The following is a 57,671-nucleotide window of genomic DNA, read 5'->3' on the forward strand; positions in this document are numbered from 1 at the left end:
ATCGCTGCTCTCTTTGCCAGTCCAAATGATGCCACAAGCCGTCACTAAGGTCGCCAGCAACATAGTAAATACGGGCGTTTGGAAAATCAGCGTCAGCACAGCGGCAACGATGGCCAACAATCCCCACGAAGTTCGTGAGCAAATCAGTTTTTCAAGGTCAACACCGGGTTTATCTTCCAAGCGAATGATGTGCCAAGCGGTCAAAATACCAAACACACTGCCCACCAGCATGTCGACAATAAACTCAGAGCCACTATAGAAATTAGCCAGCATAATGCCCATCAGCGCCAAGACAAAGCCGCCAAAATAACGATTCAACGACAAACGTTCGAACGCATTCAGCACCAGAATCCCAACGCTGGACCATAGCGCCAACGCCAAGCTTGGCATGCTGTAGCCATCGGAATGCGACAGTTCAATCGCCGGAATATAAACATGCGGTCTTGGCAGCGCGAAAGTTTGCCGCGCGACAATGCACACCAGCGAGGTAATCGCCACCAGATAAAACACCCGATAAGCAAAGTGCAACCCAAACTTCCAATACAACAACGGAAAAAGCAGCAGCAGAACCACTGGATTGGATAGCTGGTTTACCCACCAAGCCAATTTATTTACGGCGATAACAAGACTATCCGGCAACGAATTGACCGCCCGCTGCAGGTTCATTATCCAGTTAAGTTCGATTTGATTTGCCACAGGTGCAGCAACCACTAAATTGCCAACGTAGCTTGCCGGCTGGTCGTCCGCTTCGGCAAATAGTTGTTTAACGGTCTGCCATTGGTCTGGGTAGCGATACAGCGCCGCATCCAGCGCCTCTGGTTCTATCAACATCGCCGAAGACACTTCTACACCGTAGTGAGGCGCAAACCACACGGGTAGCTCATGCCCGTCCAGCACGTTATTCAGCTCATAGGCGATAACGTCAGACTCCGAGGCGCATTCAAAAAAATAAGCCCGTTCGGTTTTACCAAGTAACTTCTTTACTTTGACCGCAAGCCCGGTCTCTTCCCAAGTTTCGCGCTGCGCGGCCAACTCTGGCGTTTCACCTCGCGCAATTTTACCGCCAGGAAGCGACATCTTACGCGTCAAGGATTCATGAATCAGGACAATTTTGTGATCAGCTCTGACAATACATAACGCCCCTTTAGGCTCCAGAACTTGATTGGTATCTGTCGCCATCGAAGGGAACGCAACCGAGAATATTCCCAATACAAACATCAGATAGGAAAAAAATACGTGCATTCTTAATTTTTGCTCTAGTTATGGAGTTTGATCGTTAGCCGCTGACCGGCTTTCTTAACCAATGAATATGATGCTCAAAACCTAAACTTTGATACAGACCCAATGCAGATTGATTAAATTGCCACACTTCGACAAAAATCTGCTTTACACCGTAATCGATCAATCGCGCTTCTATAGTGCCCATCAACAATTTTGCCACCCCTTGCTGACGGGCCTCTGGACGAACATATAACTCATCAATACTGCCCATCAAAACCGGCTTACTGACACTTGAGATCAGCTCGCAAAAATGGCCTGTAACAAAACCGAGTATTCTACCTTGTTGCTTTGCAACAAAAATGAGACATTCCGGACTGTCGATATAACGACTGACGCTTTTCTCTTGTTCGATCTCTTCGGCAGTTTTGAAGTGCTCTGGACACTGCTGATGATGCTCGTCATGCAAATCAAACATCAAGTCATTCAGCTGCTCGAGATCATCAAACTGAGCAGAAGAAATAGCCACGATTGACATGGTTATTGGTTCCGTACGAATAAAGTAACATTCTATATAAGTCGCACAAAAAAAGCCTCAGTATTTGAGGCTTTTCTGATAACTTCATTCTTAAGTTACGACAAATGAAGCGCTTTCTCGATTTCTACCAAGCTGGTTGGGTCATCAATGGTCGATGGCACGACATATTCTTCACCATCGGCGATTTGCCGAATCACACGGCGCAGAATTTTCCCTGAGCGGGTTTTCGGCAAGCGCTCAACCACCAGTGCATGCTTAAAGCACGCCACTGCGCCGATTTCATCGCGCACTTTACCGATCAATTCGCTTTCTAATGCGCCCGATTCAACGTCAACGCCGTCTTTCAGCACCACCAAACCTATCGGCAATTGGCCTTTAAGCTCATCATGAATGCCAATAACCGCACATTCCGCTACCGCAGGATGGGCGCCAACCACCTCTTCCATCTCACCCGTTGATAGTCGATGGCCTGCAACATTAATCACATCGTCAATGCGCCCCATAATGAACAAGTAGCCTTCTTCATCCATGTAACCGCCATCTCCAGATACGTAATAACCCGGAAATTGACCCAAGTAGCCGCTTTGAAAGCGGTCATGGTTGCGCCATACCGTTGGTAAACAGCTCGGTGGCAACGGGCGTTTAATTGCCACAAAGCCCTGTTGCCCGGGCTGCGCAACGTCACCACTTTCAGTTAGGATATCAATTTGATAGCCAGGGACAGGCTTAGTCGATGAGCCCGCTTTAACCGGCATCACTTCAAGTCCGATTGGATTGGCTGAAATTGCCCAGCCGGTTTCAGTTTGCCACCAGTGATCTATCACCGGCTTTTGAGTATGCTCTGTGACCCATTGAAGCGTGGGCGGGTCAAGACGTTCACCAGCCATAAAAATCGCTTTAAGATGGCTTAAGTCATACTGCTTGAGGTAGTCGCCATTAGGGTCTTCTTTTTTGATTGCGCGAAACGCGGTTGGCGCGGAAAAAAGCACATCGACCTGATAGTCTTGGCAAACTCGCCAAAATGCGCCTGGGTCTGGCGTTTTCACCGGCTTACCTTCAAACAATAATGTCGTGCAACCATGGATAAGCGGTGCATAGACAATATAAGAGTGTCCAACCACCCATCCGACATCGGAAGCCGCCCAAAATACCCCATTTTGCGGCATATTGTAGATGGTCAACATCGAATATTTCATCGCCACCGCGTGACCGCCATTATCACGTACCACACCTTTGGGTTTCCCCGTCGTGCCCGATGTATACAAAATATATAATGGGTCTGTTGCCAGTACGGGTACGCAATCGTGCGGCTCAGCCCTTGACATCGCTTGATGCCAATCCACATCGCGCTCTAAATTGAGCTCTGCAGTACATTGCGGCCTTTGCAGCACCAACACATGTTTTGGCTTCCAGCGACTGTCCATCACCGCTTTATCGACCAGCGGTTTGTAGGCCAGCGTTTTGTTCACTTCAATGCCGCATGAAGCGGTGATGATTACGCTTGGCTCAGCATCTTCAATTCGCACCGACAATTCGTTTGGCGCAAAACCGCCAAACACCACCGAATGGATGGCGCCAAGGCGCGCACAGGCCAGCATCGCCATCACCGCCTCTGGAATCATCGGCATGTAAATCACCACGCGATCGCCTTTCGTCACCCCTAGCTCAGCCAGCATACCGGCAACTTTGGCGACTTCATCACGCAGCTCAATATAGGTATAAGTTTTTTGTGACATCGTCACTGGCGAGTCATAAATCAGCGCCGCATGTTCGCCACGCCCCTGCTCGCAATGATAATCCAGAGCAAGCCAACAGGTATTGAGCTTACCGTTTGGAAACCAGCGCTCAATGCCATGATCATCTTCACCAAGCCCAACCGTTGGCATCTCAAACCAATCGATATTTTGCGCTTGCTCAAGCCAAAATTCAGCAGGCTGATGGATGGCTTTTTGATACTCGTTCTCATAGGCAGACATAACAGGTACTCCCTCAAGGTCGGCTTCGCCATTTATGATTGTATGGGTCACGGCGAAGCCTAAGATTTGAAGACAGACGTTAATTAATCATAAACAGCTGCATAAACTCATTAACCGGCGTTTGTTCAAGAGTCGATTGGTCCTTACACAGCGCAAAGATTTGCTCTACTCGACTCTGCGGGAAGCGAGTTTGCAGGTTGCGAATAAATTTCTGCTCAAGAACCGGAATTCCCTCTTCGCGGCGACGGCGATGACCAATTGGGTACTCAACTTCAACTTTTTCACTGTGGCTGCCATCGCGATAGAAAATTTGAATCGCATTGGCAATCGAGCGTTTATCCGCTTCCAGATACTCTTTGCTGTAGCGTGCGTCTTCGATAATTTCCATTTTGCTGCGCAGCACATCAATGCGAGGGTCGCCTTTATGGAAGCTATCTTCGTAGTGCTCTGCGACTAAATCGCCATAGATAAGCGGCACGGCAATCATGTATTGCAAGCAGTGGTCACGGTCTGCTGGGTTGGCAAGTTCGCCCTGTTTGGAAATAATACGAATCGCCGATTCGTGCGTGGTGACTTCAATGCGTTCAATCTCATCAAGGCGGTCTTTAACTTGCTCGTGCAAGGTGACCGCGCACTCGACTGCGGTTTGTGAATGGAACTCAGCTGGGAACGAGATCTTGAACAGCACATTTTCCATTACATAGCTTGAAAACGCTTGATTCACTTTGAACGCTTCGCCGTTAAACAACACATCGTAGTAGCCCCATTTCGGCGCGCTCAGTACCGTTGGAATGCCCATCTCGCCTTTCATCGCAATCATGGCTAAACGCACGGCGCGTGAAGTTGCGTCTCCCGCCGCCCACGATTTACGCGAGCCTGCATTCGGCGCATGACGGTAAGTCCGTAGCGAACAACCATCTACCCAGGCGTGTGATACCGCATTGATGATCTGCTCTAAATCACCGCCAAGCATTTTAGTCACTACCGCCGTTGAGGCGACACGTACCAAAAGTACATGGTCAAGACCGACACGGTTGTAACTGTTTTCAAGCGCTAAAACACCCTGAATTTCATGGGCTTTGATCATCGCCGTCAACACCTCTTTCATGGTCAACGGCGCTTTACCTTGTGACAGTGCAACGCGGCTCAAATAGTCAGCTGTCGCGAGAATGCCGCCAAGGTTATCCGATGGATGTCCCCATTCTGCCGCCAGCCAAGTATCGTTAAAGTCCAGCCAGCGAATCATGCAGCCGATGTTAAATGCTGCTGTGATTGGGTCGAGTTCGTGAGAGGTACCAGGCACCCGCGCACCATTTTGTACTGTGATCCCGGGAACCAATGGCCCCATGTGTTTGGTACACTCAGGAAAACGCAGCGCCAGTAAACCGCAGCCCAGTGTGTCCATCAAACAGTTACGAGCTGTATCGTAGGCTTCGCTGGAGGTAATTTCGCTATTTGCCACGTATTGTGCAATTTGAACCAAGAGTTCGTCCGGTTGTGGACGTTCGTTCATTTCTACATTCTGACTCATGATATATCCTTATTTTTCAATTTTTGCCAATGAGTTAACGCTGCTCTATCGGTAACCAAGTTTGATGTTCGGGGCCTTGATAATCGGCGCTTGGACGAATGATGCGGTTGTTAGCGCGCTGCTCATAGACATGCGCTGCCCAGCCGGTCAGGCGACTCATGACAAATATCGGCGTAAAAAGTGGTGTGGGAATGTTCATAAAGTGATACGCCGATGCGTGGAAAAAGTCGGCGTTACAAAACAAGTCTTTCTCGCGTTTCATTACCGCTTCCACTCGTTCAGACACCGCATACAGGTGTGCATCTTGCGCCGACTCAGACAAGGCTTTCGACCAACGCTTTATCAGCGCATTACGGGGATCGCTTTGTCGATAAATAGCGTGGCCAAAGCCCATGATTTTGTCTTTGTTTTTAAGCATTTCAAGAATGCGCCCTTCCGCTTCATCGGGCGTTTTCCAATCTTGGATCATCGCCATGGCCGCTTCGTTTGCGCCACCATGCAGTGGGCCGCGTAAGGTGCCGATTGCCGCCGTCACACAGGAATGAATATCGGACAGGGTCGACGCGCACACCCTCGCAGCAAAAGTTGAAGCGTTGAATTCATGCTCGGCATATAAAATCAATGAGCAATGCATCACTTGCTTATGCAGCGCAGACGGTGATTGACCGGTCAGCATTTTAAGAAAGTAACCGCCGATGGAGTCTTCACTGTGATCTTCGGTGTCAATACGTACACCATCATGACTGTAGCGATACCAGTAACAAATGATGGCGGGAAACGTCGCCAACATGCGCTCAGTCGCTGACACTTGCTGATCAAAACTCTGTTCTTGCTCAAGATTGCCGAGCATCGAACACCCTGTGCGCATCACATCCATCGGATGCGCATCGGCAGGAATCAATTCCAATGCGGTTTTTAGCGCTTGCGGCAAGCCTCGAAGGCCAATTAAGCGCGTTTTGTAACTATCGAGTTGTTGCTGATTCGGTAAATGGCCGATGAGCAGCAGATGCGCCACTTCTTCAAATTCGGCGTGATTAGCAAGGTCAGTAATGTCATAACCACGATAGGTTAAGCCAGTGCCGGTTTTTCCAACCGTACATAATGCAGTGGTGCCAGCACTTTGGCCGCGCAATCCTGCGCCGCCGAGCTCTTTATTAGGCATGTTGAACTCCTTTTGACCACCCGCAGGCTCTCTTTGGAGCGATGACTGTCAAGTGGTCGATTTCACGTTATTGGATTAGGAATGAACGATGTTGCTCTGTTGCCAAACGTTACTTGGCAAACAAACGGTCCAGCGTTTGTTCGTATTGGTGATAATTGAGATAGTCGTACAACTCAGTTCGTGTCTGCATGCTATCAACAAGCGCACTTTGGTTGCCTTCTGCCAATAGATGGCGATACACCATTTCAGCGGCTTTGTTCATCGCGCGAAACGCGCTCAGCGGATACAAAACCATATCGACATTGACTTCTGCCAGTTGGTCGCAGCTGTACAGTGGCGTTTGACCAAACTCGGTAATATTGGCAAGGATCGGCACCGGTTTGCCCGTTGCTTGCATCAAGGCGGTATAGAACTGCTGATACTGATTAAGCTCAGTCATCGCCTCAGGGAAAATCATGTCGGCGCCCGCTTCAACATACGCAATCGCACGCTCAATCGCGCTGTCCATACCTTCGACGGCCAATGCGTCGGTGCGCGCCATGATCACAAATTCCTGATCGGTTTTGGCATCAACGGCAGACTTAACGCGATCCACCATCTCTGAGGTGCTGACAATCGCTTTATTTGGGCGATGACCGCAGCGTTTTTGCGCCACTTGATCTTCCATATGCACCGCCGCTGCCCCCGCTTTTTCCAGGCTTTTGATGGTGCGTGCAATGCTAAAAGTGCCGCCAAATCCAGTATCAATATCCACCAGCAGCGGTAAATCACACGCATTGGTAATACGCTCAACATCAACCAACACATCGTTAAGCGTGGTAATGCCTAAATCGGGTAGACCGTAGGAAGCGTTAGCAATGCCCCCGCCAGATAGATAAATCGCTTGGTGGCCAAGCTGTTTGGCCATCAAAGCACAATATGGATTGATGGTACCGACGATTTGCAGCGGCCGATTAGCCTCTACTGCGTGTCTGAATTTTGCCCCTGGCGAAACGCTCATGGCTGCCTCTCCTTCGTTATGATGTCTCTAGGCTTGAGACCTAATGTGGTTAACGGTTAACTCATCTGCTGCTCTATCAATGCGCGGCTGCGAGAAATATGGCGCCGCATCAGCATTTCAGCTAACTCTTCATCTTTTTGTTCAATGGCTTGCAAAATAAAATGGTGTTCTTGCAGCGCTTCCGTCGGGCGCGAATGGGCACGCGGTGACTGATAGCGGTACATGCGCAGTAAGTGATACAACTCACCGCACAGCAAATTGGTCAGCTGTTGGTTACGGCTGGCTTTAATGATTCGATAATGGAAATCAAAGTCGCCTTGTTGATGGAAATAAGACGCCCCTTCAACTTGTTCGATATGCTCGCCGTGCGCATTGAGCAGCGCTCGCAAGCCTTCAAGCTCCTGACTTGTGATATGACGCGCCGCAAGGCGTGCTGCCATTCCCTCTAATGCTTCACGCACCGCATATAGCTCAACCAATTTCTCGAGCGAGAGCGTAATCACCCGTGCGCCAACATGGGGAATGCGCTCAATCAGCCCTAGACCTTCAATGCGCATGATCGCCTCGCGCAGCGGACCGCGACTGACTTGAAAGCGCTTGGCGATTTCCGGTTCTGAAATTTTACTGCCCGGCGCGAAATCGCCACGCACTATGGCTTCAATAAAATATTCGGTCAGGTTGGCTGACTTGGTGAGCTCGCGTTCGTTGAGCGGCTTGTTGGTGGTGGTCGACGCTGTATCCATATCCCGTCCGTTTATTGCATTTGATTGAGTCAGATAGCCGTAACAGAACTTAACGTGACGCCAAATGTTGACACTTCTTTATTGTCGACAATGTAAGTTCACAGGACATAAATTAGTCAATTTATCGGATTAAATATAGTAAATTGTCGACAATTTAGACTAATGTCGTAGAGCAAACGAGCCCAACAACAGAACTATGAGGTTATGTAATCCATTGTTTAATAAAACTTTATTTCAATTAACCAGCTAAAAAAGCGAATATTTCATCAATGTGCGCTGCGACTTTGGTCAAAGCCGCTCGATATCGCGCGTTAATAACCAAATTTGAGTGGAAAAATGACCGAGCTAACCCCTGCCTAGCAGCACAGATGGGCGTTCGAAAAACACGGGGATTCGAAAAGTAAAAGCTGGGGCAGATTTGAGAAACCCATCATTGATTGACGGAATCAATGTATTGCCAACCAAACGGCCAAGTTTTATGCCTATACTCAGGTAAGCGCTTCTATTGCGTAGAAAAATATTAGAGCATATACTCTAAATAATTATTAAAACTTCAGGCTGATTAATGCGTCGACTTACTTTTTTTATCGCTTGTCTCGGTTTTTCCTCATCAAACCTATGTGCTGCGCCGATTAGCTTTATCGAAGCGTGGCAGATGGTTCAGCAAGACAATCATTCGCTGGCCGCACAGCGAGCCAATGTTGAGCGGTATCAACATCTGCAAAATGCCAGTTCAGCCAAAAATTGGCCATCGATAACGTTAGGCGCCAATTACACTCGGTTAGACAACGACATCACGCTTTCCGGTCAGCAGATTGTCGACAGTAGCGGGCAAAGCATCTCGATTCCAGCGAGCGTTGCCAGCAGTGAACTGGGCGCCATTATCAGCAGTTTGGGGAACCTCACTTCCACCATTACCGAGCAAGATGTCTTTAGCTCATCGATTCGCGCTATTTGGCCAATTTTTACTGGCGGACGGATTAGCGCTGCGCAGCAGGCCGCTGAGAGCAAAAAGATGCAAGCGCAAAGCGAACTGGCAATGGAAGTTCAGGCGCGATTTGAAGATCTCAGCAAATACTATTTCAGCGTGCTGCTGGCACAAGATGTCTTAAATACACGGCAATTGGTGGTACAAGGATTAACCCGCCACTACCACAACGCAATTAAACTTGAGCAACAAGGTCAAATCGCTCATGTTGAACGTCTGCAAGCTCAAGCTGCGTTAGACCGAGCCAACGTTGAGCACAACAAAGCAAGAAACAATCTCAAAATTGCCCAAAGTGCGCTGACGCAAATTCTCAACCAAGTAGTGAATGTCGAACCGGGTGATAGCCTATTTACCAATGCTAATCTGCCACCTTTGACGGCGTTTGTTGACCAGACCTTGGCGAACTATCCCGGCCTTTCGATTCTCGATGCCAAAGAACAGCAAGCACGCAGCTTAATCAAAGCGGAACAAGGTAAATACTATCCCAATGTCTACCTTTACGGTGATTACAGCCTGTATGAGGACGACTCACTTGCCAGTCAACTTAAGCCTGACTGGTTAGTCGGTATTGGCGTGAGCATTCCACTCATCGACAACTCGGGAAGAAGTGACAACGTCGCGGCAGCGCAAAGTGCCGTGAAGCAAGTCAGACATAAAAAGGCTCAAGCAAAACAAGATCTTAACGTATTAGTGCAAAAGACGTATTACCAAGCAGAGCAAGCGCAGCAAGAAGTGCAAGGCTTAGCATCCAGCATCGAATTAGCGCAGGAGAATCTCACGTTACACCAAAAAGCCTTTGCACAAGGTGTGTCGACGTCGACCGATGTGGTTGACGCCGAGCTCAATCTTGCCAGCGTTAAAACTCAGCGCGCAGCGGCCAAATACAACTATGTCATTGCCCTGTCGCGTCTGCTTGCGCTGTCCAATGAGATGGACAGTTTTGCCCAGTACCAATCCACTCCAGCCATCACCGCACATTAAGGAATCATAATGAAAGCGCTAAGAATTTCTCTATTGTCTGTCTGCGTTATCGCTTTGCTGGGTTGGATTGCGGTGAGCTTTTATCGCGCCTATCAGCCCGCGCCGTTTCGCCTGCAAGGGCAAATAGAATCGCAGCAATACAGTATCTCTTCAAAAGTTGCTGGGCGAATTGACAAGGTCTTGGTACGTAAAGGTGAGCAAGTAAAAAAAGGTCAGCTGATTTTCACTCTGCACAGTCCTGAAATCGAAGCGAAGCTCGAACAAGCCTTAGCCAATAAAGAAGCGGCGGGAGCACTGGCCGATGAAGCTCAACAAGGCGCGCGCGAACAGCAAATTCAAGCGGCGAAAGATCAATGGCTAAAAGCCAAGGCCGCCACCGACCTTCGAGAAAAAACCTATCTTCGAGTCAACAACTTATATCAAGACGGTGTGGTTGCAGAACAAAAACGCGACGAAGTCAAAACCCAATGGCAAGCGGCGAAATACACTGAAAGTGCGGCTTATCAGATGTATCAAATGGCTCAAGAAGGTACTCGAGACCAAGCCAAAAAAGCTGCCTCAGAGAAAGAGCGCATGGCCGCGGGCGCGGTTGCAGAAGTGGAAGCCTATGCCAAAGACACCAAAATAGAGAGTTGGTTTGACGGTGAAGTGTCTCAAATTCTGCTGCGCAGCGGCGAATTAGCGCCGCAAGGATTCCCTGTCGTCACCGTCATTGACCGCCAAGATTCGTGGGCGGTGTTTAATGTGCGCGAAGATAAACTTAGCCATTTTAAACAAGGAAGCCATTTTCACGCTTTTGTTCCTGCGCTTAATCAATCGATTGAATTTGAGGTGACGCACATTGCTGCAATGGGCGATTTTGCGACTTGGCGTTCGACCGACTCATCACAAGGCTTTGATTTGCGAACATTTGAAGTGGAAGCGCGGCCAACAACCTCCCAACCGGATTTACGGATGGGAATGAGCGTTGCACTTAAGCTTTAAGGCCTTCGCGATGAATTGGAAACGCAGCGCCGCGATTCAAAGGCACATCTCCTTTACCGATAAGTGGCTTTTGGCCTGCCTCACTTGGCTGCCGATAGCCCTTGCGCTATGTATTTGGGCGATTTTTCGCGCGGGTATCGCGACAAATTTACCGATTGGCGTCGTGGATCTCAGTCACAGCAGCCTGTCACAACAATTAACTCGCACGATAGACGCCAGCCCAACGCTTGCCATTAACGCGTCTTTTAGCGATACAAGCGCTGCAAAACAGGCATTGATTCAAGGCGATGTATATGCCTACGTAGTGATTCCAACTCAATTTGATCGCGATACGATTAATGGTTTAGCACCGCAAATCTCCGCCTTTTATAACAGCCAATATGTGCTCGTCGGCAAATTAATCAATTCAGCGCTTAGCCAGGCGCACGCGACGTTCAATGCCAAACTCGCGATAGCAAGCAAACTCAAATCGGGAAATTCCACCCTCGCCAGCGCCGCTGGGAAAGCGCTACCGATCCGCAGCCAAATCACCGCGCTGTTTAACTTAAACTCAAACTACGCCCAATTTTTGGTGTCAGCAATCGTTCCGGCACTTTGGCAGATCATGATTGTGGTGGTCACGATTATGATTTTGGCGGCCAATCAACGCCAACGTGGGTTGTGTCCTTGGTTATGTCCATCTCCCTTGAAGCAGCTAATATCGACGCTAACACCCTATGTGCCGATGTTTTTTGCCCACGGCGCCGCGTTTATCACATGGTTTTACTTGTGGCTAGATTGGCCATTTCAGGGCCAAATTTGGCTGGTACTGCTGGCACAACTTGTCACCATTATCGCGTGTATGATCATGGGCGCGCTGTTCTATTTTATGACGCTAGATAGCGCGCGCGCGATGAGCTTTGCCGGTGCATTTACCGCACCAAGCTTTGCGTTTATGGGCATTACCTTTCCCGTCACTGACATGAATGCGATGGCTTCGACGTGGCGCAACCTACTGCCCGTTAGCCACTATATCGAGGTGCAACTGGGTCAAGCGAGTTATGGTGAAAACTGGCTCGCAAGCATAGAGAAAATGGCGCCAATGCTTGGCTACATGCTGCCTGCATTTGGTATTTGGCTGCTGATGCAGCGTCAACTTCGCAAAGCGGAGGCATCGCAATGACGCTATTTTCGCTGTGTAAAAAAGAGCTCATCGCGCTATTTAAAAACCCGGTGGTGGTTCTGACCGTATTTGGCGGCGTGATCTTTTATTCGTTTTTGTATCCGCTGCCGTATCAACATCAAACCCCGCGTGAGCAGCACATCGCGATCGTCAATCTTGATAACAGCGCCTTAAGTCATCAGCTTGAACGCATGGTTGATGCAACGCCGCAAGTTCGCATCACTTACCGAGCGCACACCATTGAGCAAGCAAAACACGCCTTTTTATCTGGGCAGGTCAGCGGCTTACTCGTGATCCCAGAAGATTTTTATCGCCACATCATGCAGGGAAAAAGCCCAACCCTTGCCTTTGCAGGCGACGCTTCCTACTTTTTGGTTTATGGCACTGTGGTTGAAGGGCTTGCAAAAGCGGGCGGCACGCTCGCGGCCAAAGCCACCATTACCCGTATGCTCAGTGAAGGCACACCGCTGTCGCTGGCAAGCAGGCAATATGCGCCGACTCGGCTAAATCTCAAACCCACGTTTAACCCACAGATGGGCTACCAAGACTACGTGGTACCGGCGGTATTTGTATTGATTTTGCAGCAAACGCTGGTGATGGCGACCGGACTGATGGTTGGCACCCAGCGCGCTCAACCCGGTTATTGGCGTCAAACCTCCACGTATAAGCTGATCGCCGCGCGAAGCCTTGTCTTTGTTGCGATTTACTACGTGCTGATGATGTACTATTTTGGCTATCGCTTTAGCGCGTTAGATGTCAGCCGCTTGGCGCAGATTGGCGATCTCCTGACCTTCGCCCTGCCGTTTCTACTTAGCGCCAGCTTCATTGGTATTTGGCTTGGCGCGATAACGCCGCGCCGCGAACTGGTCACGCTGGTGGTGTTGATAAGCTCAATGCCACTGGTATTTAGCGCTGGATTTATTTGGCCAGTTGAAGCCATGCCTCAAGTTATAGTGACATTGTCACAAATATTTCCTAGCACACCCGCCATTCAAGGCTTTCTACGCCTCAATCAAATGGGCGCAGAATGGAGACAAATTGCAACGCCTTATACCATTCTTTGGATTCAAGCGATATTTTGGGCAATATTGGCACAACGACAACTCAAGCGACTTTTGGCAGTAAAGCGCTAACAAGCGTCAATTTTTTGTCATATGTCATCAGCTCGCATTCTCTTAGTTATTGATTGGTATAACATTACAAGCTGATATCGTAATGAGCATGCCAACATGCATACTGAGTGTCGCTAATGCCCACAATGCCTTTACTCCAGCTCAGCCGTCAGTCCAAGTCGCTTATCGCCTTCTTGTTGATTCCTTTATTGATTGTTCTGCCGGCAAGCTTGTACATCACCTATGACAACGTCATGCACAACTTGCGCTCAAAAGCCCAAACCTATGTCAATCGCATGGATGATGTCATTAGTCAGTTGCATCAAGAAAACCAGAAAGCGATGCGTGCGCAAAATGGCTGTATGGCCATTCGTGAAGAACTGCTTGAGACCAGCCAGTTACGTGAGCTGATTTTACTCAAAGACAATTTGGCTGTGTGTTCATCAAAGCGCGGCGTAATGGTGTCGGATATGAGCCAAATCATTGCTCAGCGCGTGACACAGCACTCGAGCATGTTCTTTTTTGACATTAACGACGACCCCCATCAGCGCACTATGGTGGTCATCGATACTTACCCGTCAAAACCTGAAAGTGGTTCATTGGCCTTGGTTGACAAGAGTTATTTGGTTGACCGCTTAGGCCAAGTCGCCAACGATCAAATCAGCTATGTCACCTTTAAACTTGGCGCCAAAACCTTTCCGCAAGAGAATCCTTTTTATCAAAACACTTTTTCTTATCTCGGAACGTCTTCCCTTTACGGCTACTCGGTATTGATTAACGCCAACAGCAATTATGTGTTTAGCCGCGCATCCTATACGCTGTTTTTCTGCTTACTGCTGTCGCTGGCAATCTCTGGTGCACTGCTGCTCGCGAACCACCATTATCGACAGCGTCGCAGCCTCGCCTACGATCTACGTAAAGGTATTCAGCGCCAAGAGTTGTTTGTGATGTATCAACCCATCATCGGCAGCCAAAGCGGCGATTTGGAAGGATTAGAAGCGCTGGTACGCTGGAAACACCCTGACATGAATTTGGTGCGCCCAGACATTTTTGTGCCCCTTGCTGAGCGGCAAAATCTGGTCAACGACATCACTGATATCGTGCTTGAAGAGACGTTGGATAACCTTAAGCAACTCGCGCGCAACCAGAATCTTGACCACAAACACGCACCACTTCACATCGGCATTAACGTTGCGCCACAATATTTGCATGAAAAACAGCACATCAACATGTTGATTGAATACGGTAAAGCGTTTGCCAAAATTGGCTTTTCGTTGACGATTGAAATTACTGAGCGTCAAGTGCTGGATGCCAAGGGACGCGAAGCGCTCAAAACCTTAAGGCAACATGGCATTCGCATCGCGATAGACGATTTCGGGACCGGTCACACCTCACTGTCGGTGATTCAACAGACTGAGTTTGATTATTTGAAAATCGATAAATGTTTTGTTGATAGCATAGGTTTGGATACGGTCAACGCACCAGTGCTCAACAGCATCATCGATTTGGCGCACCGCTTGGGCGTGCGGATCATCGCCGAAGGGGTGGAAGATACGAGTCAAGCCGACTATCTAAAAACCCTCAACGTGCATCTGCTGCAGGGGTATTTATACAGCCGGCCAATCGATATTGACGATTTGAAAAAGCAACTATGCCCTGCTTAAAAGGCTTCACTTAAAACTTATTACTTCAGCCGCTAACAGGTTAAAAACCGCGACGTTTCCAAAATTCGCCTTCGTCGCGGGCGTGAACATCGAACGTCTTTTCCGCGATCACGCGCCCGTCCATAGCAAGATACATACGCCATTTACCGACTTTGTCTTCAATGGGATCCCAAATGGTGTCGCCAAGGTAGAAGTCCCAATCGTTGCTGCCAACATGCACGTCACCAACAAAAGGCTCAAGCAGCTCACCTTTTTTACTTAAAATGCCAGGGTGTTCGATGCCATATTCAATTAAGGCGCCTTTGGCTTTTTTAATCTTGACCACAAAGCCAAATTCAATGTCGATTTCGGCTGGCACTCGAGTAGTAAACTCTTGAATTTTCGGTAAGTGTTTGGATTTGGAATCCCACTGGGTGTAGATCCCATGCGACGTCATTTCAATGACGGGCGATCGTTTGGCCATGTTTGCCACCGCTTTTTCATGTTTTGAATGGTTTCATCGCTCACGCCATGAATATTGTTAAATTGCCCGCTGCATTCACGCACTTCCAAGCTGACGCCATAACGCTTGGCCAGTTTGGCGTAAGGCTTAATTTCCCAGCGCTGGACAAAAGTATTGGCAACCACCACACTTTCACCCGCCGCGAGACTACGCTCGACCTCGGTTTGACACCAACGATGCGCGTTGGGCAATTGGTCAGCGCAGAAGCGATATTGGCCTTGAGCATCGACAAAATACATGTCCGCTTCATAATGCGTTAATCCAAGACTTTGAGCCTGTGTGCTCTTGCCAGAGCCCGGTAAACCGCGGATTAAGATTAATTTCTGCACCGACAATTCCATCAGTTGCGTAAGGAGCGAGAATAATAACGTAAAAAGAGCGTGCTTGGCTATCGACATCACTGTCACTTTGCGCTAAGTTTGGAAGTATAGACGTCCATAATAAAGCTTAGGGAGAAAGCTGTGCCAATTAAAATTCCCGATCAATTGCCTGCCACTGATGTACTGCGCAAGGAAAACATCTTTGTAATGTCGGAGTCTCGTGCTTCGACTCAGGGCATTCGCCCATTGAAGATTTTGATCTTGAATCTGATGCCAAAGAAAATTGAGACCGAAACGCAGTTTTTGCGTTTGCTGTCTAACTCTCCTTTGCAACTCGATATTGAACTGCTGCGCATTGACGACAGGCCGAGTAAAAACACGCCAGAAGAGCATCTGAATACGTTTTATCGCCAATTTGAAGCGATCAGAAATCGTAACTTTGACGGTTTGATCATCACTGGCGCGCCGCTTGGTTTGGTGCAATTTGAGGATGTGTTCTACTGGGATCACCTGCAAACCATCATGAACTGGGCCAAAGACCACGTCACTTCAACCCTATTTGTGTGCTGGGCTGCGCAAGCGGGTTTAAAACTGTTATACAACCTGCCAAAACGCACTCTAAAAGAGAAGCTTTCGGGGGTTTATCGCCACCGCATTCAACATCAATTCCACCCAATTCTGCGCGGTTTTGACGATACGTTTTTGGCGCCGCACTCACGCTACGCTGACTTCTCACCAGAATATCTTGCTGAGCATACTGACCTTGATATTCTCGCCACATCCGACGTGGCTGGGGTTTATCTCGCGGCAACCAAAGACAAACGAAACGTGTTTGTCACTGGCCATCCAGAATACGATGCACATACCTTGCATAACGAATATATTCGCGATCTAAGTGAAGGCATGGAGCCTAATATTCCGGTCAATTACTACGAGAACGACGATCCCGATAACCCGCCGTGCGCGACGTGGCGAAGCCATGGGCATCTGCTGTTTTCCAACTGGCTCAACTACTGCGTTTACCAACAAACGCCGTTCGATCTGGAACACTTTAGCGAAGACGCCTTTACCAAAGACGATTAGATTAAATTTGTTACTCACATCAAAAGGCCACCGACTGTGGCCTTTGTTTTACACCGAATAATTTAACTCTCCCTCGCAGCTCACACACTTTCCGTGCCAACCCATTGCATCACTCGCTAGTATGCCCATCGATACCTAACTCGGCTGGTAAAACCCCGACACAGAAAACCAGAGTGAAAAGCTAAAATGAAAATATTGCCGTTCAGACTTCTGATTAGCGCAGCGGCGTGGCTAACGCTTGGCGGCTGCGCCGCAACATCCTCCATCACTCAGCAAACGCAAAAAAGCAAAGCCGATGCTCGAATTGCGCTGGCCGAAGCTTATTTGCAACAAGGAGAGCCAAGCAAAGCGTGGAAAAACCTCACGCTCGCTCGGCAATACTCACCCGATTCTCTTGCCACACAAATGGCGCTCGCCCATTACTATCAGCAAGTCGGCGAAATGGATAGCGCTGAGCATCAATACCAGCAAGCAATTGAACGACATAGTCAAAGCGGAGAGTTATTGAATAATTACGGCGCTTTTATCTGCAAGCAAGGTCGCTATCTGGAATCACTGATTTGGTTTGCCAAAGCGCGCCAGCAACCCGGTTATGCCCATATCGCGCGCAATTTTGAAAATGCGGGCTACTGCGCCTTAAAAGCGCAACATCTTAGCGAGGCCAGTGATTATTTTGCCAAGAGTGTGGCTCACGATCCAAACCGCGCGCAAACATGGTTAACGCTTATCGATTTGCACATTCAACTCGAGCAATTCATCAAGGCGCAGCAGTATTTAAACCGCTACAAGCAAAGATTTGGCCAAGACACCCACACGCATAAACGCCAAGGTATTATCACAATGATGAGTCAATAACGTTTGGGGCTATCTGCGTTTTAGGGGTATCTGAGTTTTAGGAGTATCTGCGTTTTAGAGGTATTTACGTCTGATACTATTTGCGTTTGGTGTAGTGCGTGCGGCGGCGGCGCTTAACTTTCGCCGCGCGGTGGATGTTGCGATATTCGATGATGAGAATACGTACAAATGCCGCCAAGCCAATCAATAATAAACCGGCGAACAACCACAAAAAGCTGGTGCAAAACCATTCTGGCTGGCAAGGCATATAGATTTCAAATTCCATATGCCCTCCTTATTTTGCTGTATCGTTAACAAAAGTTTAGCACTTTTGTTTGAGCCACATCTGGCGCTCGGCTAAATTTTTAAAGCTCCACGCCACAAACCGACTCACTTTCTGCCCTTGCTGCATTTCCACCACTTTGGCTTCGACCGCGCCCGCTTTTTGCAGTTGCTTGCGCAGCCAGCGGACATTATCTTTTTTGGAAATTAAGCTTGAGAACCACAACACTTGGTGTGCGAAATGCTGACTTTCCAAGGCCATTTTTTTGATAAATGCCGCCTCTCCGCCGGGGCACCAAAGCTCGGCTTTTTGCCCGCCAAAGTTCAGCCCCGCATTTTGCGGTTTCGCGCTTTTATTGCCGCGTTTCGCTCGGCTGGCAGCCAAGTTGGTCTGCTTGCGCATGCTGCCCTGCGCCGCTTCTTGCTCAGAGGCGTGAAATGGCGGATTACACGTGGTGATGTCGTAAAACTCGCCGTCTTTAATCACATTGGCAAATATCGCTTGGCTGCTGGGCTGCAGACGGCATTCGATTTGACCATTTAGCACCGAATTGGCTTCAACAATACGCTTGGCGTTGTCGACCGATATCGGGTCGATATCGCTGCCCACATAGCGCCATCCGTATGCGCGACTGCCAACTATCGGATAGATGCAGTTGGCGCCAACACCGATATCAAGTGCCTGAATAAGCCGATGATTTAGCCCTTTGGCCTCGCGGTTTAACAGTTCGGCAAGGCGATGAATATAATCGGCGCGCCCTGGGATTGGCGGGCACAAAAAGCCTTGCGGAATTTGCCAATCGCTCACTTGATAAAAACTCGCCAGCAGCGCGCGATTCAGCATCAGCACCGACTCTGAGTTGGAAAAATCGATGCTCGCCTCTCCGCTTGGTGTCTTGACAACATGGGCTTTGAGCTCGGGAAGCGTGGCAACTAGAGCATTAAAATCGTAACGCCCGCCGTGAGGGTTACGTTTATGCAGACCCGGCGCACTTTTCACTACCGACCATTTAAGCTCGCTATCACTCTGGTTATCACTTTGTGTGTTTTTATTGTTTTTCATCTACTTACCCGCACTCAACTCGTGATGAATCAAAAACAGCCGCGCATCCAACTCAAGCTGATGATAGTCAGGCAACATATGACAACAAAGCTGATAAAAGGCTTTATCGTGCTGCTTTTCTTTAATGTGAGCTAACTCGTGCACCACCAACATGCGCAGCAGTGGCTCCGGCGCTTGTTTGAATACACTGGCAATGCGAATTTCGTTTTTGGTTTTGATTTTATTGCCGTGCACTTTCGAGGCGTAGGTGTGCAAGCCAAGGGCGTTATGAATCAGGTGAATTTTATTGTCGTAGATGGCTTTACTCAGCGGACTGCTTTTTTTCATATAGCGATTTTTCAGCGCCATGGTGTACTCAAACAGCGCTTTTTCGCTTTGAATTTCATGGTTATCTGGGTATTTGCGCTCAAACCATTGGCTAAGTTTGTCGTTTTCAATCAACTTGGCGACTTGAGAGATGATCTCCTCAGGATAGCCCTGAATGTACTTTAATGCTGGGTGCACGGCGTTGCCTGTCTCGCTGTAGAAATAAATCGCCGCCAAGTGTACCTGATTCGCCCTTGCCATTCATCGCCTTTTGATTACACTCTAGCGTCGAATTAAACGGAGAAACCCTATGAAACGTGTCGTCTTATACGTTAAAGACAAGTGCCCGCACTGCAAAGATGCCCAGCGCTATCTGGATTCAAAGAAGATTCCTTACCGTTTATGTAACGCAAAAATGCAGCGTGGCCGTAAAGAACTTGATGCAATTGGCGCTCGCTCAGTCCCCGTGCTCAAAGTGGGCGATCGCATTATGATCGGCTGGAATCCTGGCAATTTTGACAAACTGTATCGCAGCTAAACGTACTGCTTTACAAACTCGATAAACGCTTGGTCGGCCTTAGACAGATAGCCATCTCGCCGCCAAGCCAGCACCAATTTAAACGTCACTGGCTGCTCAAAGGAAATGGCGCGCACACTCGGCTCGTTATCGGTCACCAACGTTAATAGTGACGTCATCGCAAACTCGTGTTTTACAATGCTCAGAATCAACGGCAGTAAGTTGGTTTCAAACGCGACGTTCATATTATAGCCATGGGTGTTGGCTTTTGACTCAATAAACTCACGGTGAAAATACCCGGGTTTAAACATCACAAGTTCTTGATCGAAAAAGGTATCAAAGCTCATCACTTTACTGTCCGCCAGCGGATGCTGACTGCCGACCACCGCGACCATTTCCGCATCCAATAAATCGTCGGTTTCGAGCTCGTCAGTGACATCGTCACTGACAATCACTCCAAGGTCGAGCTCACCATCGATCAACATTTGGCGAATCGAGCGCGTCCCGGCATCAATGAGGGTCAGTTTTAAATTCGGGTAGTGATTTTTGAACGCCATCAAAATCTGCGGAAAAAAATACGATCCCATCATACTTGGCGCGCCAAGTTTCACCTCGCCTTTTTCCAACCCTTTAAGCTCATCAACCGCCAACTGCGCATCATCAATTTGCTGCAAAATGCGTTTGGCATGTTCATAGAGCATATTGCCTTCATTGGTGAGGTCGATTTTGCGGTCGTCACGGCGAAACAGCTTCATGCCTAATTGTTGCTCGAATTTTTTTATTGAGATACTCAGCGCAGGCTGAGCAATATGCAGCTGATTAGCTGCAGCGGTGAAGTTGCGGTGCTCAGCCACCGCGACGAAATGTTTTAACTGACGACTGTCCATGCGCGTTCCATTTAATCACTATATATTTAGTATATGGAAATTATATTTTTAATATATTTTGTATATCACAAAAAGATTGTTAGTTTGGCGTGGTAAACCGATTTTTGAGGCGCACCATGATTTCCTTAGGCAGTTCCGAGTATAAAAAAGTTACCCTCAGCTTAGCACTGGGCTCTTTTTTAGTGTTTTGTAATTTGTATCTTTTCCAACCCATGCTGCCGACCATGGCGCAGCATTTTGGTTTATCGGAAACCCGCATTAACTGGATTTTTGCTGCCTCAACACTGGCGCTGTCGATAAGCTTAGTGCCTTGGGCGGTCAGTTCAGAATCATTTGGTCGCCGTAAAGTGATGTTAATTGGCTTATTTGCCATGCCCGTGATTGGCGCGCTGATGCTGCTGAGCGAACAATTTTGGCTGATCGTAGCCTGCCGCGCACTGATGGGCATCGCCATCGCGGCGTTTGCCTCCGTTGCAGTCGCCTACATGGCCGAAGAGCTTGAACCCAAGGCCTTTAGCCAAGCCATCGGCAGCTACATCGCGGCAAACTCGCTTGGTGGTATCACCGGGCGGATCATGGGCGGCACCTTAACGGATGCACTTGGCTGGCACTCAGCCGTGCTGGTGATGATGGCTATTACCTTGGTGGGGATTTTATTGGTCGCGTATCTGCTCCCTGCCCAACGCCATTTTACGCCGCAACGTGGCATGCTGCGCGCGCACAATCGCTCGCTGCTCACGCACATGAAAAATCCACAATTGTTTACTGCGATGCTGATTGGCGGCGCTAACTTTGCTTTGTTTGTTAACCTCTACTCGGTGATGGGCTTTCGCTTGGTCGCGGCGCCGCACAATCTGCCTGTTGGTTTAGCCTCACTGATTTTCGTCTGCTATCTGGGCGGAACCATCAGCTCAAAACTTTCCGGCCGCTGGAGCCAACACCATTCGCCGCTCAATGGCATGCTGCTCGGCGCTTGCTTAAGCCTAAGTGGCATGTTGCTGGCCTACTTTGAGTGGATTCCAAGCATGTTAGTTGGCTTAATGCTGATAAGCTTTGGCGCATTTTTCACCCACACTCTCGCCTACGCTTGGGTAAGCCAAAAAGCGCCAAGTGCCAAAGCCACCGCCACCGCGCTGTATTTAGTACACTACTACATTGGCGGCAGCCTCGGCGGATTCTTCTTGATCTATTGCTGGCAAATCCAACGTTGGGCTGGCGTGATTGGCGGTGGATTGTTGCTTTACGTTGTGGTGTTTATGCTCTGTTTTCGCCTCAAAGGCATGCAGAGCAAACTGCAGACAAAAACCAAGCTCGAAGCGGTTTAATTTGCTATGCTGCGCGGCAAATCATAATCAAAGCAAAGCTCAATGACTCAAGATTTACCGACTCGCGCCCATCAAGACATCATTCGAACCGTTAATACCTGGCTCGATGATGTGGTGATCGGCCTAAACCTATGTCCGTTTGCCGCTAAGCCGCAGCGTAATCAGCAGATTCGAATTGTGGTCAGCGACGCGGATAGCGACGAAAAGCTGCTCGAAGATCTGCTCACTCAATTTATCGAGCTTGACAATACACCGGCCGAAACGCTCGACACCACTCTGGTGGTGGTGCCGAATATGCTCAGCGATTTCTACGATTACAACCTGTTTATTGACTGGATTGACGCCGTGATTCGCCAGCAAGGCTGGGAAGGCGTCTATCAAGTGGCGACCTTTCATCCCGATTACTGCTTTGCCGACAGCGAGCCCGATGACGCTGAAAACCTGACCAATCGCTCGCCATATCCGATTTTCCACCTGATTCGCGAAGCCAGCATGGAGCGGGTACTCAAACACTACCCAGATCCAGAAGCGATCCCTGAGGCCAATATGGAAAAAGTGGCCAATCTCAGTGACGCACAGCGCCAAGCGCTATTTCCTTATTTGTTTAATAAAATTGTTAAATAAAAACGTGTTTAAAAACTAACAACCTTAAGCATTTAAAGCCGTTGGCGTAATCGCTAAAAGCGCCAACACCGCTTCCATTTAAACCTCGCACAATCACGCTCACCGCGGCGAAATTGTCGCACCGCGGCGAACTTGGTACTATTGCGCGATATTTTTACTATTTCGGATCAAGCAAATGCACTTATCAAAACTGACTCAACCTCTTTTCGATCACCTATATCAAGATATCAGCGAATTTCGCAGCACCTTTGATTTGCCTGTTGCCAAGCCGGACACTCTGGATGACAAAGGCGATACGCTGCATACCTCGCTTGCGATTGAAGAGTTGACTGAACTTGCCGAAGCCGACAGCAAGGTCGAGCAAGCGGACGCGATCGTCGATACCGTGTATGTGTTGATGGGCCGTCTTGTGCACCTTGGTCAAAGCAAAGTCGAAGACAATTTGGCGATCAGCTATTTAATCGACTTGCTACTCAATGTTGCGGTTAACCGTGGCATTGAATTTTTGCCATGTTGGGATGAAGTCCACTCTAGCAATATGAGCAAAGTGTGCCGCAGCGAACAAGAATACGCAGAAACCGAAGCGCACTACGCAAGCCAAGGCATTCGCTTGATGGCCGTACAAAAAGGCGATTACATCATTGCCAAATGTGCAGAGGATTTTGTCTCTGAAGCAAAAACCATTCGCCAAGGTAAGGTGCTGAAATCGGTGTATTACCGTCCAGCCGATCTCAAAGCGCTGACACAATAATCTCGCTTGTGCCTGAATGACAGGCAAAAAAAACGCCACCTCAGGGAGACCGGGGTGGCGTGTAAATGTCATAGTCAAGAAATGACATAAAGCCTAACAAGAACGAGAATGTATCACTCTCTATAATGCCAACCTCATGCCAACTTTTTTAAAAACGTTAACTAATTGATTTATAAGTATTTGGTATTTTTCTCTCTAATATCATTAGCCTAGCACTAACCATAACAGTGCAAACTGCACCGAATTAATCAAACAAAAGCACATTTTTCCCATTAAACTCAACACGTTGCACATGACTGGCAAAAACATCGCTCAAAGTTTGCGATGTCATCACCTCACTGGCCACGCCAAAATCGACCAACACACCTTTTTTTAGCACTAAGGTTTTGTCGGCAAATTGCAATGCGCGATTCAGATCGTGGTTGGCCATCAGCACAATCAAACCCATTTGCGCCATGCGGCGGATCAACTGATATAACAAGGCTTCTTGGCCAATATCCAAAGGCGCAGCTGGTTCATCGAGCAATAATAACCGTGCGTATGGATTGAGGGTTGGCCACACTTGCAAGCAAATACCCGCCAAACGCACGCGCTGCCATTCACCACCAGAAAGCTCCGCTATCGAGCGATGCAATTTATCTTCTAATTTAAGCAGCGCGCTGAGCTCTTCCACCGCCGCAGTAATGTGCGGCGAATTCGGCTCAACAAACGAAGGGACGGATAACGACAGATATTGTGCCACACCAATCGCAAACGGAGGCTTACCGCTTTGGGTCAAATAGGCACGGCGCGAGGCCAGCGTTTCAACTGAGAGCTCGGTAATTTGCTCATCAAACAACTGTGCTTCACCACCGAATTCGATCATACCGGCAATCGCCGACAACAAGGTGCTTTTGCCGCTGCCATTTGGCCCGACAATATGAACAACTTCGCCAGCAGCGGCGTCAAACGAAAGCGGTAATAGTCGAGTATTAACCGTTAAACTGCGGATGGAAAGCATTGATAAATCATCCAAATAAACACTTGCCCTCACCTTACCCGATTCGCTGGCGAGAAGAAACGAATGATCAAAGTTGGTGACACAAAAAGCCCACCTTTCGGTGGGCTTTGAAGATCAAAGCAAAACTCGCTAGCGATTTACTGCTGATTGTAGACTTCAAATTCTGCAATTTGTGGTATATCGCTGGCCGCGTTAATCACTAAGCTGATTTTCGCTGGGTTGATGTCGCCAACGCTCACAAGCGCATTCAAGCTAGTGCCAGAAGTCAGCTCAACACCGCTGTCGTAATTGATTAAACTCCACGATGTGACTGTCCCTTCAGTCCCGCTCACTTCAAGAATTCGCACGGTATTAAAGGTTGAAGTGAGACCTTTCACACTGACGGTGCCTGTCGTGCCACTTGGTGACCAGTAAGTCGATGTATCGCCATCTATGACATTGCCGTAGCTGGTGCCGCTCGCTTTTGAGCTACCGTCTGCTCCGCCCGTCAACGCTAAGTTGGTGCCAAGCTCGCCAGTTCCCGTTTCTGTACCTGTATCGGTGCCAGTATCAGTGCCCGTGTCCGTTCCGGTATCCGTGCCATCGCCATCACCGGTTTCCGTGGTCGCGCAGCTACCATCGGATACTGCAAGGCCTGTATTCGCACCGGCTGCCGCTAACACAATACTTGGTACACAAGACGCGTCATCAAGATCGTAAGAGTAAGGAATGCTGATACTGGTGGTTGACACTGGGTCTGGGCCAGCTGGATACAGTTTATCCGCTTCTTCAGACCAATCGATGTTGTCCCAGATGTTACCGCTGACTTGCCAGTAACCCATGTCATTGGTGTAGAAAGTGCCGAGCGGGTCTTTTGAATCTTTAAAGTAGTTGTTCTCCGCGCGCATCTGTCCGCCGATACGTGGGTTCATGCCCGAGGAAACCAAACCATTGTAATAGTTGTTGTATGCATGCGCAGTCGCGTGGCGCAGCAGTGGCGTACGCGAGTTGATGTTCTCATAGTAGTTGTGATGGAAAGTCACAGGACCGTTGCCATCATCGCTATCGCTTGAGCCAACCAGACCACCGCGGCCAGAGTTGCGCAAAATACTGTATGACAAAGTCACGTACGTGGTGTTGTTCTTCATATCAAACAACGCATCGTACCCTTCACTCTCGCCGCCGCTGGCTTCAAGTGTGACGTGGTCAACCCACACGTTCGATACATTGCTTTCCATACCGATGGCATCACCACCGTTTGAGATTGGTGAGCCGGATTTTTTCACGTTACGAACGTGCACGTTTTGAATGATGATGTTGGAGGCTTCACGCAGGTGGATGCCCAGTTCGTCAAACAGTGCGCCTTCGCCAACACCAATGATAGAGACGTTGCTGACTTCTTTAATCTCAATTTTATCTTCGGCAGTGTTACAACTATCACCGGAGACTTTGGTGGTATTCGAGTGATTAATGGTGCCTTCCACTTGAATAATAATTGGCGTGTCACTGCTCGCGCGGCTACACAGCGCTTCGTGAATTTCAGTACCCGTTGTGGCGTAAACCACTTCGCCGCCTTGGCCGCCAGTTGTGCCGCCATTTTGGGTATCAAATCCCGACGCAAAACTTGGTTGTGATGCGAGCGCGATACAAACAGAAAGGGTCGATAAAGGTAGGTGCTTCTTCGCTTTTGTTATGTTCATAATTGGGTCCATCATTATTGATATTATAAGTTCACTTCATCGTGCAGAATTATTTTTGATCAAGCGTATTAACTTTATGTTGTGTTGTTTATCCCTCCACTTTTAAAACACGGGAACGCATATGAAACTCAATACCCAACAATATGAACCTGTATTTCAAAATCATCAATGTCACTTAAGTGGTTTTGTCGAAAGTGTGATGAAAGCAAAAAATACGTTGAAATTATTCATCCCGCCCCTATCACTATTGTGCGTTCAAAATTTCATCTTGCCTTATGACATAAGGGGTTATTCTTGCTATTAAAAAAAATCTGCATTAATTCAAATTCATCAACACGAAAATAAATGGAATAAAGATCTGATTTTTCAATAAGAGTAAATCCGTTTTAGATCTCATTTATTTATTTCTAACAAAAAATTTAATCCTCAAAATAAAAAAGCCCCAGGTGAGTGACTCACCAAGGGGCTTTTCAAATTTAATTAATCAATTATTGATTATAAATTTCAAACTCTGCAATTTGAGGACGGTCACTGGCCGAATTAATCACAAAGCTTACTTTTGATGGTTTCACATCATCAAACGTGATGGTTTCTGGAACTGTGGTGCCTTGTGCTAACGTAGCGCCAGTATCGTGGTTGACTAATGTCCACGACGTTACTGTCCCCTCTGTACCCGCAAGTTCGATGATCTTAACGGTGTTAAACACCACATCCAAACCTTTGACGTTGATGGTACCTGTAGTGCCTTTTGGTGACCAATAAGTGGTGGTATCACCATCAGTCACTTTGCTGTAACTGGTACCACTGTACTTGCCGTCGCCGTCTGCCGAAGCATCGAGAGCGAGGTTATCGCCAAGATCAGTACTGGTGCTTGTCTCTGAACCCGTCGACGACTCTGAACCGGTTGACGTCTCGTCGCCAGTACTCGATTCACCGTCAGTGGTACCACTGTCGGTTTCTTCGCTGGTTACGCTGCACGTACCATCAGACACAGCAAGATCGGTACCTGCGCCTGCAGTGGCCAAAATCACCTCTGGTACACAGTCAGCGTCATCTAACGTATAGTCATAAGGAATGGTGATCGACGTGGTCGAGACTGGATCTGGACCTGCTGGGTGCATCTTAGACGCATCGTCTGACCACTCTACATCGTCAAAAACGTTGCCACTGACATCCCAGTAACCCATATCATTGGTATAGAAAGTACCAATCGGGTTCTTTGAGTCTTTAAAGTAGTTGTTTTCAGCTTTGATTTGACCACCAATGCGCGGGTTCATACCCGACGAAATCAAACCATTGTAGTAGTTGTTGTAGGCGTGCGCCGTGGCATGACGAAGAAGTGGCGTACGAGAGTTGATGTTCTCATAGTAGTTGTGATGGAACGTCACTGGACCATTGTTGTCATCACTATCGCTTGAACCAACCAAGCCACCACGACCAGAATTACGTAAAATGCTGTAAGAGAGTGTGACGTATTTTGAGTCTTTTTTCATATCGAATAGCGCATCGTAGCCATCCGATTCACCGCCGCTCGCTTCAAGCGTAACGTGGTCAACCCATACGTTGTGAACATCACTTTCAAGACCAATCGCGTCGCCACCGTTTGACGTTGGCGAGCCGGATTTTTTCACGTTACGCACGTGCACGTTTTGAATAATGATGTTTGATGAAGAGCGAATATGAATACCCAACTCGTCAAATAAGGCACCATCACCCACACCAATCAGCGTAACATTGCTGATCTCTTTCAGTTCGATGCGGTCAGCCGCTGTATTACAGCTATCGCCCGATACTTTGGTGGTGTTGTCGTGATTAATGGTTCCCTCAACTTGAATAATAATCGGCGTATCACTGCTTGCACGATTACATAATGCTTCGTGGATTGCGGTCCCGGTGGTCGCATAAACCACTTCACCACCTTCACCACCTGTAGTTCCGCCATTTTCACTCGCATACCCAGTCGCAGCCAACGCCGAATGGGAAGCTAGCGCCACACACATAGAAAGTGCCGACAAAGCAAAATGTTTCTTTGACATTGTATTTTTCATTTTATATTCCATTAATAATTATTTATTTCTGTTTACAAAGTATTGGCACGAAAATGCGCTCAATAAAACTTCGTTCTGTATGAAAGTAAATAAATCCGAACTCTCGAAAAAGAATTCAGTGTGAATGGTATGGAATAATAAAATAGAATCAATTTAATAAATTATATTTTGGCTATTATGTGACAATCAGCCCAACACATTTATCACTTAAATAATAAATATAAAATTAATCAGTTAAATAAACAAAACAATGTCAAATAAATGCAATTTTTTAATTAGGTGACATTGTCATCCTTAAATAAAGTTAAAAGTTCTATAAATAAAAAACACAAATTAAAAAACGCCACACCGAGATTAACAACATGGCGTTTAATAAAATTATGCTATCTAATCAATATGGTTTTTAACCAGCATCCAAATAAAGATTGGCGCGCCAATAGATGTGGTGACGACACCAAGAGGCAGCTCTGCAGCGTGCAGTGATGTTCGAGCAATAATATCGGCAGCGACCAAAAATGCGCCACCACACAGTGCTGACAAAGGCAGCAAATATTTATTTTCCGTCCCCAGCGCCATGCGTAATAGATGTGGAATCACTAAGCCAATAAAGCCGATCATTCCCCCCAAGGCCACTGCACCTCCGACTAGCAGTGATACCGCCAGAATTAACTTCCAGCGTACAGCAGCAATATCCACGCCGAGCTGTTTAGCATGAACTTCGCCCATCATTAATTTATCGAGCACTTTGCCTTGCAAGCACAGCCAAATAATCACGGGCAACATAAACAAGGTGACCAAATGCTGAGACCAGCTTATTCCGCCAATACTACCCATCAGCCAATACATCAACTGACGCAGACTCAAATCATCACTGAAATAAAAGGCCCATGTCACAATCGCGCTGGATAAAATACCCAGCGCAACACCGATCAATAATAGCCGAGTGGTGGTTAACCCTTTGCGCCGCGCTACACTGACTAAAATTAAGGTGAACACCATTGAGCCGATCATAGCGGCAAACATAAAGCCAAGTGGCGTCGCGAGCACCGGAAAGAAAAACAGTAAGCCAACCATCATCACGCTTGCACCACCGGAAATGCCAAGCACGCCAGGCTCGGCCAGTACGTTCCCCAACAGCACTTGCAAACTAGCGCCAGACACCGCCAACGCCGCGCCAATAATGATTGCCGCACACAACCTTGGCAGACGTAATTGCATCACCAACTGCTGCTCAAGCGGTGTGGGAGTATGAAACGGGGAGATAAAGATTTCGCCGACCATTAAATAGCAGGCCGAAAACAGCACCAAGCATCCCGCAGCGATGACAAGAGTGTTGAGCCAGCGGCGCTGCTTGCGATAGATAAGCTGATTGTAATTCATAGGGTGACCATATTATTGAATATGGTTTATCTGAAAATTGAATGGCTTAACGATACCGTTAAGCCATTCAAATAGAAAGTCAAACCTTGTTAATCGTAGATAACTTGGTCGTCTTCAAAGCGAATTTTGACTGGGCAGACCATCAACGCCGCACGCTGACCGATTGCAACATGGCGATTTGGGAAGACTATCGCCTCACCTTCATTTTTCGCCATCAGCGGCTTATCGCCATCGTGGCCAAACACTTCGCCATGTTTGAATGACGTGAAGTTTTCCACTTCATCATCAAACAGAAAATCGAAATCATCATGCAAACGCACCAAAGTGCGACTGACGCGATACATGGTTGCTTTGCGCGGCAAATGCTCCGATTGTACCCCTGAAATCAAATCTCGCAGCGAGATATCAAATGCTATCAGACGGTCTAAATCGTTCTCGCCGATACGCGCAACGCGACCAAGTTCGACGGTCAATGCCTGCGCAGAAAAGTGTTCAGCGCTGTACCAACTAAAGGTACTGGCCGGCGCGTTAGAAAACATCACCGCTTCAATATGGGCATTTTCAATAAACTTCATCAGCGCGCGGCTGCGAACCGGGTGGCGCACTTTCGGGCTTACCGCAAAGGAATAATGTTTAGATAAACGAATCGCGCAGTGTAAGTCCAGGTGCCAACGGTTTTGCTCTGCTGTCCCTTGGTAAAAATCACTCACGACTTGTTTTAAATCTTGGGCAATCGAAAGCTCTAAACTTGGCGAATAGGCTTTCTCATCAAATAAGCGATTAAGATTCTCTTCCAAAAAGCGAGTATGCTCATTGGTTGCTTGTGGATGCGCAATAATAAATAGGCAACGATGACGCAGTTTGGCAAACCCCGATTGGATGTCATCAATGATTTTATCCACGATTTCCATCGGCGCCGTTTCATCACCGTGAATACCACACGAGATAATAATATGCTTACAATTCTCATCAAACGTGCCAGGAATCACCTCCAACACACCACGGCGATGGAGTTTAAATTGCGTCCCTGAATCGAGAGTCCATTCACCCGTCGGCGCATTCTGCTGTAAGTCTAAGCTGTCAAAAAGAAAAGATTGGCGAAACAGAGATTTTGTCATGCACGGCTCCTTTATTGCGCAGACGGTATGTTATGGAATTATATGCAAAAAGTATGTTGCGACGATCTCACTTATCGACTTGCTTAGCGTGTTTGTTCATAAAACCATCAACGAGACTTTTCATCTATCTTATACCCGCAGCGGGCAATAAAAAATGCCAAGTGGAATCACTTGGCATCGGAATAAACGCAAAGTCGAGCTTAGTTTTGGTTAAGCAACTGCTCAAACAAATCGATTTTTTGTTTCACTCGATCGATACTCTGTTGCCAGAAATCGGCTTGGCTCAAATCCATACCAAGGTGTTTTTGCACCACCTCTTCGGCCATCATCGAGCCAGTATCACGCAGCAAGCTGATATAACCTGGGTAGAAATCTGCGCCTTTTTCATCGCGCTGAGCATACACACCCAAGCTAAACAAATAGCCAAACAAATACGGGTAGTTGTAGAAACTCACTTCAGAAATACTAAAGTGCAGTTTGCTGGCCCAGAAATACGGATCGGTTCTGTCCATCGATTCGCCATACCAAGTTTTCCAAGCACTGCTCATCAATTCGCAAAGCTCGGTTGCTGATAGCTCGCCATTTTGACGCTGCTCGTAAAATGCTTTTTCGAACTCAAAACGCACCGGAATATTCACCATCAGCGCGTAGCACGACGACAACTCTTCCCACAGCATTTCAAGCTTCTCTTCACGAGTTTGTGCTTTATTGAGCAAGTAGTCGCGAACGATGGTTTCGGCAAAAATCGAGGCGGTTTCGGCCAACGTCATTGGATAGCGAGTTTCACACAGCGGCATGTCGCGCATCACCCAGTTATGGAATGCGTGACCAAGCTCGTGCGCCAAAGTCATAAGATCGGAACGGCTGCCACCCCAAGTCATAAACACCAGCGGCGAGCGCGTAGCAGCAAACTTGGTGCAGTAAGCGCCTAGGCGGCGGTTATCGCTTGGCGCAGCGTCAATCCAACCATTTTCCATCATGGTATCGACAAACTCGGCCATTTCGGGCGCGACATCGACAAAGGCCGCTTTAATGATCGCAATGGCATCGTCAAAGCTGTAAAGCTCTGGCGCTTGGTCGGTTAAACTCGGCATACCAGCCAAGTGGTTCCAAGGTTTCATCGAGTCTAAACCGTGCACTTGGGCCATCAATTGCCCCGCTTTCTGCCCGACCTCACGGTTGGCTTTGGCGCACGCCATCATGGCGTCGAGTGTCGCTGACTGAATGCGGCTTTGATGCAAACTTGGGTCAAGGAAATGCACTTTCTGCTTGGTCGAACGTTTCTGGTATTCAGTCAAACGCCAACCCGATAACGCGTTCAAAATCGCAGCAAAACTTTCTTGATGGGTTTTCATCGCCGCTTGGATGGCACGCCACGCCAACGGCTGGCGTTTAAAATCCGTGCCATACAAAATGCTGGCTGCTTGGGAAAAACCCATCACTTCTTGAGTGCCATCATCGTGTTGAAGTGTCACTTGCAGTGAACCCGTCAAGTTATCGTAAAGGCGCCCCCACCCATCGCGACCATCGACCTGCATGGCAGAAAGCAGCTGCTCTTGCTCAACACTGAGCTGGGTCTGCGCCTGCTCGCGCAGACAAGCAATCAAAAAGCCTTGTCCTGCCACATCGCCACTTTCATGATTTAACACTTGCTCGATAAAGCTATCGTCTGCAGTGGCAAGCACATCTTGATACGGCGTATAAGCCTGAGCCAATTCAGAACTGAGTTTGGCAACGCGTCCAGATAGCGCTTTGGCGCGAGTGTGGGTCGCATCCACTGACGAGTGGCATGACGCAAACGTGCTGATGGTCGACAATAGCGTGCCTGCTGCTTCGCGCGTTTGAATCGCATTTTGCATCACTTTTAATGACTGGCGATTAGCTACGTGCTGATTGAGCACGTCAATGCATTGACTGATGAGGGCGATATCTTGTTCAATTTTGCCATCATCCAATCCTTGATAAGCAACAGAGAGATTCCAACTCGGTGCGTTCATCCTTCATCCTTTTGTATTAGCTATGTTATTGGTTTGATTATATTACGAATATCGACGACTTTACTTAGCGAATCACGATTAAGGTCAAATAGATAAGCAGCTCCATCAATTGCTGAGCCGCGCCGAGACAATCACCGGTAAAGCCCCCTAACCGCTTGTTGAGCCACCACTGAAACAGCAGACGAAAAACCAGTGATATAACAAATAAAATCGCAGCCAGCTCGACGTTCCATAATAAACAAGGGATCGCGCCAGTCAAAATGATCACCGCTAAATCGATTTTGGTCTGCCGAGTCGCTAAGGGTTTACTTTTGCTGCTGTCCGGGTCGCTGACATAATCCATATTATAAATCAGTGATACTGCCACCGAGCGGCTCAAGGTATAAGCGACGATCCAGACCGGCAGTAATGAACCCAGCTTGGCCAATTCGCTCAAAAAAACAAATTTCCCCATCAGCGCCATGATTAACGCCGCCGATCCATAAGTACCGATTCGGCTGTCCTTCATGATGGTCAGACGGCGCTCTAGAGTCATGCCGCCACCAATGCCATCAGCCATATCCGCCAAGCCATCTTCATGAAAAGCGCCGGTCAGCATCAAGCTGGCAAACATGGTTAAAAATATCGCTACTTCCGGTGAAAACAGCTGAATCGCCAGATGATAAATTTGGGTGCACAAACAGCCCAAAAACATTCCCACTAAGGGAAAATAACGCCCAGCACGATTCATGCGCTCTTCAGAGTACGGAATCGCTGGCGGCGTTGGAATGCGCGAGAAAAAACTCAAAGCCAGCCAAAACAGTTCTACCTGATATCGCAGCTTATCCAGCATTACACCGTCACTCCCGCATCAGCGAAACTGGCCATGTTGTTATAAAATTCTGCCGCGGCTTTGACTAACGGCACCGCCAGTGCGGCACCAGTACCTTCGCCCAAACGCAGCGATAAATCGAGTAGCGGCTCGGCATTTAAGCGTTCCAGCACCAAACGATGCCCTTGTTCATGGGATTGATGGGCAAACAACATGTATTCGCGGCAATCCGGTTCAATTAACGTTGCGCAATACGCCGCCACTGAAGTAATAAAGCCGTCCACTAAAAGTGGAATTCGCGCATGGTAAGCACCGAGACAGCCACCGACCATCTGTACGATTTCAAACCCGCCTACTTCACTTAGTACGGTTTCGACATCAGCGCCCAGACAGCGCGAGACGCCCTGGCTTACGACGTGAATTTTCTTCTCGACTTGCTCTGGGGTAATGCCGGTGCCACGCCCAACACAGTCGCTGACACTGGATTTCGACAACGCAGCAAAAATGGCTGACGCGCTGCTGGTGTTGCCGATGCCCATTTCACCAAACATCACTAAATCGCAGCCGCGTTCAACGGCATCACGCACCGCTTGTTCACCCAAGGCTAAACCTTGTTTGACTTGTTCATGGCTCATAGCGCTCGCGCTGGCAAAGTTTGCCGTGCCCGCGCCAAGACGTTGCACAATCAAATCAGAATTCTCGCCCTCAATCGGTTCAATAATGCCGGCATCGACCACTTTTAACTCAACCTGATTAGCACGCGCGAAACAGTTGATGGCCGCGCCGCCATTAAGAAAATTCAGTACCATTTGGCGCGTAACATCACTTGGCGCAATACTGATGCCTTCCGCCGCGACACCATGATCGCCTGCAAACACTAATACGCTTGGATGGTCAATATCGATATTAGTGACAAGGTCACCTTTTGCATTACTTTGAATCAGCGCCAGTTGATGAGCAACGGCTTCTAACTGACCGAGCGAGCCAAGAGGTTTGGTTTTGAGATTAATACGTTGCCAAATCGCATCCGAATATGACTGGTCTAACATGGGGGCTCCTATTGTGGTCGTACGATAGAGAAGGTGCGCTCAAGCACGGCGTACTCTCCACCACCTAAACGTGATAAAGGATCCAGCGCCAGCGCATCTATTTTCAGTCGCTGCTGGGAATCATCGACGACCTCGGGGTTAATATAAATGGTTTGAATTTCTGCAAAGATCAGGGTTTGCGGCGTATCACCAATTTCTTGGGTCTGATACAAACTACAGCCAAATGCCACTGAGCAATCTTTTAATCTGGGCAGCACAAAGCCATCAAACTCGACCAATTCGAGTTGGCTATGAGTGACTTCCGAATCGCCATGCTCAAGGGTTGCCGCGGTCGTCGTGACGTGCTCAGCCGTGCTCACTGAGGCAATGTGAATCACCATATGCTGCTTATCGATCGCGTTACGTGTGGTGTCTTTGATGTCTCCATTTGGCTTTTTGCCAACTGAAATCATTAGCAAAGGAGGGTTACTCGACACGGGGGTGAAATAGGAAAACGGTGCCAGATTGTAGTTATGGCAACCTGAATCAGTCAGAACCCAAGCAATTGGACGGGGAATCACAGTTTGAGTAATAAGATGGTAAAGTTCGCTCGTTGCCATGCTTTGGGCATCAATATGCATCGTATTTCCTTTCGTTGCTACTGATAAAATTCTTTCCAAGTTTATACCGGAATCAATGGTTTAACTAGACTCATCAACAAGATAAATGCCATCAAATACGTTGCATCGCCTCTTTGAATGATGCATTGCGGCATTTCAGCATTGGCGTAATTTTCGAGTTTGAGTCGTTACATAATCTAAACCGGCGACCATCTTAGGTCGCTCAATGCCCATGTTGCGCGAAAAAAGATCAAATATTAAACAACTTAGGATTGAATTGTGGTTAAACGATGGCATCATTTAACTTACAGTTTGGCGATAAGTTTGCATTTTTCGTATCGATTTACCGAATGTTTACCGCCATTGACTACATTTGCACCATGGCATTGGAGGCCATATGGCAATAAACCACGATCACAAAGCAGTGATTGTCGCTGGCGGTTCTGGCCTAGTTGGATCAGAACTGGTCAAGCAACTACTGGATAGCCCTTCGATTGAACACGTTTACGCTTTGGTAAGGAAACCTATGGTATTTCAAAGCCATAAGCTGGAATGTTTGGTCACACCCGATCTTCTGATTCACACCTGGGACGAAGATAAAGTCGCGCCAACACTGGGCTTCATCTGCTTAGGAACTACCCTCAAACAAGCGGGTTCAAAATCAGGACTGGAAAAAGTCGATTACGAATTGGTGTGCCAAGTTGCGCAAGAGATGAAGGTGCTCGGCGTGAAAAAAATTGCCGTGGTATCCAGCCTTGGCGCATCTATTCGTTCTTTTTCACACTATCTGCGCTGCAAAGGTAAGATGGAACAAGCGATACGCCAAGTGGGGTTCGAACACATTACCTTTGTGCGCCCAGGCCCACTGGTTGGATTGCGAGACACGCCGCGTCGCGGTGAAATCATCACCAACGGTTTACTTAAAGTATTACGTCCACTGTTGATTGGACGATTAAAGAACTTCATCCCCATCCGCGCATCGAGAGTCGCTCAGGCGATGATCTATAGCCTATTTCAAAGCACCGATAAGAAAGTCGAAATTTATCACAGCGCCGAAATTAAACAGTGGCTTAAACAGTACAAATAACCACCAGCTTGAGCATTAAACGAAATAACTAGATTAATTTACCACCATTTAATAATTTTTAATTATATTCAAGAGCAAAAGCGTCTTGGCGCCCGCGATAAAAACCGTTACTTTCCCTTGCTCTTTTTATTCAGGCATCGAATTCTCGATGCCTGATTTCATTTTAGTCAGTTAAGGAATTCATTATGTCACTTGCAGTTATCGCAGCATTAGCGGTATTTGTTGGCATCCTATTCTTGGTGTTCACTCAACAGCAAAAAAACCATTCGTTATCACGCCTTGTCCTTATGGGGCTGGTTTTAGGCAGTGGCTTTGGCCTAGCGTTACAACTTATTTTTGGCGAAGGTAACCCCGCGATTAACGAGATCCTAGATTGGGTCAAAATTGTTGGCAGCGGCTACGTTGGCCTACTTAAAATGGTGATCATGCCACTGGTGCTGGTGTCGATGATTTCCGCAGTAGTGAAACTCGAAAAAGGCGGCTCACTGGGTAAAATTTCCGGCTTAACCATTGCCGTTTTGCTATTTACGACAGCCATTTCCGCACTGATTGGTATCGGTATTGCTCAATCGTTTGGTCTAAGTGCCGAAGGTCTAACTGAAGGCGCTCGCGAAACTGCTCGCATTGCCGTACTGGAAAGCCGCTCTCATGCTGTCAGTGACCTAACCATTCCGCAAATGCTGATTAGCTTTATCCCAACCAACCCATTTGCTGATCTTACTGGCGCACGTTCAACCTCAATTATTGCTGTGGTGATTTTTGGTGTGCTAACCGGCATTGCCGCGCGCAAAGTCATGTTAGAAAAAGCCGAACTTGAGACGCCAATTCGTACCTTTATCGATGCGATTCAATCTATCGTGATGCGTTTGGTTAAAATGATCATGGCGCTAACCCCATATGGCATTGCCGCATTGATGGCGAAAGTGGTGGCAACATCGAGCGCCTCAGACATCCTTAACTTACTTGGTTTTATCATTGCCTCTTACGTCGCGATTGCGCTGATGTTTGTGGTACACGGAATTTTGGTCTCTTTGGTTGGTGTCAGCCCTAAAGCGTACTTTAAGAAGATTTGGCCAGTACTGACGTTTGCATTTACCTCGCGCAGTTCTGCGGCCACGATTCCGCTAAATGTTGAAGCGCAAATCACTAAACTAAACGTACCACCTGCGATCGCCAACCTATCAGCATCGTTTGGCGCAACTATTGGCCAAAACGGCTGTGCGGGTATCTATCCTGCAATGCTGGCTGTTATGGTCGCGCCAAGTGTGGGTATCGATCCAACCAACATTCAATTTATTTTGTCTTTGGTTGCCATCATCACCATTAGCTCATTTGGTATTGCTGGTGTCGGTGGCGGTGCAACATTTGCCGCGCTGATTGTACTGCCTGCCATGGGGTTGCCTGTTACCATCGCAGCGCTGCTGATCTCAATTGAGCCTTTAATTGATATGGCGCGCACCGCTTTGAACGTTTCTGGCGCGATGACCGCTGGTACCATCACCAGTCGCGTACTGAGCAGTAAAACCAGCGACGCACAAACTCAGCAAGCGTAAACCATTTAGCAACCAACTACGTATAAGGCTGAACCGCGAGGTTCGGCCTTTTGTTTATTTAATATTCGACTTTTGGTCAAAAACTTAACACACTGAAGTTAGTGCAAGAGAATGACTCAGCAGATAATTGCATTACATACCGGCCCCATTAATCACCACTAAGGGAAAAGAAATGCACTATCAAACGCCACCGACGGTGAAAATTCCATTAGCAGAATTGATGCTATCACTGACAACAGCGCTGGATATGACCGAAGGTCAGCCACCAGAGCATTGCATTCGCGGTTGTTGGATTGGTATGGCGATAGGTAAAGCGCTTGAGCTTAATGAAGCCGACTTAAACGACCTTTACTTTACGCTACTGCTTAAAGACGCAGGCTGCAGCAGTAATGCAGCGCGCATTTGCGAGCTCTATCTCTCCGATGACCGATCATTTAAGCGCAATTTCAAAACTGTCGGCACCAGTTTGTCGAGTGTCCTTAACTTCGTGATTCATAATACCGCCGTTGGTCGCAACTGGGTTGAACGCATTACCACCACCATTGACGTGTTAAAAAATGGCCAAACCTACGCCAATGAACTGATTGAAACTCGCTGTACGCGCGGCGCCGAAATCGCTAAACAATTGCGTTTTAGCGACGAGGTGGCTGAAGGCGTTCAAAGCCTGGATGAACATTGGGATGGTTCTGGGCGACCAATGCAAAAACGCGGTGTAGAGATCCCGCTCTATTCTCGTATTGCGCTTATCGCTCAAGTCGTCGATGTGTTTCAGATCGAACATAACCTCGAAGCCGCGGTTGAGGAAATCAAAAGCCGGCGAGGAACTTGGTTTGACCCATTTTTAGTCGATACCCTTTGCAGCGTGGTGCAAGATCCTGAGTTTATCGCAGGGCTCAACAGCTTGAATATCGTTGAACGTGTGATGACACTGGCACCGGCGCAAGCACAAGTACTGGTCGACGATGATTACTTTGACTGCATTGTTACCGCTTTTGGCCAAATCATCGATTCTAAAAGCCCTTATACTGGCGGGCACAGTGAACGGGTTGCGGTATACAGCACTCTGATTGCCAATGAGCTTGGTTTAGACGAAACTGAAACCCTATGGATAAAACGCGCCGCGCTGCTGCATGATTTAGGCAAACTTGGCGTCAGTAACCGAATACTGGATAAACCAGACAAACTGAGTGAAAAAGAGTGGCTGGAAGTCAAACGCCATGCTGAGCTTACCGAACAGATTTTAAGTAAAATCACGCCACTCCATGAGTTTGCCCGTTTAGCGGCGTCTCACCACGAGAAACTTGACGGCAGCGGTTACCCCAATCAGCTGACTGAAGAACACATTCCGCTGTTTACGCGTATTATTACCACCGCCGATATCTTTGACGCTATTACCGCAGAGCGCCCTTACCGAGGTGCGATCCCTGTCGATAAGACCCTGAGTATTATGCAAAAAAACATCGGTACTGCCATTGATGAGCGCTGCTTTAAGGCGTTAAAAACAGCCCTAGATAAATTACCTAGCCAATACCAATTTGTCGCTCATGCTTCAGAGGCAGATTTACAAATCGCAGCCAAATAACCTAAGCAATCACCACCGCCCGAGGCGGTAGTTTAGAGCTGACAATAAAAAACCTCTCATGCATGAGAGGTTTTTTTGTTTACATCGCGGCCATCAAAGTTTCAAATTATTCACAGCGGACGAAACGTTTTCTGCGCCCTTATAGATTTCATCCATAATGGCTGACACTTCAACAATGCGCTGGTTGGTGTTGTTGGAAAAATCCGCCACTTTTGCCATAGATTTGGTCACATCATCGGTGAGTTGAATATTTTTATGTACGACTTCGTTAATCTCTTCGGTCGCCGATGAAGTGCGAGTCGCCAGCTTTCTGACCTCTTCTGCGACCACCGCAAACCCGCGACCTTGCTCACCAGCGCGCGCCGCTTCAATCGCAGCGTTGAGTGCAAGTAAATTGGTTTGGTCAGCAATGCCTTGAATGGTTTTGACGATTTCTGAGACATCTTTTGATAGCGCCACGAGTTGATTGAGTTGTGCTAATGACTGCTCGATACTGTGTGTAACTTGATCCGACAAGTCCACCGAATCTTGCAGCGCCTTGTTACCATTGAGTGCCACTTGCGACGTTTCCACTGAGGTGCTGTAGGCAATGCCCGCGGCATCGGCGGTATCTTGTTCACGGCGCACATCCAAAGTGATATCAGAGGCAAACTTAACCACTTTATACACTTGGTGTTTGTCGTTAAAAATTGGGCAATAGGATGCTTGAATCCAAACATCTGCTCCTGAAGATGACTTGCGTTTAAAACGCCCAGAGAAGGCTTCACCCTTGGCTAAGCGGCGCCAAAAATCCGGATTTTCCTGATAAAAATCGTCGAAACACAGCATGCGGTGCGGCTGACCTTTAAGCTGGTTTAAGCTATACCCCACCGCATTGAGAAAACCGTCGTTTGCCGAAATGATGGTGCCATCAATTTCAAATTCAATCACCGCAAAGGTTTTATTCAACGCAGTGACTAGTTCCTCTTGGCGTCGAGCCTGCAAACTTTGCTCGGTCACATCAGCGGCAATTTTCATCACACCTGTTACTTCGCCATTTTCCGTCACCGGGAAATAAGTGGCCTCAATCATGATCTCTGAGCCATCTTTTTTAATGCGTTTAAACGTACCGGCCTGTGCGATACCTTGATTCAACGATTTCCAAAATTGGCTGTAAGCTGTCGAGCGCGCGTACTCCGCATCACAAAACATTTTATGATGCTGCTTCTCAACGTCTTCATGTTGATACCCTAAAGCATCTAAAAAAATCTGGTTGGCATGAACAACAGTGCCATCGGTGTTGAATTCGATCGTTGCCATATGGTCTCGAATCGAGTTCAACATGTTATCTGTACGAGATGGAACCTGAAGGTCTGTGTTTTTTTTATTTTTAAAAAACATATGAAACGCCCTGATAAAATTAAATGCTAAATTAGCAATTTATAAAATAGTTATTAACATAAACTGCACATTTCAATAAGTCACTCGACTTGTTGTTATAAATGTTAATAAAAATATATAATATTACAGATACTTATTTGAAGTTTATAAAACTCTAATTGAAAGGTCATTTTCAGCATTCACTCTTTTTCAAAAATGAAACAGCGTTTTTGCCTTCATTACTTTGCTTGTTTTCCTAACCTGAAATTTAGCCTAAGTAGTTATTTTCAATAGAACATCGTGCCATTAAAATTACGTTCTTAACGGTTAACCTGTGTTGCGGCAAAAATAATCAAATTGATTAATTTTAGCGCTACAAATTTAAGTTTAGACCCAAAGTAAAAATGCGCCTTTTTGCGCTGAAAAAAGTACACACATTTTCTCGCCATATGAATATCACCAAGTGCATTGCTATGACTGCGCGGCAATGGTCTAATACCAAACATTACAAATTCAGTGATTTGGTATCCCAACATGCAACAAGAGCAACAGCCTACGTTTTTCTTTTTCGACTACGAAACGTGGGGAACCAGCCCAGCAAAAGACCGCCCTTCTCAATTTGCTGGCGTGCGTACCGATATGGACTTCAACATTATTGGTGAACCTCTTGTTATATACTGTCAACCGCCAGCAGATTATCTTCCGTCTCCAGAAGCCGCATTGATTACCGGTATCACACCGCAAAAAGCCGCGCAGCAAGGCTTACCTGAACCAGAGTTTATTGCCCAAATCCATCAACAACTGGCGACACCCAATACTATTAGCCTTGGCTATAACAGCATTCGCTTTGATGATGAAGTCACTCGTTATACCTGTTATCGCAACTTTATCGACCCATACGCTTGGAGTTGGCAAAATGGCAATTCTCGCTGGGATTTGCTCGACGTACTGCGCGCTTGTCACGCGCTGCGCCCAGATGGTGTTGAGTGGCCAGAAAATGAAGACGGTTATACCAGCTTTAAACTCGAGCATTTGTCGGTGGCCAATGGCATCGAACACGCGAATGCCCACGATGCGATGGCCGATGTTATCGCCACCATTGAAATGGCAAAGAAAGTCAAAGCGGCGCAGCCAAAACTGTTTGACTACTTTTTATCCATGCGCCACAAACGCAAGCTCAATGAACTTATCGACATCGTCAACCTAATGCCGCTGATGCACGTTTCTGGAATGCTGGGTCGTGAATGCCAATACACCAGTTGGATTGTGCCTGTGGTGTGGCATCCGACCAATAAAAACGCCGTGGTCGTAGTGGATCTTGCCAAAGATCCGCAACCACTTTTAGATTTAACCAGTGAAGAACTGCGCGAGCGACTCTACACCAAACGCAGCGAACTCGGCCCAGATGAATTGCCTGTACCAATTAAACTGGTGCACCTCAACAAGTGCCCGATTCTCGCCCCAGCCAAAACCCTCACCGCCGAAAACGCTGAGCGCATTGGTATTAACCGTGAACAGTGCTTGCAGCATTTGGCATTAATTCGCCAGCATCCTGAGATTCGAGAAAAGCTTAGCGAACTCTATTCAGTGGAGCGCGAATACGAACAAAACGGCGATGTCGACACTCAGCTCTATAGCGACTTTTTCTCGCCAGCCGACAAAGCAGCCATGGATATTATTCGTCAGACTGATCCCAATAATCTTGCCGCGCTCGACATCACTTTTGACGATGAGCGTATCGCGCCGCTGCTGTTTCGCTATCGTGCGCGCCACTTTCCATGGACGCTCGATGAAACCGAACAACAAAAATGGGCGGCGCATTGCCGTGATTATTTTGAAACCCGTCTTGAAGACTACATGCTGAATTTGGAAAACCTCGCTCACGAGCATGAAAGCGATACGCGCAAAATAAACCTGCTTAAAGCAGTTTATCAGTACGTTGAAAAACTGGTTTCTTGATGTCTATGTCTCAGCCTCACTATTACCGCTTGGTTTAATCACATGTATAAAAAAGCTCTGCAATATCTGGTTTCTATGGGCCTGATTTTTCTCTGCCTGCTGGCCGGGACAAATATTCAACACCTTGTCGATACTGCCATTCCCGGCAGTATCATTGGCATGCTGATCCTATTTGCGTTAATGGCAACGGGTTTGGTGCCTGTCGATTGGGTACGACCAAGTGCGAATCTGTTCATTCGCTATATGATTTTACTGTTTGTCCCAATCAGCGTCGGTTTGATGGACCATTTCGATGTGCTGGTCAATAACGCTCTACCCATTCTCGCCAGCGCTGTAGGTGGCACTTTAATTGTGCTAGTGGTTCTGGCGCTTATGCTGGATCGCTTACTGAGCAAGGAGGAAAAATAATGTGGTTACTGGTCACCATCGCGGTCTTTTTTGCCACTCGCGAATTCAGTAAGCGGATCAACAACCCGCTGCTCAATCCGCTGCTGCTCAGTATCGCAATCCTAATCCCGCTGCTGCTGGTGTTGGATATACCATTTCAAACCTATTATGCAGACAATCAATCGATTAGCTTTCTGCTGCAACCTGCGGTCGTCGCCCTTGCCTACCCGTTATATGAGCAATTGCCACAAATTCGCGCTAACTGGCGAATTATTATGTTGGCTTGTAGCGTCGGTAGCGTGTTGTCTATGGTCACAGCCGGAGGCATTGCACTGCTGATGCACGCGGATATCGGGCTTATCGCCGCGCTGCTTGGTAAATCGGTCACCACGCCGATCGCGATGGAAGTCGCAAGCCATCTTGGCGGCGAACCGGCGATTGCCGCTATGATGGTACTGATTGTCGGCCTGCTTGGCGCGATCATCGCGTATCCAGTGTATGGTCTGCTCAACATCCGCCACTCGGTGGCACGCGGCCTGACGATGGGCACGATTTCCCATGCTCTTGGTACCGCAACCTGTGCCGAGAAAAACCCACCCGACGCCGCCTTTAGTTCACTGGCGCTGGTGATCTGTGGTGTGATTACCTCAATTTTGGCGCCTTCCTTCTTCGCGGCGATTGTCTGGCTAGCGCAGTAGCCGCTACGTAGAATCGACACAGCTCAACAAATGAGCTCATGCAATCGATAACATGTGTGAGCTCACTCTAATAATGAAACACAAACATTCATTTCACTCATTTTTGTGACTTTTATTGGGGTATTATTCCAAGTAGTTTCTAGAATAGATTTTCAAAGCGAATCCATATTCGTAAACGCAGGCAACAATCGACGGAACGATTCGGTTTAAAACCTGATGAGAATAAACCATAAAGGACACACTATGACGAGCCGTATTGAACAGGCACTCCAAGACATGCCAAGCGTCGTTGCTGACTATTTGGCACCGCTATTTTTAAGTGACGATTTTGACGCTACTTTGTCTGCACAGCAATTTGCAGATTTGCAAAGCCTGACAGGCCTTGCCGACGACGAACTGCGCCTAAGCCTACTTCCTCTTGCAGCTGCACTTGCTCATACGCCCCTATCCAATTTCAATGTCGGTGCGCTGGCTCGTGGTACTTCGGGCAAAATCTATTTTGGCGCCAATATCGAATTTGACGGTGTGCAACTCGGCCAAACCATTCACGCTGAGCAGTGCGCCATCAGCCACGCTTGGATGAAAGGCGAAACGGGCATTAAAGATGTCACCGTCAACTACAGTCCATGTGGCCACTGCCGTCAATTTATGAACGAGTTGACCACAGCGCAAGAACTGGAAATTCAACTGCCAGAGCGTGACCCAATGTCACTACAAGAATACTTACCTGAATCATTTGGACCGGCTGACCTTGGCATTGAAGCTGGGCTGATGTCGACCACAGATCACGGCTTGACTTGTGACGACAGCGATCCATTGATTCAACAAGCGTTGTCAGCGCTGAACAAAAGCTATGCGCCATATACCAAGAACTTAAGTGGCTTGGCTCTTAAACTGACCAATGGCCGAGTATTCTTAGGCGCATACGCTGAAAACGCCGCCTTCAACCCAAGTTTGCCACCACTGCAAGTCGCACTGCTGCAACTGCTGATCGCCAATGAATCGCTTGATGATATCGAAGCGGCAGCGTTGGTTGAGATGTCTTCCGGCACCATTAGTCATCTTGCCTGCACGCAATCAACGCTTGAGGCAATCAACCCAGATGCCACTTTGGCCTACCTATCACTGTAAATGCGATAATTTTAAACTGACCATAAAAAATCCGCTCATCAGGCGGATTTTTTTATGCTTAAGCGGTTGCCGTTTTCAGCTTAGAAAAACGGACTCATATCGATATCTAACGACGCTGGAGACACCGCGCGGCCAATAGTGACTGGCACTTTTTTCAAATCAACATACGTGACTTCGGTAAAACGCGTGTATTTGGTGGAATAAAAACACTTCACTTTAGGTTTGAGAGGCTCTGCATCGTTCGATACCCAAACAATTCCCAAGCGGAAATCGCTCAGCTCAACCACCGAGCCCACCGGATACACACCGATACAGTTAATAAATTTGTACACCAACTCGCGATCGAGATGGTTTGGCGTAAGGCTCAATAATACTTTGAACGCTTCAGCCGAGCTCATGGCTTTTTTGTAAACGCGATCAGCGGTCAATGCATCGTAAATATCCACAATCGCACTCATACGGCCATGCAGTGGAATTTCGTCAGCTTTCAATCCGGTTGGATAACCCGTGCCGTCGAGCTTCTCGTGGTGCATCAGACATACATCGCGGCTTACTTGGCTTAGAGATTTGACCGTTTTCATGTCTTTGGCATACACCTGGTGCATCTTCATCAACTCAAACTCTTCTGCATTTAACCGACCCGGCTTGTGCAAAATGTTGTTATCAACTTTGATTTTTCCGATATCGTGAACGATGCCGCCCACCGCCAACTCTTTAAGCATCTGGCGATCAAGCCCTAGGTGCTTACCAAATGTCACCAATAAACACGCTACATTAACCGAATGCTCCAAAAGGTACTGATCTTTACTGCGCAGCGCAGACACACATTGCAGCGCATCGCTATCGACCAGCACACTTTCAATAAGCTCATCCGCCCAAGCATTGAGCTCTTCAACTTCGACTAGTTTGCCGTCAAACGTTTGGTTGAGTAACTTCTTGGCAAGATTGCGCGCTTCTTTAACAATTTTTCGAGCGCGCTTTTGGTGCGCATCGCGACTAAAAAGTTTCTTCGCTCGGCCACGAACCTGCTGACCTAGTGTCTTGATGTTATGCGATTCAGATTGAACGGGGACGTCCTCGATGATGCTGTCGTCAGTCGGTATTTCGTGACTTGGCGTGATTAGCGTATCGTCAGATGCAGCGAGGCGTGACGGGAAACGACAATGTTTTGCAGAGAGCGAGACATCAACCCAAGCAAATTTGATCCCACGGTTGACCAGTTGCGCCACAGAGGAAGGGTTAGAAACGCGTCCAGCATTGGCCAAATTCACTCGTTGATTGTCTTCAATCGCGGTGACAAACATGCCCACGGTTAAACTTCGAATTGGAATTTGTATCGATGCGGCTGGATCGTACTTCATGCAAAAACACATAACAAAAATGGAGTAGAGCCAGTCTACCAATAAGGGATATGTATTTTCTATCGAAACATGCAACGAAAAGGTTAAATTTCGCTAACTATTTCTAAAAATGAACATTTTTAATGTTAACAAGCGATATTGGTTCAATATTTAACCGCCGAGATATTCATATTTTGCATAAATTACACAACAAATAACCATGTTTATTTTGAGGCTTAATCGTGTTGATTGTGCTTATTTGGCATCTGGTTTCGATTGGTGGTGATGTATTTTTCATTTTGAAAAAACGCTTCTAGCGATTCCTCTTCATCATCGTAGTTGAAAAAGAAATACATCGCGTGAAACAGCGCCATCATAAAGCTTATCGCGCAGGTAAATACCGGAATTAAACTCAGCCACTCCATTTTTATGCAGCCGTAACTGAGCGCACAAATAGCGAGGTTAGATAAAATGCCTGCGCGCTTTTTCTTTTTATAGGGCGATAAGGTTTTGCTTGTTTTCATACTTCTCTTAAATGCTTTAATACCACGTCTTGATCTAAATACTGCTGGTATAAGGTGTAATCCAATCCTTGGCTGAAAATATATTCGCTGGCCAAACTTTGTACTGCTTTTCTTAATTGATTCGCATCCCAAGGCTTTTCAAAATAATGATCAATACCAGCAAGGTTAATTGCGGTAATGGTATCCGAATGCGTCGCTTGCCCAGTTAACAACACTTTTTTGGTGTGCTTAAACCGGGGATCATGCGCAACTTCCGTCAGCAATTCAATCCCGGTTTGATTGGGCATCACGTGATCAGACACCAATACCGCCACCAAATCGCCTGCTTGGTCGAGTTCATCCATCAACTCCTGCGCCTCTTTCGCCGATTCGCACTCCTCGATGACTAACCAATCGCTAAGCGGCTCTAAATCTTGCGCCACAGCGCTGAGCACTTCACGCTGATCATCCACACATATTACGTTGAGTCTTTCCATGTTAATCCTCCAAAGGCAATTTAATGCGAAAAATCGTGTGTTGGTTATCGCTTTTCACCGCAATCGAGCCGCCATAGCCGGTAATAATTCGTTTGACGATCGAAAGCCCAAGCCCGAGCCCAAATGAGAGCCCACCTTTCTTGGTGGTGAAATTGGGCTGAAATATTTGTCTGCGCACGGTTTCATTCATCGCTGGACCATTATTAGCAATGGTGATCAGCAAGCGTTTTTTATCCAACCGCGTTTGAATCACCACCTGAGGCTGCTCAGTATCTTGCATCGCATCGCAGGCGTTTTTGATGATGTTGACCCACACTTGCACCAGTTCGGTTTGTGAACCATGAAACAGTGGCAATTCGGCGGGACGCATCTTAACCGTCACGCGGCGTAAATCACTTTGCAGCAAGGCGACCGCTTTGTTGATGCTGTCGTTGATATCGACGTTCTCATCTTGGTTGATTTCGGTGCGCCCAAGCTGTTTAACCGACTGGACAATGCCAACGGTATGTTTCGCCGCCAGACGTAAATCGTGTAAATCGCGCCCGGCTTGCCAAAAGCGCACTGCATCTTCAGGCTGGGCTAGCCAATGCGGATTCAACTCGCCGTCAGGCAGCGCTTTGGCCAGCGACTTCGCCAATTGGCGGCCAATACCGCAATAATTTTCAATTTGACTGGCCAGCGTACGCGCCTGTTTAGACGAGCAGCGCTGGCCTTGTGTCAAACCGTGTTGAAAAAATTCCAGCGCTTGAGGATGGGCTTCATCCAACAACTCGGTGACCAGATTTTGTAGCTGTTCGCTTTTACTGCTCACCACCCCAATGGCGTTATTGAGCTCATGTGCGAGCCCCGCGGCCAATTGACCCAACGTGGTCATCTGCTCAGCAAGGTGCAGCTTCTCTAATGCGCGCTCTTTTTCGATCGCTTCTTGAGTTGCGCGGCGCTGGCGCTGTGAAAGCTCAGCAACAATCACTGGCATAAATTGCTCGGTTAAAGTTCCCCAATTGGTTTGTTCAAGCACTTTTACATGCCTGTCAATCCACGCTAAACGTGTTTGCGATTTGGCAACCACGGTCGATGATGGCACCCAAGTGCGCGAGAAAAAGCTGTGCACGCCGATAAAGGCGCCAAAACTGGCGCTAAACAGTTTGACGTCACTGGCTTGAGATTGCGCGTAATAGCCTTCAAGCTCACCTTCTAATACGTAATAGAGGCGATCGTTAAATCCGCCCTGCACCAATAACTGCTCACCAGGGGCGATAGTAATCTGGCGCTCTGGCGCTGAAAAATACGCTTCGATCAACTCGCTTAATCGCATCATGACTCCTGTTATTGTGCCCGTTGTTTAGCATCAGCCATTAACCATTAACCATTAACCATTAACCAATGTGCCCGAGTGAATGAAGAATCCACACCATCACAAAACTGAGCAACACCCCAACGATACCAAGCGTAGCGCCGACTTTGACCATCTGTTGACTCTGCACATGCCCAGTGGCGTGCGCAAGAGCATTGGGCGGCGTACTGATTGGCAGCGACATGCCAAGCGATGCGGCAAAGGTCACCACTAGAATCATCGTCACTTCACCGCCAAGCGGCGCAAGGCTGGTCATGGATGCGCCCAGCGCGGCCATAATCGGCATCAACAAGTTAGCGGTTGCGGTGTGCGACATAAAGTTTGCCATCAACAAACACAATAGCGCGGCGCTAAATAGCACAACATAGGGCGAATACTGATCAAACGGAATACTGTGCACCACAAGGCTGGCGAGCCCTGTTTGATCAAGCGCCAGCCCCAGCGCAATCCCGCCGGAAACTAACCACAGCACGTCCCAAGAAATTTTCTTAAGATCTTCTTTATTGATAATGCCGGTCAGTGAGAACACGGCCACCGGAATTAACGCCACGGTATAGCTGTTCATGCCGTGCAGATCGCCCATCAACCACAACAAAATGGTAACTGCGAAGGTGGCATACACCATATACGCCTTTGGCGTTTTTAAAAATTTACCTTTGATGCTGAGCTGAATATTCTGCTGGTCCGCTGGATACAGCCAGTTAAGCAGCATCCACGCCAGTGCCATCATCACCACCACAAACGGCACCCCAAACATCATCCACTCACCAAACGAAATCAGGTTTTCACCCACTAAATATTTTAGTGCAATGGCGTTAGGCGGCGTGCCAATCGGCGTGCCGATACCGCCGATATTCGCCGCAACCGGAATCGACAAAGCGAATGCGACCTTACCCGGATCTTTGGGCGCAAATACCGCCATCACTGGCGTGAGTATCGATAACATCATTGCGGTGGTAGCCGTATTGGACATGAACATCGAAAAGATCGCGGTAATCAACATCAAACCCAGCATCACAAACTTAGGATTGTGACCAAAGGGTTTGAGCAGCACTCTTGCTAGATTGACATCCAAGCGATATTTGGTCGCCGCCATGGCAAGAAAAAATCCCCCCAAAAACAGCATGATGATCGGGCTTGCGAAAGTTGCCATGATATCGTGGTAGTCCATCAAAGTGCCAAAATGCGCTTGGTTGGCATCGCTGCGCAAAAAGATAAGCCCCTTATTGGACAGCAATAGCAGCTCCAACATGATGATCACTACAGATGTGGCATAAATTGGGATTGGCTCCAGCACCCAGCACAGTGCCGCCAGTAAAAAAATCGCAATCACCCTCTGCTGTAATACCGTTAAGCCATCAAATGGAAATGCCGCCAGAGGTAAAAGCAGTACCACCAGCGGCACTAAAATAGGAATCCAGTATTTGTAAGATAAACGCATGCTCAGTAACCCAGTTTTATTCGTTTTATCGAGTAACGTGATTCACTCGTACCTTGTTCTGTTTGTTATCCTCGCGCCGATTTGGGCTTGGGGTTTGGCGTTAGATCAAGGAATGACAAATCCTAAAACGGTTTGTCGTAAAACTGTGGTTTGCTTCGTGTTTTGCACTGGTTTCATAATGATTTTGTCATTTGCGCAAACGTTTGCTTTTTAATTTTAAATGGGTATGATGCGGAGCAAATTCTTCTTCACATTACCAATTTGAGGCTGTTATGTTTGGTTCTGCAACCCGAAAAAGTGCCACGCGCGTATTACTGTTAGGCTCTGGCGAATTAGGAAAAGAAGTCGCGATTGAGTGTCAACGTCTCGGCTTAGAAGTGATCGCCTGTGATCGCTACCCTGATGCTCCAGCCATGCAAGTGGCCCATCGTAGCCATGTCCTCAACATGCTTGATGCCGATGCGCTAGAAGCCATCATCAAACTTGAAAAGCCAGATTTCGTGGTACCAGAAATTGAAGCGATTGCGACCCACAAACTGGTCGAGCTTGAAGCGCAAGGTCTCAATGTTGTACCGTCGGCTAAAGCCACTCAACTGACCATGAACCGCGAAGGCATTCGCCGTTTGGCTGCCGAAGAACTAGGCTTGACCACTTCCCCTTATCAGTTCGCCGATAACTATGACGATTTTGTCGCTGCGGTCGAAACGGTCGGCATTCCTTGTGTCTGCAAACCCGTGATGAGCTCATCGGGCAAAGGTCAAAGCGTGATTAAAACCGCCCAAGACGTGGATAAAGCATGGGCTTACGCTCAAGAAGGTGGGCGCAGCGGTGCTGGGCGCGTGATTGTTGAAGGCTTTATCGACTTTGATTATGAAATCACTCAACTGACCATCAGTGCCAGCGACGGCATTCACTTCTGCGCGCCGATTGGCCATCGTCAAGAAGACGGCGATTACCGTGAATCTTGGCAGCCACAAGTGATGTCAGAACAAGCGCTTAAAGCCGCGCAATACACCGCAGAGAAAATTGTTAGCGCGCTTGGTGGCTACGGCTTATTTGGTGTTGAGCTATTTATTAAAGGGGATAACGTGATCTTTAACGAAGTCTCCCCTCGCCCACACGACACCGGGTTAGTCACACTGATTTCTCAAGATTTATCGGAATTCGCGCTGCATGTTCGCGCCTTTACTGGGCTACCGATTGCCAGTATTACCCAATTCGGACCAAGCGCTTCGGCGGTAATTCTTGGTCAAGGCAGTTCAAGCGATATTCAGTTTGCTGGCATGGAGCAGGCATTGGCAGCGCCAAATACTCAACTACGCTTATTCGGCAAGCCAGAAATTGACGGTCGCCGCCGTTTAGGTGTGGCGATCACACGTCGTGAAAGCCTTGAAGTTGCAATCGAAGATGCCATTGCCGCGGCGAAGCAAGTTAAGGTGATTTACAACTAACGCTAGGCCGTGACCTAAAACGTCAAACGGATTCAACGTAATTAAAAAAGGGGCTGATGTAATCGCCCCTTTTTCTGTTTGTTGATGTGCCTTTAGATTTTATGGCGCTTCAAGCAAAAAGACTTCTTCTGCGAAACGGCTTAGGCCTTTTTGCGCAATTTTCGGATGCTGTTCGTCGGCTTCGTCTCGCGATAAACGCGTGACTTTAAACTCGCTAAATAGACGTGTTATCTCTTGCTCGGCCACCGAAAATGGCGGCCCCGCCATTTCTGACTGCTCGTAATCTAAGCTCACCAACAAAATTCGCCCTTGAGGATTGAGCAGACTTTTCACACGCTTGGCATAGTCAACACGCATCTCTTCTGGAAGTGCCACCAGCGCCGCGCGATCGTAAATTAAGTCCACCGCTTGAACCGGCGCAGTAAAAAAATCGCCAACGTAAATAGACAGTTCATCGAACTGATACAGCTCATGGTGAGCATCAACGGGCATCACCAGCGGGGTGTAAAAATGTTCAGCGAAAAAAGAGCGCACCGCGATATTACTCAGCTCAACACCTTGCACATCATCATGCTTAGCCGCCAGCCAAACTAAATCTTCAGATTTACCACATAGAGGCACTAACACTTTGTCTGTGCGCTGTGGGCGTGTATGCGGCCAATATTCAACTAATAAAGGATGAACATCGTCTTGATGAAAACCAATTTGGTTAGCGGCCCACTTACTGTGCCAAAACTCGGGATCTCGCATTGTGTTTCCTTTCTTCCATCAATATTTGTGTTGCCGATTAGGATAAACCAATCACAGGATTTTCGATAGCGCTGCGCGCGTTCAGATTTGGTTCATAAATCCATGCCTATACTGCTCCCTAAAGTGACATTGACCAAACAATCAAACGGTTAAACATCACAAATATTACTGTCACTCAACCGGTAACGAGACCAAGTTCAACCTTTTGGATAACAATAAAACCCACAACATTGAAATGGTTATAATCGCCCTAATTAATGAGCCGTAACCTTAATTTTAAATCGTTTTACTCACCTTTAGTTTCACCTTTTTATAAGTAAAACAACGACGATTTAAGGAGAGCGAATGAGTTTACTTTTGCGCACTACGGCATTGATGCTCCTTGTTTTGAGCCGCGCTCCAGCTTTTGCGGCTGTACCTACAACTATCACGAACGGCCAAGATGGTCGTGACACCAAACAAAATCAGGTCAGTTCCAAAGCGTTTAAGCACAACTTAAGCGGTTTGTATGCGATTCCATCCAATGAGGTTTCTCCGCTTCAGCCTTATGCAGACTTCGATGTGCTGTACAGTAAGGCGCACCAAGCGCAAGCCGAGCTTGAAACCTTGTGTAAAGGCGCGGCGCTACTGACCAACACCACACCACACTTTGCCGGCGTGAAATCTTACGATCGCTCGGTGGAAAAAGTGCAACATGAACTTGATGGCCGCGCCGAGCGTATCACCGATCTCGCCCGTGCCACTCTCGTTGCTGATGATGTCGCCAGCTTGATGGAAGCTTATGAAGTGCTTAACCGCGAGACCACTATTGTTAAAGTCAAAAACCGCTTTAAAAAGCCTGCCGCCTCAGGCTATCGTGACCTTAACGTCTTGGTTCAATTACCTAAAACTCAACTGATTGCCGAAGTGCAGTTGCATTTAAAAGCCATCGCTGATGTGAAAAGTGGTCCTGAACACGATATCTACGAACGGATTCAAAACATCGAGCGTCAAGCAGCCAAAGAACGCCGCGGCTTTAACGGCTTTGAAAACGCCCAAATTGCCAAAATGCGTAACCTATCTAAGCAGCTCTACCAAGATGCATGGCAGCCGTATATCACCACTCACTTATCTGCGGCTTAGAATTTATCAAGCCTATCGCTTCATCCCATCTACGGGCGCTGGTAGAAAGTTTTCCTTAAACCAGACAAACAGCGCCCTTAATTTTTTTCACCACGCTTTAGGTTACCAGCCATCAAGGATGTGACCCAGATGCGCAAAATTCATCGTTAAAGTTGCAAGCCATTGATTGCCCATGCACATTTGTATAGTCAAATAAACATTGAGCATGGATGTTATGGATCAGACCCCACTGTATCTGCAGATTAAGCGCTTCATTTTGCAAAAAATTCAATCTGGTGAGTGGCCAGTTGGCTATCGAATCCCGACGGAATTCGAATTAACCGATGCCTTTAACGTCAGTCGCATGACGGTCAATAAGGCCATTCGTGATTTGGTTGCAGAAGGACAATTGGCGCGCAGACCACGTGTCGGTACCTTTGTGTGTGCCAGCGAAGATAAGGCGGAATCACCGCTACTGGATATTCGGAATATCGCCGCTGAAGTCCTGCAGCGCGGCCAGCACTACAGCAACAAAGTGATCAAGCAAGTAGCATTGGAAGCCGACGAAACGGTCGCGATAAAGCTTGGTGTCATGCTTGGCAGCGCGGTGTATTACAGTGAAATCGTTCATTACGCCGACGACAAACCGATTCAGCTGGAACTGCGCTGGGTCAATGCTAGTTATGCACCCGGCTATCTTGAGCAAGATTTCACCTTGTTAACGCCCAACCAATATTTGTCGGAAAACTGCCCGCTGAGCGCCATCGAACATACGGTTGAAGCCATTGTGCCGGATATCCATGTACGAAACTCGCTGCGTCTAAGCGCCAATGAACCATGCTTATTGCTCAATCGCCGCACATGGAGCGGCGAACGCTTAGTCAGTTCTGCCCTGCTTTACCACCCGGGCACTAAATACAAATTAAGCTCTAAAGTCTGCGTTTAAGCTCAAGTTATAGGGGTTGAATCGCGTCAAGCGAGTTACTTCACCATCACATTTTTTCAACACTGCTCTTGATTATTGGTCTATATAAATATAATAATTTGTATATACATTTAAACCATCCAAGGATGAGCGCTGAATATGGATTTTATTCTCAGCAATGCGCGCCTTGTCAGCATGCGCCCAGGCGATGCCGGCTATCAGGTTACCGAGCCGCAAAACATCACCATTCAACACGGCAAAATCACCGCTATTGAAGCCACAAAACCCGTCGCTAAAGCGTGTGCCAGTTTTGATTGTACAGGCAAGTTGGTGACGCCTGGGCTTATCGACTGTCACACCCATTTGGTGTTTGCCGGAAGTCGCGCCAACGAATTCGAAATGCGCTTAAAAGGTGTGCCTTATCAAGAGATTGCAAAACAAGGCGGCGGTATTTTATCCACGGTGAAAGCAACCCGTGATGCCTCTTTGCAACAATTGATAGATATGGCCCTGCCGCGTCTTGATGGTTTGATTCGAAGTGGTGTCACGTCGGTTGAGATTAAATCCGGCTATGGCCTCACCCTTGACGACGAATTGAAAATGCTGCGCGCAGCTAAAGCGCTTGAGAGTCATCGCGCGGTTCGCGTCACTACTACTTTACTTGCCGCTCACGCTTTGCCTCCAGAATACAGCCAGCGCAGCGATGATTACATTGAGCATGTTTGCCAAACCATCATTCCTGCCGTAGCAGAAGAGCAACTTGCCAGCGCTGTGGATGTGTTTTGTGAATCTATCGGATTTAGCCTTGCGCAAACTGAGAAAGTATTTCAAGCCGCAAAGCAATATGGGCTGAAAATTAAAGGTCACACTGAGCAACTGTCCAATCTTGGTGGCAGTGCATTAACCGCGAGTTACGATGGCTTATCCGTCGATCATATCGAATATCTAGACACTCAAGGCGTACAAGCGCTCGCCAAATCCAATACGGTTGCGACCTTGCTACCGGGCGCGTTTTATTTTCTACGTGAAACTCAGTTGCCGCCGATTGAGGAACTGCGTGCTCATAACGTGCCGATGGCGCTGGCCACGGATCTCAACCCGGGCACCTCACCGTTTGCCGACCTGACCATGATGATGAACATGGCTTGCACACTCTTTCGCCTCACCCCCGAAGAAGCACTGCGCGGCGTGACGTGTCACGGCGCAAAAGCGCTGGGGCATGGCGACAGCCGTGGTCAAATCGCCCCCGGTTTTGACGCCGATCTGGCAATTTGGAATGTAGCCCATCCGGCAGAACTTAGCTATCAACAAGGATTTCCGCAGTTGCATGCACGCGTCGTAGAAGGCGCATTTTATCCAGTTTAATTTTGTCGCGCTGGCCAGCCATTTTTGTTCACGCTTGGCAAAGCGCGTATTTCACAACACATGTAAGTACATTTTGATGAAGGGAGTCAGCATGCTGAACTTAACCATCCAACCGGGCCAACTGACCTTAAACCAACTGCGTCAAGTCAGCCGCTCTGCTGTTAAGTTATCGCTTGATCCACAGGCCATTCCTGCGATTGAAAAAAGCACTCAAGTCGTAAACCAAGTGATCACCGAAGGTAAAACCGTTTACGGCATCAATACCGGTTTTGGCCTGTTAGCCAATACCAAAATTGCGCCAGAAGATCTCGAGACACTGCAACGCAGTATCGTACTGTCACACGCGGCGGGTATCGGTCAGTTCATGGCGGATGAAACCGTACGTTTGATGATGGTGCTTAAAATCAACAGCCTGTCACGCGGCTTCTCTGGCATTCGTCTGCAAGTGATTCACGCCTTGATGGAACTCGTCAATGCCGAAGTGTATCCGTGCGTGCCACAAAAAGGCTCAGTCGGCGCTTCTGGCGATTTAGCGCCGCTTGCGCACATGAGCACCGTATTATTGGGTGAAGGCCAAGCACGTCACAACGGCGAAATTCTTAGCGGTTTGGAAGCGTTGAAAATTGCAGGTCTGGAGCCGATTACTCTGGCGCCTAAAGAAGGCTTAGCGCTGCTAAACGGCACCCAAGCATCGACGGCGTTTGCACTTGAAGGCTTGTTTGGCGCAGAAGATCTATTTGCATCGGCGACCGTGTGCGGCGCGATGTCAGTCGAAGCGGCTCTTGGCAGCCGTAAACCATTTGATGCGCGAATTCACGAAGTCCGTGGACATCGCGGTCAAATCGATGCGGCGGCGGCGTATCGCCACCTATTAGGCGATAGCAGCGCAATTGGTCAATCGCATACCGATTGTGAAAAGGTTCAAGACCCGTACTCACTTCGCTGCCAACCGCAGGTGATGGGTGCGTGCCTGCAGCAAATTCGCAGCGCAGCAGAGGGGCTTTTGGTTGAAGCGAATTCGGTATCGGACAATCCGTTAGTATTTGCAGAGCAAGGCGACATTATCTCAGGTGGTAACTTCCACGCAGAGCCTGTAGCCATGGCCGCAGATAACTTAGCTCTGGCAATTGCTGAAATCGGCAGTTTGTCTGAACGTCGCATGGCTTTGCTTATCGACAGTGCGCTTAGCAAATTACCACCATTTTTGGTCGACAACGGCGGCGTTAACTCCGGCTTTATGATTGCGCAGGTCACCTCAGCAGCGCTGGCAAGCGAAAACAAAACGCTTGCTCACCCGGCGTCAGTGGATAGCTTGCCAACTTCTGCCAACCAAGAAGATCACGTTTCAATGGCCACATTTGCGGCGCGTCGTCTGCGTGATATGGGGGAAAATACCCGTGGTATTTTGGCAGTAGAATACCTTGCTGCAGCGCAAGGCATTGATTTTAGAGCGCCAAATCACTCATCAGCCAATGTCGAATTGGCCAAGCAGCTGCTGCGTGAAGAAGTGCCGTTTTATGACAAAGACCGCTACTTCGCACCAGACATCGAAAAAGCCAATGCACTGCTATTGAAAGCGGTCCATAACGCCTTGATGCCATCAGAGTTACTGCCAAGCTTCTAATCGCAAACTCAGAATACCATTAAGCTGTTTTAGCTAAGAGTCCAATGTTTTAGCTAAGAGCTGAAAGGCCTCACGCAATCTACCGCGTGAGGCTTTTTTCTTGGTTCTAGAATTGAAAAATGGCTTACAACAACCAGCGTTTTACGCGCTGCTGATATTTCAGGTATTGCTCGCCATAGCGCTCGGTTAACAGTCGCTCTTCAGGGATAATTTGAAAGCGGTTCATGTACAAAATAAACCCAAGACACCACAGCATACTCGCCCAGCTTTCAAGCCAATATGCGATACCGAACAGAAACACCAAAAGTGACAGATACATGGGATTACGGG

The 57,671-nt window shown here is 47.8% G+C and carries 53 protein-coding genes (2 of these 53 cut by a window edge); 23 read left to right on the forward strand and 30 right to left on the reverse strand.

The window, feature by feature from the left end:
- The 7 genes from BLS03_RS06090 to BLS03_RS06120 form a co-directional block, all read right to left on the reverse strand.
- Nucleotides 1-1,242: the 5' portion of a bifunctional NUDIX hydrolase/phosphatase PAP2 family protein gene (locus tag BLS03_RS06090; protein WP_093270875.1), read on the reverse strand. The gene continues 186 nt to the left of window position 1, outside the view; the window shows 1,242 of its 1,428 coding nt (coding positions 1-1,242); its start codon is at nucleotides 1,240-1,242; its stop codon lies beyond the left edge, outside the window.
- Between the two features lie 34 nt (nucleotides 1,243-1,276).
- Nucleotides 1,277-1,756, reverse strand: coding sequence for a GNAT family N-acetyltransferase (locus BLS03_RS06095; protein ID WP_093270878.1), 480 nt, complete (start codon nucleotides 1,754-1,756; stop codon nucleotides 1,277-1,279).
- A 95-nt stretch (nucleotides 1,757-1,851) separates the two neighbouring features.
- Complete coding sequence (locus tag BLS03_RS06100; protein WP_093270881.1) at nucleotides 1,852-3,732, reverse strand: propionyl-CoA synthetase; 1,881 nt, start codon at nucleotides 3,730-3,732, stop codon at nucleotides 1,852-1,854.
- A gap of 79 nt (nucleotides 3,733-3,811) precedes the next feature.
- Nucleotides 3,812-5,263, reverse strand: coding sequence for a bifunctional 2-methylcitrate dehydratase/aconitate hydratase (locus tag BLS03_RS06105; protein WP_093270883.1), 1,452 nt, complete (start codon nucleotides 5,261-5,263; stop codon nucleotides 3,812-3,814).
- 34 nt (nucleotides 5,264-5,297) lie between these two features.
- Nucleotides 5,298-6,425 (reverse strand): bifunctional 2-methylcitrate synthase/citrate synthase, encoded by a 1,128-nt coding sequence (gene prpC / locus BLS03_RS06110; protein ID WP_093270886.1) that lies wholly within the window; start codon nucleotides 6,423-6,425, stop codon nucleotides 5,298-5,300.
- 109 nt (nucleotides 6,426-6,534) lie between these two features.
- Nucleotides 6,535-7,425 (reverse strand): methylisocitrate lyase, encoded by an 891-nt coding sequence (prpB, locus tag BLS03_RS06115; RefSeq protein ID WP_093270889.1) that lies wholly within the window; start codon nucleotides 7,423-7,425, stop codon nucleotides 6,535-6,537.
- Nucleotides 7,426-7,481: 56 nt separating this feature from the next.
- A complete protein-coding gene (locus tag BLS03_RS06120; protein WP_093270893.1) occupies nucleotides 7,482-8,168 on the reverse strand; it encodes a GntR family transcriptional regulator in 687 nt (228 codons plus the stop codon).
- A gap of 565 nt (nucleotides 8,169-8,733) precedes the next feature.
- Between BLS03_RS06120 and BLS03_RS06125 the strand changes: the two genes are divergently transcribed.
- The 5 genes from BLS03_RS06125 (at nucleotide 8,734) to BLS03_RS06145 (ending at nucleotide 15,059) form a co-directional block, all read left to right on the forward strand.
- Nucleotides 8,734-10,137, forward strand: a complete 1,404-nt coding sequence (locus BLS03_RS06125) for a TolC family protein (RefSeq protein WP_093270896.1) — start codon at nucleotides 8,734-8,736, stop codon at nucleotides 10,135-10,137.
- A gap of 9 nt (nucleotides 10,138-10,146) precedes the next feature.
- Nucleotides 10,147-11,121 (forward strand): HlyD family secretion protein, encoded by a 975-nt coding sequence (locus BLS03_RS06130; RefSeq protein WP_093270899.1) that lies wholly within the window; start codon nucleotides 10,147-10,149, stop codon nucleotides 11,119-11,121.
- A gap of 10 nt (nucleotides 11,122-11,131) precedes the next feature.
- The gene (locus tag BLS03_RS06135) at nucleotides 11,132-12,283 is read left to right on the forward strand and encodes an ABC transporter permease (RefSeq protein WP_093270902.1); all 1,152 of its coding nucleotides are present in this window, start codon (nucleotides 11,132-11,134) and stop codon (nucleotides 12,281-12,283) included.
- A complete protein-coding gene (locus tag BLS03_RS06140) occupies nucleotides 12,280-13,416 on the forward strand; it encodes an ABC transporter permease (RefSeq protein WP_093270905.1) in 1,137 nt (378 codons plus the stop codon). The genes BLS03_RS06135 and BLS03_RS06140 overlap by 4 nt, the downstream gene beginning before the upstream one ends.
- Nucleotides 13,417-13,532: 116 nt before the next feature.
- Complete coding sequence (locus BLS03_RS06145) at nucleotides 13,533-15,059, forward strand: EAL domain-containing protein (RefSeq protein WP_093270907.1); 1,527 nt, start codon at nucleotides 13,533-13,535, stop codon at nucleotides 15,057-15,059.
- A 40-nt stretch (nucleotides 15,060-15,099) separates the two neighbouring features.
- On the opposite strand, the gene BLS03_RS06150 is transcribed toward BLS03_RS06145, so the two are convergent.
- Together BLS03_RS06150 and BLS03_RS06155 are read right to left on the reverse strand one after the other, a co-directional pair.
- The gene (locus tag BLS03_RS06150; protein ID WP_093270910.1) at nucleotides 15,100-15,522 is read right to left on the reverse strand and encodes a DUF3859 domain-containing protein; all 423 of its coding nucleotides are present in this window, start codon (nucleotides 15,520-15,522) and stop codon (nucleotides 15,100-15,102) included.
- Nucleotides 15,492-15,902: an ATP-binding protein gene (locus BLS03_RS06155; protein WP_093271114.1), complete on the reverse strand. Its 411-nt coding sequence runs from the start codon at nucleotides 15,900-15,902 to the stop codon at nucleotides 15,492-15,494. Before BLS03_RS06155 ends, BLS03_RS06150 begins: the two co-directional genes overlap by 31 nt.
- Before the next feature lie 120 nt (nucleotides 15,903-16,022).
- Here BLS03_RS06155 and metA point away from each other — a divergent pair, with 120 nt between their 5' ends.
- Nucleotides 16,023-16,964 (forward strand): homoserine O-acetyltransferase MetA, encoded by a 942-nt coding sequence (metA, locus tag BLS03_RS06160; RefSeq protein WP_093270913.1) that lies wholly within the window; start codon nucleotides 16,023-16,025, stop codon nucleotides 16,962-16,964.
- A gap of 186 nt (nucleotides 16,965-17,150) precedes the next feature.
- Nucleotides 17,151-17,819, forward strand: coding sequence for a type IV pilus biogenesis/stability protein PilW (pilW, locus tag BLS03_RS06165; RefSeq protein ID WP_093270915.1), 669 nt, complete (start codon nucleotides 17,151-17,153; stop codon nucleotides 17,817-17,819).
- Nucleotides 17,820-17,895: 76 nt separating this feature from the next.
- Here the strand turns inward: pilW and BLS03_RS06170 are convergent, their stop codons facing one another.
- The 3 genes from BLS03_RS06170 to BLS03_RS06180 are packed head-to-tail and all read right to left on the reverse strand — an operon-like array spanning nucleotide 17,896 to nucleotide 19,647.
- Nucleotides 17,896-18,084 carry a hypothetical protein gene (locus tag BLS03_RS06170; protein ID WP_093270918.1) on the reverse strand — a complete coding sequence of 63 codons (189 nt, stop codon included), beginning with the start codon at nucleotides 18,082-18,084 and terminating at the stop codon, nucleotides 17,896-17,898.
- A gap of 36 nt (nucleotides 18,085-18,120) precedes the next feature.
- Entirely contained in the window at nucleotides 18,121-19,143 is a 1,023-nt protein-coding gene (gene rlmF / locus BLS03_RS06175; RefSeq protein WP_093270921.1) for a 23S rRNA (adenine(1618)-N(6))-methyltransferase RlmF, read from the reverse strand.
- Complete coding sequence (locus BLS03_RS06180; protein WP_176765536.1) at nucleotides 19,144-19,647, reverse strand: YgjP-like metallopeptidase domain-containing protein; 504 nt, start codon at nucleotides 19,645-19,647, stop codon at nucleotides 19,144-19,146.
- Between the two features lie 112 nt (nucleotides 19,648-19,759).
- On the opposite strand from BLS03_RS06180, the gene BLS03_RS06185 reads away from it, so the two are divergent.
- On the forward strand, nucleotides 19,760-19,987 hold the full coding sequence (locus BLS03_RS06185; RefSeq protein WP_093270927.1) for a glutaredoxin family protein: 228 nt from the start codon (nucleotides 19,760-19,762) through the stop codon (nucleotides 19,985-19,987).
- Here BLS03_RS06185 and BLS03_RS06190 read toward each other — a convergent pair.
- On the reverse strand, nucleotides 19,984-20,853 hold the full coding sequence (locus BLS03_RS06190) for a LysR family transcriptional regulator (protein WP_093270929.1): 870 nt from the start codon (nucleotides 20,851-20,853) through the stop codon (nucleotides 19,984-19,986). The two genes, BLS03_RS06185 and BLS03_RS06190, sit on opposite strands and share 4 nt — an antisense overlap.
- A 116-nt stretch (nucleotides 20,854-20,969) precedes the next feature.
- On the opposite strand from BLS03_RS06190, the gene BLS03_RS06195 reads away from it, so the two are divergent.
- The 3 genes from BLS03_RS06195 (at nucleotide 20,970) to BLS03_RS06205 (ending at nucleotide 23,553) form a co-directional block, all read left to right on the forward strand.
- Nucleotides 20,970-22,178: an MFS transporter gene (locus BLS03_RS06195; protein ID WP_093270932.1), complete on the forward strand. Its 1,209-nt coding sequence runs from the start codon at nucleotides 20,970-20,972 to the stop codon at nucleotides 22,176-22,178.
- Between the two features lie 42 nt (nucleotides 22,179-22,220).
- Complete coding sequence (locus tag BLS03_RS06200; protein WP_093270934.1) at nucleotides 22,221-22,802, forward strand: DUF1415 domain-containing protein; 582 nt, start codon at nucleotides 22,221-22,223, stop codon at nucleotides 22,800-22,802.
- 175 nt (nucleotides 22,803-22,977) lie between these two features.
- Nucleotides 22,978-23,553 (forward strand): nucleoside triphosphate pyrophosphohydrolase family protein, encoded by a 576-nt coding sequence (locus BLS03_RS06205; protein WP_093270937.1) that lies wholly within the window; start codon nucleotides 22,978-22,980, stop codon nucleotides 23,551-23,553.
- A 244-nt stretch (nucleotides 23,554-23,797) separates the two neighbouring features.
- Here the strand turns inward: BLS03_RS06205 and btuD are convergent, their stop codons facing one another.
- The 9 genes from btuD to BLS03_RS06250 form a co-directional block, all read right to left on the reverse strand.
- Nucleotides 23,798-24,553 (reverse strand): vitamin B12 ABC transporter ATP-binding protein BtuD, encoded by a 756-nt coding sequence (gene btuD, locus BLS03_RS06210; protein ID WP_093270940.1) that lies wholly within the window; start codon nucleotides 24,551-24,553, stop codon nucleotides 23,798-23,800.
- Between the two features lie 137 nt (nucleotides 24,554-24,690).
- Entirely contained in the window at nucleotides 24,691-26,232 is a 1,542-nt protein-coding gene (locus tag BLS03_RS06215; protein ID WP_093270942.1) for a pectate lyase family protein, read from the reverse strand.
- A gap of 488 nt (nucleotides 26,233-26,720) precedes the next feature.
- Nucleotides 26,721-28,280: a pectate lyase family protein gene (locus BLS03_RS06220; RefSeq protein WP_093270945.1), complete on the reverse strand. Its 1,560-nt coding sequence runs from the start codon at nucleotides 28,278-28,280 to the stop codon at nucleotides 26,721-26,723.
- 387 nt (nucleotides 28,281-28,667) lie between these two features.
- Complete coding sequence (gene btuC / locus BLS03_RS06225) at nucleotides 28,668-29,660, reverse strand: vitamin B12 ABC transporter permease BtuC (protein ID WP_093270948.1); 993 nt, start codon at nucleotides 29,658-29,660, stop codon at nucleotides 28,668-28,670.
- Nucleotides 29,661-29,749: 89 nt separating this feature from the next.
- Entirely contained in the window at nucleotides 29,750-30,778 is a 1,029-nt protein-coding gene (locus BLS03_RS06230; protein WP_093270950.1) for a succinylglutamate desuccinylase, read from the reverse strand.
- A gap of 200 nt (nucleotides 30,779-30,978) precedes the next feature.
- Nucleotides 30,979-32,775, reverse strand: a complete 1,797-nt coding sequence (locus BLS03_RS06235) for a M3 family oligoendopeptidase (protein ID WP_093270954.1) — start codon at nucleotides 32,773-32,775, stop codon at nucleotides 30,979-30,981.
- Between the two features lie 64 nt (nucleotides 32,776-32,839).
- Nucleotides 32,840-33,607, reverse strand: a complete 768-nt coding sequence (locus tag BLS03_RS06240; protein ID WP_093270957.1) for an adenosylcobinamide-GDP ribazoletransferase — start codon at nucleotides 33,605-33,607, stop codon at nucleotides 32,840-32,842.
- The gene (gene cobT / locus BLS03_RS06245; RefSeq protein WP_093270960.1) at nucleotides 33,607-34,635 is read right to left on the reverse strand and encodes a nicotinate-nucleotide--dimethylbenzimidazole phosphoribosyltransferase; all 1,029 of its coding nucleotides are present in this window, start codon (nucleotides 34,633-34,635) and stop codon (nucleotides 33,607-33,609) included. The genes BLS03_RS06240 and cobT overlap by 1 nt, the downstream gene beginning before the upstream one ends.
- An 8-nt stretch (nucleotides 34,636-34,643) precedes the next feature.
- The gene (locus BLS03_RS06250; RefSeq protein WP_093270962.1) at nucleotides 34,644-35,255 is read right to left on the reverse strand and encodes a flavin reductase family protein; all 612 of its coding nucleotides are present in this window, start codon (nucleotides 35,253-35,255) and stop codon (nucleotides 34,644-34,646) included.
- Nucleotides 35,256-35,631: 376 nt separating this feature from the next.
- Between BLS03_RS06250 and BLS03_RS06255 the strand changes: the two genes are divergently transcribed.
- The 3 genes from BLS03_RS06255 to BLS03_RS06265 all read left to right on the forward strand — a co-directional run bounded on the left by BLS03_RS06255 (nucleotide 35,632) and on the right by BLS03_RS06265 (nucleotide 39,456).
- Nucleotides 35,632-36,321 (forward strand): NAD(P)H-binding protein, encoded by a 690-nt coding sequence (locus tag BLS03_RS06255; RefSeq protein WP_093270965.1) that lies wholly within the window; start codon nucleotides 35,632-35,634, stop codon nucleotides 36,319-36,321.
- A 185-nt stretch (nucleotides 36,322-36,506) separates the two neighbouring features.
- Nucleotides 36,507-37,874 carry an L-cystine transporter gene (locus BLS03_RS06260; protein ID WP_093270968.1) on the forward strand — a complete coding sequence of 456 codons (1,368 nt, stop codon included), beginning with the start codon at nucleotides 36,507-36,509 and terminating at the stop codon, nucleotides 37,872-37,874.
- A gap of 172 nt (nucleotides 37,875-38,046) precedes the next feature.
- On the forward strand, nucleotides 38,047-39,456 hold the full coding sequence (locus tag BLS03_RS06265) for an HD-GYP domain-containing protein (protein ID WP_093270971.1): 1,410 nt from the start codon (nucleotides 38,047-38,049) through the stop codon (nucleotides 39,454-39,456).
- Between the two features lie 93 nt (nucleotides 39,457-39,549).
- Here BLS03_RS06265 and BLS03_RS26270 read toward each other — a convergent pair whose 3' ends face one another.
- Nucleotides 39,550-40,836, reverse strand: a complete 1,287-nt coding sequence (locus BLS03_RS26270; protein WP_093270973.1) for a methyl-accepting chemotaxis protein — start codon at nucleotides 40,834-40,836, stop codon at nucleotides 39,550-39,552.
- A 513-nt stretch (nucleotides 40,837-41,349) separates the two neighbouring features.
- Between BLS03_RS26270 and sbcB the strand changes: the two genes are divergently transcribed.
- The 4 genes from sbcB to cdd all read left to right on the forward strand — a co-directional run bounded on the left by sbcB (nucleotide 41,350) and on the right by cdd (nucleotide 44,990).
- Nucleotides 41,350-42,774 (forward strand): exodeoxyribonuclease I, encoded by a 1,425-nt coding sequence (gene sbcB / locus BLS03_RS06280; RefSeq protein ID WP_093270978.1) that lies wholly within the window; start codon nucleotides 41,350-41,352, stop codon nucleotides 42,772-42,774.
- A gap of 42 nt (nucleotides 42,775-42,816) precedes the next feature.
- Nucleotides 42,817-43,182, forward strand: a complete 366-nt coding sequence (locus BLS03_RS06285) for a CidA/LrgA family protein (protein ID WP_093270981.1) — start codon at nucleotides 42,817-42,819, stop codon at nucleotides 43,180-43,182.
- On the forward strand, nucleotides 43,182-43,859 hold the full coding sequence (locus BLS03_RS06290) for a CidB/LrgB family autolysis modulator (RefSeq protein ID WP_093270983.1): 678 nt from the start codon (nucleotides 43,182-43,184) through the stop codon (nucleotides 43,857-43,859). The genes BLS03_RS06285 and BLS03_RS06290 overlap by 1 nt, the downstream gene beginning before the upstream one ends.
- Before the next feature lie 243 nt (nucleotides 43,860-44,102).
- Nucleotides 44,103-44,990: a cytidine deaminase gene (cdd, locus tag BLS03_RS06295; protein ID WP_093270986.1), complete on the forward strand. Its 888-nt coding sequence runs from the start codon at nucleotides 44,103-44,105 to the stop codon at nucleotides 44,988-44,990.
- A gap of 80 nt (nucleotides 44,991-45,070) precedes the next feature.
- Here the strand turns inward: cdd and BLS03_RS06300 are convergent, their stop codons facing one another.
- The 5 genes from BLS03_RS06300 to BLS03_RS06320 form a co-directional block, all read right to left on the reverse strand.
- Complete coding sequence (locus BLS03_RS06300; RefSeq protein WP_093270989.1) at nucleotides 45,071-46,351, reverse strand: cyclic di-GMP phosphodiesterase; 1,281 nt, start codon at nucleotides 46,349-46,351, stop codon at nucleotides 45,071-45,073.
- 215 nt (nucleotides 46,352-46,566) lie between these two features.
- On the reverse strand, nucleotides 46,567-46,854 hold the full coding sequence (locus tag BLS03_RS06305; RefSeq protein ID WP_093270992.1) for a hypothetical protein: 288 nt from the start codon (nucleotides 46,852-46,854) through the stop codon (nucleotides 46,567-46,569).
- The gene (locus BLS03_RS06310) at nucleotides 46,851-47,330 is read right to left on the reverse strand and encodes a response regulator (protein WP_093270995.1); all 480 of its coding nucleotides are present in this window, start codon (nucleotides 47,328-47,330) and stop codon (nucleotides 46,851-46,853) included. The genes BLS03_RS06305 and BLS03_RS06310 overlap by 4 nt, the downstream gene beginning before the upstream one ends.
- 1 nt (nucleotide 47,331) lies before the next feature.
- On the reverse strand, nucleotides 47,332-48,648 hold the full coding sequence (locus tag BLS03_RS06315; RefSeq protein WP_093270998.1) for an ATP-binding protein: 1,317 nt from the start codon (nucleotides 48,646-48,648) through the stop codon (nucleotides 47,332-47,334).
- Nucleotides 48,649-48,706: 58 nt separating this feature from the next.
- The gene (locus tag BLS03_RS06320; protein ID WP_093271001.1) at nucleotides 48,707-50,125 is read right to left on the reverse strand and encodes an SLC13 family permease; all 1,419 of its coding nucleotides are present in this window, start codon (nucleotides 50,123-50,125) and stop codon (nucleotides 48,707-48,709) included.
- Between the two features lie 272 nt (nucleotides 50,126-50,397).
- On the opposite strand from BLS03_RS06320, the gene purT reads away from it, so the two are divergent.
- Entirely contained in the window at nucleotides 50,398-51,576 is a 1,179-nt protein-coding gene (gene purT, locus BLS03_RS06330) for a formate-dependent phosphoribosylglycinamide formyltransferase (protein WP_093271006.1), read from the forward strand.
- A 99-nt stretch (nucleotides 51,577-51,675) separates the two neighbouring features.
- Here the strand turns inward: purT and BLS03_RS06335 are convergent, their stop codons facing one another.
- The gene (locus tag BLS03_RS06335) at nucleotides 51,676-52,326 is read right to left on the reverse strand and encodes a thiopurine S-methyltransferase (RefSeq protein ID WP_093271009.1); all 651 of its coding nucleotides are present in this window, start codon (nucleotides 52,324-52,326) and stop codon (nucleotides 51,676-51,678) included.
- Between the two features lie 345 nt (nucleotides 52,327-52,671).
- Here BLS03_RS06335 and BLS03_RS06340 point away from each other — a divergent pair, with 345 nt between their 5' ends.
- The 4 genes from BLS03_RS06340 to hutH all read left to right on the forward strand — a co-directional run bounded on the left by BLS03_RS06340 (nucleotide 52,672) and on the right by hutH (nucleotide 57,341).
- Complete coding sequence (locus BLS03_RS06340) at nucleotides 52,672-53,448, forward strand: nucleotidyltransferase family protein (RefSeq protein WP_093271012.1); 777 nt, start codon at nucleotides 52,672-52,674, stop codon at nucleotides 53,446-53,448.
- A 214-nt stretch (nucleotides 53,449-53,662) separates the two neighbouring features.
- Nucleotides 53,663-54,373 (forward strand): histidine utilization transcriptional repressor HutC, encoded by a 711-nt coding sequence (gene hutC / locus BLS03_RS06345; protein WP_093271015.1) that lies wholly within the window; start codon nucleotides 53,663-53,665, stop codon nucleotides 54,371-54,373.
- 138 nt (nucleotides 54,374-54,511) lie between these two features.
- Nucleotides 54,512-55,717 carry an imidazolonepropionase gene (gene hutI, locus BLS03_RS06350; RefSeq protein WP_093271017.1) on the forward strand — a complete coding sequence of 402 codons (1,206 nt, stop codon included), beginning with the start codon at nucleotides 54,512-54,514 and terminating at the stop codon, nucleotides 55,715-55,717.
- A 91-nt stretch (nucleotides 55,718-55,808) separates the two neighbouring features.
- Nucleotides 55,809-57,341, forward strand: coding sequence for a histidine ammonia-lyase (gene hutH, locus BLS03_RS06355; RefSeq protein WP_093271020.1), 1,533 nt, complete (start codon nucleotides 55,809-55,811; stop codon nucleotides 57,339-57,341).
- 124 nt (nucleotides 57,342-57,465) lie between these two features.
- Here the strand turns inward: hutH and BLS03_RS06360 are convergent, their stop codons facing one another.
- A protein-coding gene (locus BLS03_RS06360) for a methyltransferase family protein (protein ID WP_093271022.1) crosses the window boundary here: on the reverse strand, nucleotides 57,466-57,671 show its end. The gene runs 262 nt beyond the window's last position; only the last 206 of its 468 coding nucleotides appear in the window; the start codon falls outside the window, past its right edge — the gene reads right to left on this strand; the stop codon is at nucleotides 57,466-57,468.

It is taken from the genome of Vibrio xiamenensis (genome assembly GCF_900100015.1).
Lineage (GTDB): Bacteria > Pseudomonadota > Gammaproteobacteria > Enterobacterales > Vibrionaceae > Vibrio > Vibrio xiamenensis.

Bases quoted from the DNA above. Each gene is read 5' to 3' on its own strand.
- BLS03_RS06095 (WP_093270878.1), bottom strand. From the start codon at position 1,756: ATGTCAATCGTGGCTATTTCTTCTGCTCAGTTTGATGATCTCGAGCAG.
- BLS03_RS06100 (WP_093270881.1), bottom strand. From the start codon at position 3,732: ATGTCTGCCTATGAGAACGAGTATCAAAAAGCCATCCATCAGCCTGCT.
- BLS03_RS06105 (WP_093270883.1), bottom strand. From the start codon at position 5,263: ATGAGTCAGAATGTAGAAATGAACGAACGTCCACAACCGGACGAACTC.
- prpC (WP_093270886.1), bottom strand. From the start codon at position 6,425: ATGCCTAATAAAGAGCTCGGCGGCGCAGGATTGCGCGGCCAAAGTGCT.
- prpB (WP_093270889.1), bottom strand. From the start codon at position 7,425: ATGAGCGTTTCGCCAGGGGCAAAATTCAGACACGCAGTAGAGGCTAAT.
- BLS03_RS06120 (WP_093270893.1), bottom strand. From the start codon at position 8,168: ATGGATACAGCGTCGACCACCACCAACAAGCCGCTCAACGAACGCGAG.
- BLS03_RS06125 (WP_093270896.1), top strand. From the start codon at position 8,734: ATGCGTCGACTTACTTTTTTTATCGCTTGTCTCGGTTTTTCCTCATCA.
- BLS03_RS06130 (WP_093270899.1), top strand. From the start codon at position 10,147: ATGAAAGCGCTAAGAATTTCTCTATTGTCTGTCTGCGTTATCGCTTTG.
- BLS03_RS06135 (WP_093270902.1), top strand. From the start codon at position 11,132: ATGAATTGGAAACGCAGCGCCGCGATTCAAAGGCACATCTCCTTTACC.
- BLS03_RS06140 (WP_093270905.1), top strand. From the start codon at position 12,280: ATGACGCTATTTTCGCTGTGTAAAAAAGAGCTCATCGCGCTATTTAAA.
- BLS03_RS06145 (WP_093270907.1), top strand. From the start codon at position 13,533: ATGCCCACAATGCCTTTACTCCAGCTCAGCCGTCAGTCCAAGTCGCTT.
- BLS03_RS06150 (WP_093270910.1), bottom strand. From the start codon at position 15,522: ATGGCCAAACGATCGCCCGTCATTGAAATGACGTCGCATGGGATCTAC.
- BLS03_RS06155 (WP_093271114.1), bottom strand. From the start codon at position 15,902: ATGGAATTGTCGGTGCAGAAATTAATCTTAATCCGCGGTTTACCGGGC.
- pilW (WP_093270915.1), top strand. From the start codon at position 17,151: ATGAAAATATTGCCGTTCAGACTTCTGATTAGCGCAGCGGCGTGGCTA.
- BLS03_RS06170 (WP_093270918.1), bottom strand. From the start codon at position 18,084: ATGGAATTTGAAATCTATATGCCTTGCCAGCCAGAATGGTTTTGCACC.
- rlmF (WP_093270921.1), bottom strand. From the start codon at position 19,143: ATGAAAAACAATAAAAACACACAAAGTGATAACCAGAGTGATAGCGAG.
- BLS03_RS06185 (WP_093270927.1), top strand. From the start codon at position 19,760: ATGAAACGTGTCGTCTTATACGTTAAAGACAAGTGCCCGCACTGCAAA.
- BLS03_RS06190 (WP_093270929.1), bottom strand. From the start codon at position 20,853: ATGGACAGTCGTCAGTTAAAACATTTCGTCGCGGTGGCTGAGCACCGC.
- BLS03_RS06195 (WP_093270932.1), top strand. From the start codon at position 20,970: ATGATTTCCTTAGGCAGTTCCGAGTATAAAAAAGTTACCCTCAGCTTA.
- BLS03_RS06200 (WP_093270934.1), top strand. From the start codon at position 22,221: ATGACTCAAGATTTACCGACTCGCGCCCATCAAGACATCATTCGAACC.
- BLS03_RS06205 (WP_093270937.1), top strand. From the start codon at position 22,978: ATGCACTTATCAAAACTGACTCAACCTCTTTTCGATCACCTATATCAA.
- btuD (WP_093270940.1), bottom strand. From the start codon at position 24,553: ATGCTTTCCATCCGCAGTTTAACGGTTAATACTCGACTATTACCGCTT.
- BLS03_RS06215 (WP_093270942.1), bottom strand. From the start codon at position 26,232: ATGAACATAACAAAAGCGAAGAAGCACCTACCTTTATCGACCCTTTCT.
- BLS03_RS06220 (WP_093270945.1), bottom strand. From the start codon at position 28,280: ATGAAAAATACAATGTCAAAGAAACATTTTGCTTTGTCGGCACTTTCT.
- btuC (WP_093270948.1), bottom strand. From the start codon at position 29,660: ATGAATTACAATCAGCTTATCTATCGCAAGCAGCGCCGCTGGCTCAAC.
- BLS03_RS06230 (WP_093270950.1), bottom strand. From the start codon at position 30,778: ATGACAAAATCTCTGTTTCGCCAATCTTTTCTTTTTGACAGCTTAGAC.
- BLS03_RS06235 (WP_093270954.1), bottom strand. From the start codon at position 32,775: ATGAACGCACCGAGTTGGAATCTCTCTGTTGCTTATCAAGGATTGGAT.
- BLS03_RS06240 (WP_093270957.1), bottom strand. From the start codon at position 33,607: ATGCTGGATAAGCTGCGATATCAGGTAGAACTGTTTTGGCTGGCTTTG.
- cobT (WP_093270960.1), bottom strand. From the start codon at position 34,635: ATGTTAGACCAGTCATATTCGGATGCGATTTGGCAACGTATTAATCTC.
- BLS03_RS06250 (WP_093270962.1), bottom strand. From the start codon at position 35,255: ATGCATATTGATGCCCAAAGCATGGCAACGAGCGAACTTTACCATCTT.
- BLS03_RS06255 (WP_093270965.1), top strand. From the start codon at position 35,632: ATGGCAATAAACCACGATCACAAAGCAGTGATTGTCGCTGGCGGTTCT.
- BLS03_RS06260 (WP_093270968.1), top strand. From the start codon at position 36,507: ATGTCACTTGCAGTTATCGCAGCATTAGCGGTATTTGTTGGCATCCTA.
- BLS03_RS06265 (WP_093270971.1), top strand. From the start codon at position 38,047: ATGCACTATCAAACGCCACCGACGGTGAAAATTCCATTAGCAGAATTG.
- BLS03_RS26270 (WP_093270973.1), bottom strand. From the start codon at position 40,836: ATGTTTTTTAAAAATAAAAAAAACACAGACCTTCAGGTTCCATCTCGT.
- sbcB (WP_093270978.1), top strand. From the start codon at position 41,350: ATGCAACAAGAGCAACAGCCTACGTTTTTCTTTTTCGACTACGAAACG.
- BLS03_RS06285 (WP_093270981.1), top strand. From the start codon at position 42,817: ATGTATAAAAAAGCTCTGCAATATCTGGTTTCTATGGGCCTGATTTTT.
- BLS03_RS06290 (WP_093270983.1), top strand. From the start codon at position 43,182: ATGTGGTTACTGGTCACCATCGCGGTCTTTTTTGCCACTCGCGAATTC.
- cdd (WP_093270986.1), top strand. From the start codon at position 44,103: ATGACGAGCCGTATTGAACAGGCACTCCAAGACATGCCAAGCGTCGTT.
- BLS03_RS06300 (WP_093270989.1), bottom strand. From the start codon at position 46,351: ATGAAGTACGATCCAGCCGCATCGATACAAATTCCAATTCGAAGTTTA.
- BLS03_RS06305 (WP_093270992.1), bottom strand. From the start codon at position 46,854: ATGAAAACAAGCAAAACCTTATCGCCCTATAAAAAGAAAAAGCGCGCA.
- BLS03_RS06310 (WP_093270995.1), bottom strand. From the start codon at position 47,330: ATGGAAAGACTCAACGTAATATGTGTGGATGATCAGCGTGAAGTGCTC.
- BLS03_RS06315 (WP_093270998.1), bottom strand. From the start codon at position 48,648: ATGATGCGATTAAGCGAGTTGATCGAAGCGTATTTTTCAGCGCCAGAG.
- BLS03_RS06320 (WP_093271001.1), bottom strand. From the start codon at position 50,125: ATGCGTTTATCTTACAAATACTGGATTCCTATTTTAGTGCCGCTGGTG.
- purT (WP_093271006.1), top strand. From the start codon at position 50,398: ATGTTTGGTTCTGCAACCCGAAAAAGTGCCACGCGCGTATTACTGTTA.
- BLS03_RS06335 (WP_093271009.1), bottom strand. From the start codon at position 52,326: ATGCGAGATCCCGAGTTTTGGCACAGTAAGTGGGCCGCTAACCAAATT.
- BLS03_RS06340 (WP_093271012.1), top strand. From the start codon at position 52,672: ATGAGTTTACTTTTGCGCACTACGGCATTGATGCTCCTTGTTTTGAGC.
- hutC (WP_093271015.1), top strand. From the start codon at position 53,663: ATGGATCAGACCCCACTGTATCTGCAGATTAAGCGCTTCATTTTGCAA.
- hutI (WP_093271017.1), top strand. From the start codon at position 54,512: ATGGATTTTATTCTCAGCAATGCGCGCCTTGTCAGCATGCGCCCAGGC.
- hutH (WP_093271020.1), top strand. From the start codon at position 55,809: ATGCTGAACTTAACCATCCAACCGGGCCAACTGACCTTAAACCAACTG.